63 protein-coding genes (2 of these 63 running past the window's edge) are annotated in these 57,671 nt (G+C 40.0%); 41 read left to right on the top strand and 22 right to left on the bottom strand.

Features of this window, described 5'->3' with window-relative positions:
• From rbsB to QI30_RS17650, 4 genes are all read left to right on the top strand, one after another.
• Positions 1-160, top strand: partial view of a ribose ABC transporter substrate-binding protein RbsB gene (gene rbsB, locus QI30_RS17665; RefSeq protein ID WP_370323632.1) — the 3' portion only. Its footprint begins 764 nt before the window's first position; only the last 160 of its 924 coding nucleotides appear in the window; the start codon falls outside the window, past its left edge; it ends in the stop codon at positions 158-160.
• 110 nt (positions 161-270) lie between these two features.
• Entirely contained in the window at positions 271-651 is a 381-nt protein-coding gene (pcaC, locus tag QI30_RS17660) for a 4-carboxymuconolactone decarboxylase (RefSeq protein WP_126991902.1), read from the top strand.
• 431 nt (positions 652-1,082) lie between these two features.
• Complete coding sequence (locus QI30_RS17655) at positions 1,083-1,796, top strand: hypothetical protein (RefSeq protein WP_126991901.1); 714 nt, start codon at positions 1,083-1,085, stop codon at positions 1,794-1,796.
• Positions 1,797-1,800: 4 nt separating this feature from the next.
• Complete coding sequence (locus QI30_RS17650; RefSeq protein WP_126991900.1) at positions 1,801-2,067, top strand: hypothetical protein; 267 nt, start codon at positions 1,801-1,803, stop codon at positions 2,065-2,067.
• A gap of 197 nt (positions 2,068-2,264) precedes the next feature.
• Here the strand turns inward: QI30_RS17650 and QI30_RS17645 are convergent, their stop codons facing one another.
• From QI30_RS17645 to QI30_RS17635, 3 genes are all read right to left on the bottom strand, one after another.
• Positions 2,265-2,864, bottom strand: a complete 600-nt coding sequence (locus QI30_RS17645; RefSeq protein WP_126991899.1) for a transglutaminase-like domain-containing protein — start codon at positions 2,862-2,864, stop codon at positions 2,265-2,267.
• 181 nt (positions 2,865-3,045) lie between these two features.
• Positions 3,046-3,276 carry a hypothetical protein gene (locus QI30_RS17640; protein WP_126991898.1) on the bottom strand — a complete coding sequence of 77 codons (231 nt, stop codon included), beginning with the start codon at positions 3,274-3,276 and terminating at the stop codon, positions 3,046-3,048.
• An 18-nt stretch (positions 3,277-3,294) separates the two neighbouring features.
• Complete coding sequence (locus QI30_RS17635) at positions 3,295-4,206, bottom strand: C40 family peptidase (protein WP_126991897.1); 912 nt, start codon at positions 4,204-4,206, stop codon at positions 3,295-3,297.
• A gap of 386 nt (positions 4,207-4,592) precedes the next feature.
• Between QI30_RS17635 and QI30_RS17630 the strand changes: the two genes are divergently transcribed.
• The 6 genes from QI30_RS17630 to chrA all read left to right on the top strand — a co-directional run bounded on the left by QI30_RS17630 (position 4,593) and on the right by chrA (position 11,485).
• Positions 4,593-5,450 (top strand): PhzF family phenazine biosynthesis protein, encoded by an 858-nt coding sequence (locus tag QI30_RS17630; protein WP_126991896.1) that lies wholly within the window; start codon positions 4,593-4,595, stop codon positions 5,448-5,450.
• 182 nt (positions 5,451-5,632) lie between these two features.
• On the top strand, positions 5,633-7,579 hold the full coding sequence (gene nagE / locus QI30_RS17625; RefSeq protein WP_126991895.1) for an N-acetylglucosamine-specific PTS transporter subunit IIBC: 1,947 nt from the start codon (positions 5,633-5,635) through the stop codon (positions 7,577-7,579).
• Positions 7,580-7,594: 15 nt separating this feature from the next.
• Positions 7,595-8,743 (top strand): N-acetylglucosamine-6-phosphate deacetylase, encoded by a 1,149-nt coding sequence (nagA, locus tag QI30_RS17620; protein WP_126991894.1) that lies wholly within the window; start codon positions 7,595-7,597, stop codon positions 8,741-8,743.
• Positions 8,740-9,453 carry a sugar isomerase domain-containing protein gene (locus QI30_RS17615; protein WP_126991893.1) on the top strand — a complete coding sequence of 238 codons (714 nt, stop codon included), beginning with the start codon at positions 8,740-8,742 and terminating at the stop codon, positions 9,451-9,453. The genes nagA and QI30_RS17615 overlap by 4 nt, the downstream gene beginning before the upstream one ends.
• Before the next feature lie 26 nt (positions 9,454-9,479).
• Positions 9,480-10,169, top strand: a complete 690-nt coding sequence (locus tag QI30_RS17610; RefSeq protein WP_126991944.1) for a glucosamine-6-phosphate deaminase — start codon at positions 9,480-9,482, stop codon at positions 10,167-10,169.
• A 173-nt stretch (positions 10,170-10,342) separates the two neighbouring features.
• On the top strand, positions 10,343-11,485 hold the full coding sequence (gene chrA / locus QI30_RS17605; protein WP_126991892.1) for a chromate efflux transporter: 1,143 nt from the start codon (positions 10,343-10,345) through the stop codon (positions 11,483-11,485).
• Positions 11,486-11,627: 142 nt separating this feature from the next.
• On the opposite strand, the gene QI30_RS21150 is transcribed toward chrA, so the two are convergent.
• From QI30_RS21150 to sstT, 4 genes are all read right to left on the bottom strand, one after another.
• Positions 11,628-11,756 (bottom strand): hypothetical protein, encoded by a 129-nt coding sequence (locus QI30_RS21150; RefSeq protein WP_255411586.1) that lies wholly within the window; start codon positions 11,754-11,756, stop codon positions 11,628-11,630.
• A gap of 49 nt (positions 11,757-11,805) precedes the next feature.
• On the bottom strand, positions 11,806-11,952 hold the full coding sequence (locus tag QI30_RS20500; protein WP_158621060.1) for a hypothetical protein: 147 nt from the start codon (positions 11,950-11,952) through the stop codon (positions 11,806-11,808).
• 54 nt (positions 11,953-12,006) lie between these two features.
• Positions 12,007-12,357, bottom strand: coding sequence for a YbgA family protein (locus QI30_RS17600; RefSeq protein ID WP_126991891.1), 351 nt, complete (start codon positions 12,355-12,357; stop codon positions 12,007-12,009).
• An 85-nt stretch (positions 12,358-12,442) separates the two neighbouring features.
• Positions 12,443-13,675, bottom strand: a complete 1,233-nt coding sequence (gene sstT, locus QI30_RS17595; protein ID WP_126991890.1) for a serine/threonine transporter SstT — start codon at positions 13,673-13,675, stop codon at positions 12,443-12,445.
• Positions 13,676-13,918: 243 nt separating this feature from the next.
• Between sstT and QI30_RS17590 the strand changes: the two genes are divergently transcribed.
• From QI30_RS17590 to QI30_RS17580, 3 genes are all read left to right on the top strand, one after another.
• Positions 13,919-14,359: a hypothetical protein gene (locus QI30_RS17590; protein ID WP_126991889.1), complete on the top strand. Its 441-nt coding sequence runs from the start codon at positions 13,919-13,921 to the stop codon at positions 14,357-14,359.
• 132 nt (positions 14,360-14,491) lie between these two features.
• Positions 14,492-15,976, top strand: coding sequence for a class I adenylate-forming enzyme family protein (locus tag QI30_RS17585; protein WP_126991888.1), 1,485 nt, complete (start codon positions 14,492-14,494; stop codon positions 15,974-15,976).
• A gap of 40 nt (positions 15,977-16,016) precedes the next feature.
• Positions 16,017-16,226 carry a DUF3951 domain-containing protein gene (locus QI30_RS17580; protein WP_126991887.1) on the top strand — a complete coding sequence of 70 codons (210 nt, stop codon included), beginning with the start codon at positions 16,017-16,019 and terminating at the stop codon, positions 16,224-16,226.
• Between the two features lie 44 nt (positions 16,227-16,270).
• On the opposite strand, the gene QI30_RS17575 is transcribed toward QI30_RS17580, so the two are convergent.
• Together QI30_RS17575 and QI30_RS17570 are read right to left on the bottom strand one after the other, a co-directional pair.
• The gene (locus QI30_RS17575) at positions 16,271-16,798 is read right to left on the bottom strand and encodes a hypothetical protein (protein WP_126991886.1); all 528 of its coding nucleotides are present in this window, start codon (positions 16,796-16,798) and stop codon (positions 16,271-16,273) included.
• A gap of 18 nt (positions 16,799-16,816) precedes the next feature.
• Entirely contained in the window at positions 16,817-17,407 is a 591-nt protein-coding gene (locus QI30_RS17570; protein ID WP_126991885.1) for a hypothetical protein, read from the bottom strand.
• Positions 17,408-17,706: 299 nt separating this feature from the next.
• Between QI30_RS17570 and QI30_RS17565 the strand changes: the two genes are divergently transcribed.
• The 4 genes from QI30_RS17565 to QI30_RS17550 all read left to right on the top strand — a co-directional run bounded on the left by QI30_RS17565 (position 17,707) and on the right by QI30_RS17550 (position 19,668).
• On the top strand, positions 17,707-17,997 hold the full coding sequence (locus tag QI30_RS17565; protein ID WP_126991884.1) for a rhodanese-like domain-containing protein: 291 nt from the start codon (positions 17,707-17,709) through the stop codon (positions 17,995-17,997).
• A gap of 12 nt (positions 17,998-18,009) precedes the next feature.
• The gene (locus QI30_RS17560; RefSeq protein ID WP_126991883.1) at positions 18,010-18,306 is read left to right on the top strand and encodes a rhodanese-like domain-containing protein; all 297 of its coding nucleotides are present in this window, start codon (positions 18,010-18,012) and stop codon (positions 18,304-18,306) included.
• 43 nt (positions 18,307-18,349) lie between these two features.
• Positions 18,350-18,745 (top strand): DsrE/DsrF/DrsH-like family protein, encoded by a 396-nt coding sequence (locus tag QI30_RS17555; RefSeq protein WP_126991882.1) that lies wholly within the window; start codon positions 18,350-18,352, stop codon positions 18,743-18,745.
• A 149-nt stretch (positions 18,746-18,894) separates the two neighbouring features.
• Positions 18,895-19,668 carry a sulfite exporter TauE/SafE family protein gene (locus QI30_RS17550; RefSeq protein ID WP_126991881.1) on the top strand — a complete coding sequence of 258 codons (774 nt, stop codon included), beginning with the start codon at positions 18,895-18,897 and terminating at the stop codon, positions 19,666-19,668.
• Between the two features lie 142 nt (positions 19,669-19,810).
• Here QI30_RS17550 and QI30_RS17545 read toward each other — a convergent pair whose 3' ends face one another.
• The 4 genes from QI30_RS17545 to QI30_RS17530 form a co-directional block, all read right to left on the bottom strand.
• Positions 19,811-20,212, bottom strand: coding sequence for a hypothetical protein (locus tag QI30_RS17545; RefSeq protein ID WP_126991880.1), 402 nt, complete (start codon positions 20,210-20,212; stop codon positions 19,811-19,813).
• Positions 20,213-20,250: 38 nt separating this feature from the next.
• Entirely contained in the window at positions 20,251-21,423 is a 1,173-nt protein-coding gene (locus tag QI30_RS17540) for an MDR family MFS transporter (RefSeq protein WP_126991879.1), read from the bottom strand.
• 134 nt (positions 21,424-21,557) lie between these two features.
• Entirely contained in the window at positions 21,558-21,974 is a 417-nt protein-coding gene (locus QI30_RS17535; RefSeq protein ID WP_126991878.1) for a YiaA/YiaB family inner membrane protein, read from the bottom strand.
• 112 nt (positions 21,975-22,086) lie between these two features.
• Positions 22,087-22,830, bottom strand: coding sequence for a hypothetical protein (locus QI30_RS17530; protein WP_126991877.1), 744 nt, complete (start codon positions 22,828-22,830; stop codon positions 22,087-22,089).
• Between the two features lie 138 nt (positions 22,831-22,968).
• Here QI30_RS17530 and QI30_RS17525 point away from each other — a divergent pair, with 138 nt between their 5' ends.
• From QI30_RS17525 to QI30_RS17510, 4 genes are read left to right on the top strand one after another with little or no spacing between them, the layout of a single operon-like run.
• Positions 22,969-24,087, top strand: coding sequence for a hypothetical protein (locus tag QI30_RS17525; protein WP_126991876.1), 1,119 nt, complete (start codon positions 22,969-22,971; stop codon positions 24,085-24,087).
• Entirely contained in the window at positions 24,075-25,196 is a 1,122-nt protein-coding gene (locus QI30_RS17520; RefSeq protein WP_126991875.1) for an AAA family ATPase, read from the top strand. The genes QI30_RS17525 and QI30_RS17520 overlap by 13 nt, the downstream gene beginning before the upstream one ends.
• Positions 25,196-26,578, top strand: coding sequence for a hypothetical protein (locus QI30_RS17515; protein WP_126991874.1), 1,383 nt, complete (start codon positions 25,196-25,198; stop codon positions 26,576-26,578). The genes QI30_RS17520 and QI30_RS17515 overlap by 1 nt, the downstream gene beginning before the upstream one ends.
• A gap of 12 nt (positions 26,579-26,590) precedes the next feature.
• A complete protein-coding gene (locus QI30_RS17510; protein WP_126991873.1) occupies positions 26,591-27,886 on the top strand; it encodes an arsenic transporter in 1,296 nt (431 codons plus the stop codon).
• A gap of 164 nt (positions 27,887-28,050) precedes the next feature.
• Here the strand turns inward: QI30_RS17510 and QI30_RS20495 are convergent, their stop codons facing one another.
• The gene (locus tag QI30_RS20495; RefSeq protein ID WP_158621059.1) at positions 28,051-28,215 is read right to left on the bottom strand and encodes a hypothetical protein; all 165 of its coding nucleotides are present in this window, start codon (positions 28,213-28,215) and stop codon (positions 28,051-28,053) included.
• A gap of 245 nt (positions 28,216-28,460) precedes the next feature.
• Between QI30_RS20495 and QI30_RS17505 the strand changes: the two genes are divergently transcribed.
• Together QI30_RS17505 and QI30_RS17500 are read left to right on the top strand one after the other, a co-directional pair.
• A complete protein-coding gene (locus tag QI30_RS17505) occupies positions 28,461-29,162 on the top strand; it encodes a response regulator transcription factor (protein ID WP_126991872.1) in 702 nt (233 codons plus the stop codon).
• Between the two features lie 89 nt (positions 29,163-29,251).
• The gene (locus tag QI30_RS17500) at positions 29,252-31,339 is read left to right on the top strand and encodes a histidine kinase dimerization/phospho-acceptor domain-containing protein (RefSeq protein ID WP_126991871.1); all 2,088 of its coding nucleotides are present in this window, start codon (positions 29,252-29,254) and stop codon (positions 31,337-31,339) included.
• 39 nt (positions 31,340-31,378) lie between these two features.
• On the opposite strand, the gene QI30_RS17495 is transcribed toward QI30_RS17500, so the two are convergent.
• Both QI30_RS17495 and QI30_RS17490 read right to left on the bottom strand, forming a co-directional pair.
• Positions 31,379-31,816: a universal stress protein gene (locus QI30_RS17495; protein WP_126991870.1), complete on the bottom strand. Its 438-nt coding sequence runs from the start codon at positions 31,814-31,816 to the stop codon at positions 31,379-31,381.
• A gap of 56 nt (positions 31,817-31,872) precedes the next feature.
• The gene (locus tag QI30_RS17490) at positions 31,873-32,322 is read right to left on the bottom strand and encodes a universal stress protein (RefSeq protein ID WP_126991869.1); all 450 of its coding nucleotides are present in this window, start codon (positions 32,320-32,322) and stop codon (positions 31,873-31,875) included.
• Positions 32,323-32,512: 190 nt separating this feature from the next.
• On the opposite strand from QI30_RS17490, the gene QI30_RS17485 reads away from it, so the two are divergent.
• A complete protein-coding gene (locus tag QI30_RS17485) occupies positions 32,513-34,537 on the top strand; it encodes a DEAD/DEAH box helicase (protein ID WP_126991868.1) in 2,025 nt (674 codons plus the stop codon).
• Positions 34,538-34,549: 12 nt separating this feature from the next.
• Positions 34,550-35,428, top strand: a complete 879-nt coding sequence (locus tag QI30_RS17480) for a diacylglycerol/lipid kinase family protein (protein WP_126991867.1) — start codon at positions 34,550-34,552, stop codon at positions 35,426-35,428.
• Between the two features lie 622 nt (positions 35,429-36,050).
• Here the strand turns inward: QI30_RS17480 and QI30_RS17475 are convergent.
• Complete coding sequence (locus tag QI30_RS17475) at positions 36,051-36,530, bottom strand: YbaK/EbsC family protein (protein ID WP_126991866.1); 480 nt, start codon at positions 36,528-36,530, stop codon at positions 36,051-36,053.
• A gap of 135 nt (positions 36,531-36,665) precedes the next feature.
• On the opposite strand from QI30_RS17475, the gene QI30_RS17470 reads away from it, so the two are divergent.
• The 5 genes from QI30_RS17470 (at position 36,666) to QI30_RS17450 (ending at position 41,145) form a co-directional block, all read left to right on the top strand.
• On the top strand, positions 36,666-37,163 hold the full coding sequence (locus QI30_RS17470) for a GNAT family N-acetyltransferase (RefSeq protein ID WP_126991865.1): 498 nt from the start codon (positions 36,666-36,668) through the stop codon (positions 37,161-37,163).
• A 78-nt stretch (positions 37,164-37,241) separates the two neighbouring features.
• Positions 37,242-37,919, top strand: a complete 678-nt coding sequence (locus tag QI30_RS17465) for a response regulator transcription factor (RefSeq protein ID WP_126991864.1) — start codon at positions 37,242-37,244, stop codon at positions 37,917-37,919.
• A complete protein-coding gene (locus QI30_RS17460) occupies positions 37,916-39,304 on the top strand; it encodes a sensor histidine kinase (RefSeq protein WP_126991863.1) in 1,389 nt (462 codons plus the stop codon). The genes QI30_RS17465 and QI30_RS17460 overlap by 4 nt, the downstream gene beginning before the upstream one ends.
• Before the next feature lie 207 nt (positions 39,305-39,511).
• Complete coding sequence (locus tag QI30_RS17455; RefSeq protein WP_126991862.1) at positions 39,512-39,781, top strand: hypothetical protein; 270 nt, start codon at positions 39,512-39,514, stop codon at positions 39,779-39,781.
• A 203-nt stretch (positions 39,782-39,984) separates the two neighbouring features.
• Positions 39,985-41,145: a GGDEF domain-containing protein gene (locus QI30_RS17450; RefSeq protein WP_126991861.1), complete on the top strand. Its 1,161-nt coding sequence runs from the start codon at positions 39,985-39,987 to the stop codon at positions 41,143-41,145.
• Between the two features lie 46 nt (positions 41,146-41,191).
• Here the strand turns inward: QI30_RS17450 and QI30_RS17445 are convergent, their stop codons facing one another.
• Positions 41,192-41,380 carry a hypothetical protein gene (locus QI30_RS17445; RefSeq protein WP_126991860.1) on the bottom strand — a complete coding sequence of 63 codons (189 nt, stop codon included), beginning with the start codon at positions 41,378-41,380 and terminating at the stop codon, positions 41,192-41,194.
• A gap of 387 nt (positions 41,381-41,767) precedes the next feature.
• Here QI30_RS17445 and QI30_RS17440 point away from each other — a divergent pair, with 387 nt between their 5' ends.
• Together QI30_RS17440 and putP are read left to right on the top strand one after the other, a co-directional pair.
• Positions 41,768-43,051: a sigma 54-interacting transcriptional regulator gene (locus QI30_RS17440; RefSeq protein ID WP_126991859.1), complete on the top strand. Its 1,284-nt coding sequence runs from the start codon at positions 41,768-41,770 to the stop codon at positions 43,049-43,051.
• Between the two features lie 179 nt (positions 43,052-43,230).
• On the top strand, positions 43,231-44,715 hold the full coding sequence (gene putP / locus QI30_RS17435; RefSeq protein WP_126991858.1) for a sodium/proline symporter PutP: 1,485 nt from the start codon (positions 43,231-43,233) through the stop codon (positions 44,713-44,715).
• A gap of 55 nt (positions 44,716-44,770) precedes the next feature.
• Here putP and QI30_RS17430 read toward each other — a convergent pair whose 3' ends face one another.
• Positions 44,771-45,271, bottom strand: coding sequence for a GNAT family N-acetyltransferase (locus tag QI30_RS17430; RefSeq protein WP_126991857.1), 501 nt, complete (start codon positions 45,269-45,271; stop codon positions 44,771-44,773).
• A 246-nt stretch (positions 45,272-45,517) separates the two neighbouring features.
• Here QI30_RS17430 and QI30_RS17425 point away from each other — a divergent pair, with 246 nt between their 5' ends.
• The 5 genes from QI30_RS17425 (at position 45,518) to QI30_RS17405 (ending at position 51,367) form a co-directional block, all read left to right on the top strand.
• Entirely contained in the window at positions 45,518-46,906 is a 1,389-nt protein-coding gene (locus QI30_RS17425; protein ID WP_126991856.1) for a polysaccharide pyruvyl transferase family protein, read from the top strand.
• Between the two features lie 377 nt (positions 46,907-47,283).
• On the top strand, positions 47,284-48,540 hold the full coding sequence (locus tag QI30_RS17420; RefSeq protein ID WP_126991943.1) for a dicarboxylate/amino acid:cation symporter: 1,257 nt from the start codon (positions 47,284-47,286) through the stop codon (positions 48,538-48,540).
• 143 nt (positions 48,541-48,683) lie between these two features.
• The gene (locus tag QI30_RS17415; protein ID WP_126991855.1) at positions 48,684-49,367 is read left to right on the top strand and encodes a phosphopantothenoylcysteine decarboxylase; all 684 of its coding nucleotides are present in this window, start codon (positions 48,684-48,686) and stop codon (positions 49,365-49,367) included.
• Positions 49,364-49,897 carry a DeoR/GlpR family DNA-binding transcription regulator gene (locus QI30_RS17410; protein WP_126991854.1) on the top strand — a complete coding sequence of 178 codons (534 nt, stop codon included), beginning with the start codon at positions 49,364-49,366 and terminating at the stop codon, positions 49,895-49,897. Before QI30_RS17415 ends, QI30_RS17410 begins: the two co-directional genes overlap by 4 nt.
• Before the next feature lie 75 nt (positions 49,898-49,972).
• On the top strand, positions 49,973-51,367 hold the full coding sequence (locus QI30_RS17405) for a hypothetical protein (RefSeq protein WP_126991853.1): 1,395 nt from the start codon (positions 49,973-49,975) through the stop codon (positions 51,365-51,367).
• 28 nt (positions 51,368-51,395) lie between these two features.
• Here QI30_RS17405 and QI30_RS17400 read toward each other — a convergent pair whose 3' ends face one another.
• Entirely contained in the window at positions 51,396-52,823 is a 1,428-nt protein-coding gene (locus tag QI30_RS17400) for a helix-turn-helix domain-containing protein (RefSeq protein ID WP_126991852.1), read from the bottom strand.
• Between the two features lie 134 nt (positions 52,824-52,957).
• Here QI30_RS17400 and QI30_RS17395 point away from each other — a divergent pair, with 134 nt between their 5' ends.
• A complete protein-coding gene (locus QI30_RS17395; RefSeq protein ID WP_126991851.1) occupies positions 52,958-53,413 on the top strand; it encodes a hypothetical protein in 456 nt (151 codons plus the stop codon).
• 177 nt (positions 53,414-53,590) lie between these two features.
• Entirely contained in the window at positions 53,591-54,682 is a 1,092-nt protein-coding gene (locus QI30_RS17390) for an NADH-dependent flavin oxidoreductase (RefSeq protein ID WP_126991850.1), read from the top strand.
• A gap of 136 nt (positions 54,683-54,818) precedes the next feature.
• On the opposite strand, the gene QI30_RS17385 is transcribed toward QI30_RS17390, so the two are convergent.
• Both QI30_RS17385 and QI30_RS17380 read right to left on the bottom strand, forming a co-directional pair.
• Entirely contained in the window at positions 54,819-56,279 is a 1,461-nt protein-coding gene (locus QI30_RS17385; RefSeq protein ID WP_126991849.1) for an alanine/glycine:cation symporter family protein, read from the bottom strand.
• 288 nt (positions 56,280-56,567) lie between these two features.
• Positions 56,568-56,804: a hypothetical protein gene (locus tag QI30_RS17380; RefSeq protein ID WP_126991848.1), complete on the bottom strand. Its 237-nt coding sequence runs from the start codon at positions 56,802-56,804 to the stop codon at positions 56,568-56,570.
• A gap of 143 nt (positions 56,805-56,947) precedes the next feature.
• Here QI30_RS17380 and QI30_RS17375 point away from each other — a divergent pair, with 143 nt between their 5' ends.
• Positions 56,948-57,493 carry a TetR/AcrR family transcriptional regulator gene (locus QI30_RS17375; protein ID WP_126991847.1) on the top strand — a complete coding sequence of 182 codons (546 nt, stop codon included), beginning with the start codon at positions 56,948-56,950 and terminating at the stop codon, positions 57,491-57,493.
• An 11-nt stretch (positions 57,494-57,504) separates the two neighbouring features.
• Positions 57,505-57,671, top strand: partial view of a DMT family transporter gene (locus QI30_RS17370; RefSeq protein ID WP_126991846.1) — the 5' portion only. 160 nt of this gene lie beyond the right edge of the window; only the first 167 of its 327 coding nucleotides appear in the window; the start codon lies at positions 57,505-57,507; its stop codon lies beyond the right edge, outside the window.

The raw sequence follows: 57,671 nt of genomic DNA, 5'->3' as shown, positions 1-57,671 counted from the left end.
TGATGGTGTAAAAGCTGTTGAAGATGGTAAAATGATCGCAACAATCGCTCAAAAACCAACTGAAATTGGTGAAACTGCGATTGAAACAGCTGTCAAATCATTAAATGGTGAAAAAGTAGAAAAAGATATTCCAGTTGAATTAGAATTAATCAAAAAATAAATCAACGCTTTTTATAAAGAGGTTAGGTCTTGTACCTAGCCTCTTTTTTTTGCGTATTTCTTCTGTTATAATACAATTACTGTAAAAAAATGAAAAAAGAGGTGTGTTTTATGACAGAGCAATTTGAAAAAGGCTTAGCCATTCGACGACAAGTGATGGGCGATGAATTTGTAGATCGTGCATTTGAGCAGGCGACAGAATTTACGATGGATTTACAACACTACATAACGGACGTATGCTGGGGAGGCATTTGGGGACGTGAAGGTTTAAAAAAACGTGATCGTAGCTTAATTAATTTAGCCATGCTAACGGCGCTAAATCGTTCACAGGAGCTGCGTGGGCATGTACGCGGTGCCATTAACAATGGTGTTACAGTAGAAGAAATCAAAGAAGTAATACTGCAAACAGCCGTGTACTGTGGAGCTCCTGCCGCACAGGAAGGTTTTCGTATTGCTAAAGAAGTATTAGAAGATATGAATGCGCTGAAATAGTTTTTTATACCATGAGTAAGAAGGTATAAAGTTTTTTTCACTCGAGACAAAAAGACTAATAATTTTCTGAAAAATATGATAAAATAGACATAACTTATTTTTTAGTTCTTTTTGGAAGGAGTGAGCCACTATGACCGATTTAAAAATGAACAGTATTAGTTTAATTATTGCCGTTGTTGTTTTTCATGTATTGAGCTACCTGACCCATTCTATGAATGATCATCAGCTTCTTCTATCTATTGTTATTTGGCTCAGTGTAGGATGTCTATTAATTTTAACAATGGAACTACGCGTAAAGAAGAAACGAACGAAGGAAGTCTCTTGAGGCTTCTTTTTTTGTGACGATTTAATCATTTTATATAAAAACACTCATATTTTCCTTAATTTTAGGTAATAAGTAGAGTAAGCCTTTTATCTAAGGGGGGAAGTGAATGATTTTTTTAATCGGTGTATATGGATATGTACTGTATGTGTTACTGCTCATTGGGCATCATGCTGTGAGACATCAACAGCTAACGAAACAAAGGCGTCTACTAGTTAATATCATTGCGCCCGGTATGGGCTATTACTATAACAATGAAATCAGGCGTCCAGCATTGTTTTTTTCAGTTGCTGTCATCTTAGCTGGATTTTATCTTGTTGGTATCCCTATGTGGCTCGTACCGATGAGCATGCTTTTTTTATTAGCGCTTTGTGAAGGATATGCTTGGCGTGAGCAATCACTCATGCAACAAATGAAGCGACTAGAAGCCTGTACGCATAAACGGCCGATTGTGGCACTTGATGAGCAGGCAATGAAGCATGCAGGGAAGCGTCGCCAATTGTTTAAATTGTATGAGCAATCAACCTACGAATTTGCGATTACAAAGGAAGTAGTTGCACAATTACAGCGACAACAGTTAAGACGACCGCTAGAGCTTATGTTTTATGAGGGACGATTGCGCATTGTCGATTATAATACACAGGAAATCTTGCGCCATTTTCCGCTTCAATCGAATTTTTCTGAAGAACTTGCTCATTTTATCGCGGACAGTGTAACACAAAAAGAGGTTTTTGTTATGCCGTTTAGAAGGAAATTGCCAAATTTTCCAGGAATCATTCATTTGAAACATGATGGATGCATTGCTAAGCAAATACATGATTAAGAGGGTGATGATAATTGCACAGCAAAATATCTTATTAGTATATACATTTTTAGTATTAAAAAAGTATTCAAGTGAAACAACCCCACTTAATGCAGCTCAGGTCGTTAACTATATGAGTGCAGAATTTAATGTAAGTCAAAAACTAGACCGTCGTACAATTTATTCGCATTTTATCGATTTGCAAAAACTTAGCGAATGTTACCCGGAGCATGTCAATTTTACATTTTATCGTAAGGCAAACGGTGCAGCTTATATTACAGTAGATCAATAACAGCAAAAGTCTGTATAATCGTATCCACTAGCATCATATATAAAAGAGGCTTTGACATACGTGTAAAAACAATCGCTCCTAAGAGCATAAGAAAAACCGGAATCGTGCCTCAGCGCAATTCCGGTTTTTCGTTGCGAACGCTAAAAAAGGAACATGACGTGCTTTGTCCCAATTTCTTTTCGTGTGCAAATGAAAATCTATAATGTGTCCGGTAAATCATTTGCGTACATGGCGAGTGCATCTTCGGCTTCTTTTAGAACATTCATCGTTTTAGGATTTGGTGCAATATAAATGACGTCATACGTTTTTTCACCAAGTGATTCATCGGCAGTGAAGGCGAGTGCAGGCTCCTCAAGAGATAACTCCGTTTGCACATTGCCGCGTGCGTCGGCATACACCCAGCGATTGAGCGATGTTAAATAAATCGCATTAAAGGCATGCAAGTAATAGCCCTGCTGTGGCTCATCAAATAGCATTAATCGTTGGTAACAAAAACCACTTGGAATGCCTTCATGGCGCAGTAGTGCGGCTAGTAAATTCGCCTTAGCATAGCAAATACCTGTTTGATGCTCTACAACATCGGATGCTGTACGTGTAACGGTGTGAGTTTGCTCATCCCATGAATGGGCAATCTTATCGCGTACATATTCATAAAAAGTGCGTACTTTTTCTAATTCTGGTAATTCGACCACATGTAATGCGTCGATTAACTGCTCGATACGTTCGTGATGGTAGTTGACGACATCTGTCGGTTTCAAATAGTCATCGATAAATGGGGACTCTAATTGGAATGGCATGGTCATCATCCTTTCGGAATTCGATTGGTATCTTTTTATTGTATATCAAAATGCATGATAATGTGGAATTTTTTAGTATTTATTATAAAAAATAATAATAATGTAAGAATACATATGCAATAAAAAAACATCTTCAACCTATTGAAGATGTCTTGAAAATACGATTAGTAGAATAAGGTTCTTATAGTTCAGGCACTCGGTCGATAAAGGCTTTGCCATCAATAACGCCGTGTTGATAAAGGTCTTCTGCCGTTTTAAAATATTGGGTATCACTATCGGATGAACGTGTTAATAAGAAGCTATCGTCCGCCTGCACGCGACTAATCCACCATTCGTCACCCTTATAATCAAATGACAGCTCCTGCCCCTCATCAATTGCTTCTTTCACTTGTTCCCATGTTTCAGAATCCATTTATTTTACCTGCTTTCTTTAATATGCGAGTGCAACGGTCCATTTCCAGTGGCTAAGTGGGCGTAATTTAGCACCACCAACAAGCATATCATAGGCTTTACCATCGCCCATATAAATGCCTACATGGCCCTTACCATCATATAAAATATCGCCAGGCTTCGCATTTTTCACTGTACGTGTTTTAAGAGCACGAGCAGCTTGTGATTTTGTTGTTGAACCAATATCTACGCCAAGCGCATTTAAGTAGATTTTTTGTGTATACGTTGCACAATCTAAGCCATAAAATAACGATTGGCCGTTATACACATAGCGTCCACCTGATAAACGGCGTGCTTCATGGAGTAGCTTTTCCGCTTTTGTACCGGTTGTTTTTGTTTTTGAACGGTCATACGTACGTATTTTATTTTCTTTTCGTGCTTGATCGTTATAAACAACTGAATAGCCTTTAGATTTGACTAATACCTTGTTGCCTTTCCATTTGAAAAATAAGTTATTATTCGCTGTATAGCCCGCGACAACTTTTACGCCATTTGGTGTGTAAAAGGCTTGGCTCTTTCCTTTTTGAATCTGACGATACGTTGAGTTTGAATATTTATTAAGCTGACTAACAAAACCATATGCCTGTCCATCGCTTGTTGTGCGCAGTCCTACTTCCGCTTGTCCAGAGCGGTCGCGTGTAATAATTGTTTGCTTTGTAGGGAATAGCACAAGACTTGTACTACGTAATTGTTTTGAATTTTCGACAGCTTGTATCGTAACACTTGATTTTGAGCTTATTAAACGTTCTTCATCATGTGTTGCATCTTTATATTCAAGTTTTGAAAAATAGGCTTCTGTGTAGGTAATCGCACTTGCATGTGTTCCTTGCGCAGTTAAAGCGACTGCTAGGAAGCCTGCAGCAAGCAAGGCGCTGCCAAATAATTTTTTCATGTTGATAAAATCTCCTTTTAGTGTGGTACTGGTAGTTTATAACAGAATTCTGATATTAGAAATGGTTATTGCAAAATTTCTTGTAAAATTTATTGTTTTTATTTGCTTGAACATAGCATTCATTGACCGCATCTGAAAGCCGGGTGGTATGTAGTTTATTGTTATAAAGTCATTCTAATTTATTTTTTTCGTATGCTTTCTTGTAGCTTTTTTTGCCTTTTGTGTAGAAAGTCTATACCTAGAATGGTGAGAAAAAAACATGTCAACTATCATCTAATCCATTTCTTCAGTTAATCGCCTCATAGAATGTATCGGGTAGTGTCCTGGAAAATGAATCACGACAGTAGCTAGAATGTTTCGTATAATGGAGGAAAGGAGAGGATTAGATGGTAGAAGTCATACATATTGATGCATTTAGTAATACGCCAGGAAAAGGCAATCCGGCAGGGGTTGTTTTAGAGGCTGAACGGTTAGATGAACAGATGATGCAGGACATCGCAAAACGTGTTGGTTTTAATGAGACGGCGTTTGTACTTTCGTCAGCTGTTGCAGATTTTCGTATTCGTTATTTTACACCAGGGCATGAGACGCCGCTATGTGGTCATGCGACAATGGGGAGCATCTATGCGCTATATCGCGCGAATAAACTTCCGGCGCATGATTTCACGATTGAAACAGGCGCGGGCATTTTGCCGATTCATATTGAGGAGGGTGACGAAGTCCGTATTACGATGCAGCATGCCAAACCGCAATTTGCCCCTTTTATTGGCTCAAAGATAGCGCTAGCTGAGGCACTTGGACTTTCCGAACAGGAGCTAGCATCCGATTTACCAATTGTGTATGGCAGTACAGGAGCGTGGACATTGCTAGTACCTGTAAAAAAATTAGCAAGTTTTGCGAAAATGACGCCGCAGATTGAGCGCTTCCCAGCGATTTTAACGGACCGCCCAACTTGCTCGGTACATCCATTTTGCTTAGAAACGCAATTTGACGAGGCAGCTATGCACGCTCGTCATTTCTCGTCCCCGTATTCAGGAACGACAGAAGATGTCGCAACAGGTACTGCATCAGGCGTAATGGGGGCGTATTATAAAGAATTTATCGACCATAAAAAAGTGTTACCATACACTTTAGTCGTTGAACAGGGCATGGAAATTGACAAGGATGGGCGCATTTATGTGCACGTCGACAAGACTATTTCCATTTCAGGTACAGCGGTTTTTGTAAATTCTTTTGAAGTATAAAGACGTAAATTAAAGTGTATTGTATGCAAATTTCCATTTTTAACGCATAAAACATGAAAAATCTTAAATAAGTCGTAGTTTTTTTTGAAAAAAAGGGAAAAATGGAGAAGAATACACTTGAAAGCGGTTTCGATTGCTTTTAAAATAAGTGGTATAGACCACTATATTGAGGAGGAAAAAATATGCTAGCTTTCTTACAGAAAATTGGTAAGTCATTAATGTTCCCAATTGCGACATTACCTGCTGCAGCGATTCTTGTTCGCTTAGGCGCAGGCGATATGCTAGGGCAAATTGATGTTGCTTGGATTCAAACCGTCGCCGCGATTATGGAGGCTGCCGGTAATGCAATTTTAGGTAACTTACCGCTTATTTTTGCGATTGGTATCGCAATGGGCTTAGCTGTTGACACGAGTGGTGCCGCAGCCTTAGCTGGTGCCATTGCACAATTAGTATTAGTAGCCGTTTTAGGCGCAACAAACGATAAATTAGATATGGGGGTATTTGGCGGGATTGTATCCGGCATTACAGCGGGTCTTCTGTACAATAAATTCCATAAAGTAAAATTCCCAGAATGGTTATCATTCTTCGGGGGTAGACGATTTGTACCGATCATTACGTCCATTTCAATGGCGGTAATCGCAGGTCTATTATCTGTTGTATGGGGTTATGCACAAATGGGTATCGACTGGGTTGGTAACTGGATGATTGGTGCCGGAGCACTAGGCGTAGGGATGTATGGTTTCCTTAACCGCTTATTGTTACCAGTAGGTCTACATCATATCATCAATACAATCGTATGGTTCGATTTTGGTACATTTACAAATACGGCTGGCGAAATCGTCAAAGGCGATATTCCACGCTTCCTTGCGGGCGATCCAACAGCAGGTCACTTCCAAGCTGGTTTCTTCCCAATTATGATGTTCGGTTTGCCGGCAGCATGTCTTGCGATGTATTTAACAGCGAAAAAACATAAGCGTGCCGCAGTCGGCGGGATGTTATTCTCAATCGGCTTTACCTCGTTTTTAACAGGGGTTACAGAGCCAATTGAATTTACATTTATGTTCCTATCACCTGTTTTATACGGTGTTCACGCAGTGTTAACAGGTATTTCATTAGCGGTTGCGTATATTGTAGGCTTCCGTGATGGCTTTGGCTTCTCCGCGAGCTTTATTGATTTCTTATTAAACCTAACTAAAGCGGACAATCCTTGGATGTTATTACCACTCGGTCTCGTATTCGGTGCGATTTACTTTGTCGTGTTCTACTTCTTAATTAAAAAATTAGATTTAAAAACACCGGGTCGTGAAGACGATGACGAAGATGAAGAGGGTATGGCTTCTACAGTTTCAAATGATTTAGATGTTCGTGCGTATCAAACAATTCAAGCGTTAGGTGGTCAAGACAATATCGAACAAGTGGATTACTGTACAACACGTTTACGTATGTCAGTAGTCGATGCAGATAAAGTCGATGGTGATTATTTAAAACAAACAGGTGCGCGTGGTTTAATGCGTATTAATAATAAAAATGTTCAAGTCATTATTGGTACATCCGTTGAATTTTTAGCGGAAGCAATGAAAGACCGCCTGAAAAAAGGCAACCCAGCTCCTGAAAATGCAGATATGGCACCAGTTGCTGTACCAGTAGAAGAAACACAAACAGGCAATATCACATCAGCTGATTTTGAAATGCCGATTGCAGGGGAGCTACTACCGCTATCAGAAGTACCAGACCAAGCATTCTCTACAGAAATGATGGGACCGGGCTTCGGTATTTTACCGCATAACGGTGAAATTTACGCACCATTTGATGGTCAAATCGTTATGGTATTCCCAACGAAACATGCGATTGGCTTAAAATCGGATACAGGTGTGGAAGTATTAATCCATGTTGGGTTAGATACCGTGAAATTAAATGGTGAAGGCTTCACATTACATGTAGAAGAAGGCCAATTAGTACAACGTGGTGATCATTTACTGAGCGTGGACTTAGCGGCAATTAAACCACAAGTTCCGTCTATTATTACACCAGTTGTGTTCACAAGTGCATTAGGTCAAAAAGTGACACTTGAAAAAACAGGGTTCCAGGAAGTTGGAACAGCAAATATTGTGTCATTAGACGAAGAATAAAGGAGATGACGGACTGTGTCATTATTAATTAAAGGCGTAACAGTCGTCAATGCAGCCGAACGTTTAGAAAACATCGACGTATTAATGGTTGATGGTAAAATTCAACGGATTGCAAAAGAAATTCAAGCAGATGCGACAATAATTGATGGAACAGGCAAGTATTTACTACCGGGCTTTATCGATATGCATATTCATGGCTCTGTACGCTGTGATGCAATGGATGCAAGCGATGAGGGCCTTCATACGATGGCTGCGTCACTTCTTCGCGAAGGAACAACGAGCTTTTTAGCGACAACAATGACGCAAAGCCCGGAAAACATCGAAGCAGCACTTGCTGTTTTAGGTGACTTCAAGCCTACGTTACAGGAAGCGGAAATGGTCGGCGTTCACTTAGAAGGTCCATTTGTATCGAAAAAACGTGCCGGTGCACAGCCACTAGAGCATATTACGCCACCAGATATGGCGTTATTCCGTAAGTGGCAACAGCTTAGCGGGCATCGTATTAAAGAAATTACGATCGCGCCTGAAGAGCCAGGTGGCATGGAAGCTGTTAAAGCGCTTCATGCAGACGGTGTTGTCGTATCCATTGGTCACTCAGATGCGACATTTGATGAGGTTGTGGAAGCGGTTGAATTAGGCGTTTCACAAGGGACGCATTTATACAATCAAATGCGCCCATTCCATCACCGTGAGCCGGGTGTCATTGGCGCGACGTGGCTTTTACCAGAAATCAAGGCTGAGCTTATTGCCGACTTCATTCATTCTCATCCGAAAGCGGTCCTTATGGCGTATAAAATGAAAACTGCAGCGGGCATTATTTTAATTACCGATGCGATGCGTGCAAAAGGGATGCCTTATGGTGACTATGATTTAGGTGGTCAGCTCGTGCATGTGACAGAGACAGGTGCCCATTTACCAAATGGCTCACTTGCAGGTAGTGTGCTTACGATGGATCAAGCAGTACGTAATATGCACCAAGCAACAAATTGTTCGTTAGAGGAGCTTGTGCAAATGTCGAGCTTTAATGCGGCGCAGCAACTTCAAATGACCAATAAAGGACGTCTTGTGGAACAGGCAGATGCCGATGCGGTATTGCTTGATGAACGTTTAACGTTGGTTCAAACGGTGAAAGCGGGTAATATAGTTTATGAGGTGAAATCATGAATTTATATTTTGAACAATTGCACAGCTTATTAAATGACGTAGAAGCTTCTGAGCTACCTAAAATGACAGCACTTGCTGGTAAAATCGCTGATCGATTACAGGCAGGTGGCATCATTCAGCTATTTGGCTCAGGTCATTCGACGTTATTAGCACAAGATGGCCATTTTCGAAGTGGCGGTCTCGTGCCGGTCAAAGCAATTCAAATTGAACCGCTTATGCTGCATAAAGGCGCATTATTATCGTCCGCAAATGAAAAACAAGCGGGTTTCCTAGCACAGCATCAACAAGACATTCAACTAGAAGCAGCAGATGTTTGTATTATTATTTCAACATCTGCTAAAAATCCTGCACCACTAGATATGGCGTATCTCGCAAAAGAAGCGGGAGCATTGACGATTTCACTGCAGTCACTTGCGTATACAGATATGGCATCCAATCATGTGTCAGGAAAGCGCCTAGAAGAAGTGGTGGATGTTGTGCTTGATACCCATGTGCCGGTTGGAGATGGTGTGTTGGCACTTGATGGCTTACAATATGGCCCGGTATCAACCGTACTAGGCGCTGCTATTTTAAATGCGCTCTATGGTGCAGTAATTGAAGAATTAGCAGCACGTAATATTGAACTACCGGTATTTGGAAGTAGCAATATCCAAACAACGACTACTAATGAATCATTGATTGAACACTACGGTCGACGCATTCATTTTTAATTGAAAAAGGGGATACAGTCATGGCAATACGAGTAGAGAGAATTCCATCGAAAGAAGCGCTTTATGAGCGTGCGGTGGCGATTATCGAAGAAGTGAAAGCACAAGGCGCGCACACATTTGGCCTTGCTACAGGGGGCACAATGGAGCCATTGTATGCAAAGCTATGTGACACGTCCATTGATTTCAGTGATGCAGTGAGCTTTAATTTAGATGAATATGTTGGACTTGATCCGACACATGAGCAAAGCTATAACAACTACATGCATCATCATTTATTTAATCAAAAGCCGTTTAAAGCGTCATATTTACCAAATGGTTTGGCAACGGATGCGACGAAAGAAGCGGCACGTTATGAAGCGTTATTAAATGAGCAACCACTTGATTTTCAATTGCTAGGCATCGGTGTCAATGGCCATATTGGGTTTAACGAACCAGGAACATCATTCGACTCGGTAACACATGTTGTCGATTTAACGCCTTCTACGCGTGAAGTAAATGCACGTTATTTTGATTCATTAGAGGAAGTACCGCATAAAGCATTTACGATGGGCATTCAATCGATTTTACGTGCGAACTGTATTTTACTTATTGCGATTGGTGAATCAAAGCGTACGGCACTACAGGCGTTGATTAATAATGATTATACGGAGCAAGTTCCGGCGACGGCACTGACGAAGCATCCGAATGTCATTGTTTTAACAGATTTAGTAAAATAAAAAAGAAGCAGGTCTCGGTTACGAGGCTTGCTTCTTTTTTGTGCCGAAAACTAGATAAAAAAAGGAAACACCTGCGAAGCTATTACAGCAACATTTCCATTTTGTAAAGAGTTTGTAAAACAACTTTACAGCTATATGGAACATTGATGTAATAAAGAAAAGAGGGGTGGAAAATGGGACAATTACTCATGATTTTTTGGACTGCACTGAAATTAGGGCTCGTATCCTTTGGCGGGCCGAGTGCACATTTAGCTTATTTTGAACGTGTTTATGTAAAGGAAAAGAAATGGTTAACAGCAGTAGAGTATACAGATTTAGTAAGCTTAAGTCAGTTTTTACCAGGTCCTGCATCTAGTCAGGTAGGTATGGGAATTGGATTAAAAAAAGGGGGGATTTTAGGCAGTATCGTAGCATTTTTAGGATTTACATTGCCATCGGTAGTTGTGCTAATGATTTTTGCCTACATCCATGCAAAAGGGAACTGGTCACTTGACTGGCTTCATGGTTTAAAGCTCGTGGCTGTAGCAATTGTTGCGCATGCAATTTTAGATATGTCAAAAAAAATTTGGCATTCAAAAATGGCTATCATTCTAACAGTGGTAGCAACGGCCGTTCTTTTAAGCTGGCAAACGACGTATAGTACAATCATCGTCCTACTAATTGCAGCACTTGCAGGACAACTCTTTTTACGTCAGCAGCAACCAGCGCTTCTTGTAGAGAATGTTATTTCTAAGCGAATTGCTGCGGGATTTTTAATTGCCTTTGGTGTGCTGCTCGTAGCCTTGCCGCTTATAGCGAAATTATGGCCTACGACATGGCTTGTGATGTTCGAAAAGTTTTATACGGCTGGTGCGCTTGTTTTTGGCGGAGGACATGTGGTCTTGCCACTACTTGAAGAACGCCTCGTTGAAACGGGACTGATTTCACTCAATGATTTTTTAGTAGGCTACGGAGCGGTTCAAGCCGTGCCAGGACCATTATTTACTTTTGCTAGCTATTTAGGCATGGTTATAGGCGGTATACCTATGGCGTTACTAGCAACGGTGGCGATTTTTTTACCCGCTTTTTTATTAATTATAGGGGCCTATCCTTTTTGGCAACAAATCCGCTCAAATCCAAAATGGTGCGGTGCATTTAATGGTATGAATGCGGCAGTAATAGGCGTGTTGATAGCTGCTTGGATTACACCGATTGTCACCTCGACCATTCATTCATGGCTTGATATTTTATGGGTGATTCTGTTGTTTGCTATGCTCCTGAAATGGTCGCCGTTACTAGTTGTTGTCGTTGGAATCCTTATTGGTGGTTTCTTTTAATCTAAAAAGAGGCTTTGACATACGTGTAGAAATCACCTCTCATAGGAGCATAAGAAAAACCGGAATCGAGCTGTGGCGCGGTTCCGGTCTTTCGTTGCGAACGCTAAAAAAGGAACATGACGTGTTTTGTCCTAGTCTCTTTTTAGTCGTCATCTTCATATTCCCGCTTTTTAAAGTGGGCGGGAGGTTTTGCGCGGCGAAAGGCTTCAAATAAATTGATCATTAATCCTAAAATAATGACGATGAGAATGAGAAGAATCGCAATAGACATCAAATCACCATCCTTATGTAGCAGCGGCTGGATGACCAGCCACTATGTGTCAATGTTTGAGTCGATAAAAACGTGGCATGATAACGGCTTGTTGTGAAGGGGAAGTATATGGTTCTGGCTGTCGTAAAATTTCTTTGACGTTTGAAATAAGCATCACAGCACCAAAGACTAAAAGACAAAGTGAAATGACGATCATCTTCATCACATCCCTTACAGTTGTTATCTATGATATTCCCGCTTTTTTTTGAACTCAATCCTGTTGTAAAATCGTACTTTGCTGCAAATAGACGACGTTATATTGTTGCGCAAGCGTCGCTAAGTAGGCGCGTAATGCACCCCATTGTTTTTCCTCTAACAGCTTGATGTAGCGCGCCTTTTGTTCGTCTGTCGTCTGTTTTTTAAAATAGCCCCACATATGCTGAAGGGCATTCGAGCGGCTGCCGTCTGTAGGCGTGAGTGTGAGCGCTTCATTAATCGTTTGCTGGAGTTCCTCTACAGTACAGCCATCACGCATCATATGACGAATTTGATTGTAATGTGCTTGACTATAGTACATCACACGGTATTTTTCAGTGCGCCATAGTTGTTGTTCAGCATGCATCGAATCACCTCGTCTTTAGTATAGCATGAGGGCATCGCCATAAAAAAATGAGACTCGGACAACAACTTGCCCGAGTCTCGTTTTTTTATAATGCTTTTGTTGAAATATTTCCTTCTTTACGTTCTTTTGCATATTCAGCTGTTGCTGTGAATAATACGTCTGTAGATGAATTTAATGCTGTTTCGCAAGAATCTTGTACAACGCCAATGATCATACCGACTGCAATGACTTGCATCGCCACATCTGCTGGGACACCAAACAGACTACATGCTAATGGAATTAACAATAGTGAGCCACCTGTTACACCTGAAGCGCCGGCTGCAGAGACAGCAGATAACACCATTAATAAAATAGCTGTTGGAATGTCTACTTCGATTCCAAGTGTATGAGCGGCCGCAAGTGATAATACAGAAATGGTTACGGCTGCGCCACCCATATTGATTGTTGCACCTAATGGAACGGATACTGCGTACGTATCTTTATCTAAATTTAATTTTTCACATAGCTTCATATTAACGGGAATATTCGCTGCAGAGCTACGTGTGAAGAATGCTGTAATACCACTTTCTTTTAATGTTAGAAGTGTTAATGGATATGGATTACGACGTGTATAAATAAAGACGATTAATGGGTTCACAACAAGTGCGACAAAGAGCATTGTTCCTACAAGGACGATAATTAAATGACCATAATCAAGTAATGCTGATAGGCCATTTTTTGCCACCGCATCGAATACAACACCGATGATACCGAATGGAGCTAGATTGATTACCCATTGAACGATTTTTGATACCGCATCTGATAGATTTGAAATAACGGTTTTTGTTGTGTCACTTGCCATACGTAGTGCCACACCTAATAAAATCGCCCAAGCAAGAATACCTAAGTAGTTGGCATTCATAATAGCTGTAACCGGGTTTGTTGTAATATTTAATAGAATATTTTGGAGTACTTCCCAAATATCACTTGGCGGTTTAATTTCCGTAGCGCTTTCTTTTAAGTGAAGAGTTGTTGGGAAAATTTTTGCGGCAATTACCGCGACAGCACCGGCCATAAATGTTGCAAGCGCATATAAGCCTAAAATAGATTTCATATTTGTTTGTTGGCCGTTCTTATGACCTGAGATGGCTGCGATAACGAGTACGAATACAAGGATAGGTGCTACCGCTTTTAATGCGCTAATAAATAATGTACCTAGAATAGAAATGCCAGCCAATGATTTTGGGGCAACGAGTGCAAGGATTACACCGATAACGATACCGACAATAATACGATTGACTAGGCTAATACTATTCCATTTTGCGAATAGTTTTTTCATTATGTAACCTCCGAATGTGTTCTCTAGAAAGACTGATGTTTTTGTATAGTGTACAGTTTACCACTAAATGTTCTATTAATCTGAAAAATTCAGACTTTCTTATATTTTTACGCAAAAACACGACATATTTCAACAGAAAATAGAAAAATCGATACATAGTCTATTAAAAATAGAATGATTTTGAGCAGTTTTGTGTATTGCTCAAGATTAAAGTATAATAAAATAGATATTGGAGGGATTATTATGAAAATGACAGCCTTAGATCGCTGTAATAAAGAGACAGAGGAAATTATTGCATCAGCAGATGAATCATTCCTTAAAGAACCTTTAAACTATGTGGCACAAAACCAAATTGAATATATTTACGCGGAATCAAAAGAGTTTACAGATCGTAAAATGGATGCCGTAGTAATTGAGTTTGACGATATGTTTAAAATACATACCGCATTATTTGGCCTTGCCTTACAAAAAAAATACAGCAACCCGATTAAGACATACTTACGTGCGAATTTAACACCGATGCTTGGTTCATCAAGTGCGATGTTTAATGGACAAGAGGGCATTTGGGAAATCAACATTGCCTTTGATGCAATGAAAGATTATACAGGAAATGAAACACTTGGCGAGGCATATGATAAGTTATTAAAACTTGTCGATGCAATGCTAGAAGAAATTGGCGCTTAGCGTATGAAAAGCTCACAACTGTGGGCTTTTTTTTGTAGATAAAAGGATTATAATTGGTATATTAAGGGAATGATGTATTACTTATGATTGCACTTGCCGCGGGAATGCTGACAAGAAAAGGGGAGAACATGCATGCAAAAACGTATGCCGCTCGTTTTAAAGCAACAAGCAATACAACAGCCTGAAAAAATAGCCTTTGAATTTCGGTCTCATAAAAAAACCTATGGAGACGTCTATAGACAGGCGACTGCCTTAGCAGGATACTTACAGCAATTTAATTATGATAAGGATACGATTATCGGTATTTTTATGGATAATCATGATGATTTTCCGGTCATTTACTTTGGGATTCAGCTAGCAGGGCTTATCGCTATGCCAATTAATACGAAGCTAGCACCAGCAGAAATTGCCTATATTATCGAGCATTCGGAGGTAAAGGCTATTTTTTGTGATACGGCACTTACGCCGAAGCTAGATGCAACGGGCATGCCTATTGCACAGCGCTTCACAACCGAGGATTTGCCTGAAATTTATGCACATGCGCCATTTGAGACAACGTGCGTAGAGGATGAGGATATTGCGGTGATTATGTATACGTCAGGGACGACAGGAAAGCCAAAGGGTGTCATGCTGTCGTATCGTGCGGTGTATGAGGCAACTTCGCAGTGGGTGGAGTCGGTTGGATTAACGGTACAGGACCGTATGTTTATTTGTACACCATTATTTCACTGTGCGGGCTTACATGTGTTCTTAACGCCGATTGTCATGGCAGGGGGTACGTTTATTATCGAAGAAGCCTTTTCGCCGACACAAATGCCAACCTGGCTGCGTGATACACAGGCGACAATTTTCTTTGGTGTGCCGGCGATGTATATGCTGCTATTAAATAATGAGGATTTCTCAGCGTTTGATTTATCGCATGTACGCTTATTTGCGTATGGTGCGGCACCGATGCCTTATGAATTAGTATCAAAGTTGCGTAAGTTATTTCCGCATGTGTCACTACAAAATTTTTATGGTCAAACAGAAAACGCACCGTGCTCCACAACACTTAAAGGGAATGACGTATTGGAGAAAATCGGCTCTGTCGGTAAGCCGCCAACGAAAAAAACAGCTGTTCGCATTGTTGGACCAGACGGTGAATCCGTACCAAATGGCGTCGTCGGTGAAATTATTGTCAAGGGACCGCAGACGATGACCGGCTATTTACGCAATCCACAGGAAACGGCACATGCCCTACGCGATGGCTGGTTATTTACAGGTGACTTAGGCCGTCTTGATGAAGAGGGCTTCCTATATATCGTTGATCGCCAAAAAGATATGTTGATTCGCGGCGGGGAAAACGTGTATCCGGTCGAGGTGGAAGAAGTATTATTCCAAATGCCAGCAGTGCTTGAAGCAGCTGTTGTAGGGGTACCACATCCTATTTACGGCGAAGTACCGAAGGCGTATATTTGTTTAAAAGAAGGACAGACGCTGACAGTTGAGGAGCTAACAGCGCATTGTGTAGAGCGTTTAGCAAAGTATAAAATACCGGTGGAGATGGAATTAATGGATGCCTTACCGCGTAATGCTTCTGGAAAAGTACTGAAGCATGTGTTACGAAGCAGCACATAGGGTATAGATTTGTAACGATGACGAACGGAGGCGAATAGGCATGGAATGGATTGGTCTTGTAATTGCAGTTGCGTTTTTAGTACTCATTGGTATCGCATTTTATCGTGTTGTGATTAAACGCCGCCCAGTAGAAGATATGTATACGCCATTTGATAATGCCACATCTGGAAAAGACGATGGCGTGACGCGTCATCCGATTCAAGATGATAACACCTATATTGAGCCGACAACTGAAGATACGAAAAAATAAAGAAAAAAGCAGGAATTGCGTAGGTGTTCGCAATTCCTGCTTTTTTAATGGGCATAGCCATTTTTGTAGATTGTCCCATTATACATACCATTTGCGACAATACCATCAACAAAATATTTGCCGCTGTCTTTATGAATGCCCGTTAATCGGACACCGTCTACATAACGAATGGCATCGACAACACCAGAGAAGGCGCGACCATTTTTATAAAGAATACCATCATAGGTACCACTTGCTACGATGCCTTTCACAAAATATTTGCCACTTTCGTTGTGAAAGCCTGTTAGCGGTTTACCGTCCACATAACGAATGCCATCAGGTCTTTGTACGCCGCTATAGGGCGCACCATTATGATAAAGTACACCTTTATATGAATAGCGTCCTACCTTTTCAATCGCATCATAATAGAGCGTATTTTTGTAAACAGCATAGCCTTTTACCGGCTGATTGGTTTTCTTATTGTATAACGTATAATAGACCAATTTATAGGAGGCGGCAGATGCCGGTGTTGTAGCAACGAGTAGTAATGCAGCACAGCTACAGGTAGCAACGATTTTTTTAAGTTTTTTCATAAGCGATCATCAGCTCCTTCAATAGGTGATGTTGTTGGTTTCTTCTTTTATATAAAAGAAGCCTCGTAAAATGGTTAAGCCTTTTTCATGAGGATGCGCTAGCATTTCCTGATAAAGTATTGCGATTGTATGACCGCACATTAGCCCTAGCCATAATGCTACAGAGACAGATAAAACAAAGGGCTGAATACATAGCAGCGCACAAATGAGCTGAATAACTGCAATGTCTAGCATCAGACTTCGAGTTAATGACTTTGATGAACTAGTTGCATATCTATGTGGGAATTGCAATGTCACGAGATACCCTAAAATAACAGCAAAAAATCCAAAGATAGCCATATCACTAATCAATGTAGCAAGCACGCGCCAAATAGGTATAGTAGCAACTGCGGTGACTACATACTGTGGCACAAACTGAAAATAGTACTGTGCAGCGTTCGTAAACGAAGAAGGAAAGTACAGCGAACTGTCTGTAATATGTTGTATTTTCTGTAAAAAGGGGATAAAGCAGTAGATGCCTATAAGAAATGCCACATATCCTTCTAAAATCCATGCTCGTATCTCATACATCCTTTGTAATTGTACTAATTTTATAGGATATTTTACCATAAAAACGCTCCTTAAAATGGATAACTTAACCTATTATATCATTTTATTGTAAGTGAAAATACTCATTTTTTGATTTTTAAAATACCCTATGGTGTGTAGAAATTCTATAAGAAAAAATAGGTGTAATAGATGTTGTAACATAATATGAATAAAATTAAAATTGTATAAAAAGCTGAAATAAAGGGCCTAATAAAAAAATAAATTCTTTTCTTTGACTTTATACCTCATGGGGTATATGATATTAATCGTAAAGTAATTACTGAAAAGAAAATACCATTAACCGTATAGGAGGTCGTTTTATGTTTTCATTTTTTTCAAAAATACCATCAATTTCAACAGCACAATTAAAAGATTGTCTAAATGACAAAGATAAGGTATTTATCGATGTACGTACGAAAGCGGAGTATAAATCGAACGGCTTACGTCAATTTAAAAATATGCCACTTGGTTCAGATTACAGTAAGTTACCAACAAACAAAGAAATTGTCGTGATCTGTCAAAGTGGTATGCGCTCAAAAGCAGCATGCAAACAAATGAAAAAGCTCGGCCTGAACGTGACAAATGTTCGCGGTGGTATGAGTGCTTATTAAGGAGGAACAATGATGAAGGAAATTTCAACAACAGATGTATTAGCAAAAATGAATGCAGGTGAGGCGCTACATTTAATTGATGTGCGTACACCACAAGAAGTGGCAGAAGGACATATTGAAGGGATTGATAATATTCCTTTGCACTTATTAGAGGCCAAATTACCAGATTTGAATAAGCAAACACCTTATATTTTAGTATGTCGTTCATCTGCACGCAGTGGACAAGCAACACAATTCTTAACAGATATGGGCTATGACGCGACAAATATGGTCGGTGGCATGCTTGCTTGGGAAGGTCCAGTAAAATAACACATTATATTATAATTCGTTAATTAATAGGAGGAAATTTATTATGTCAAACAAAGTAGCTATTATCGCATCAAACGGTGGTCTTTTCGACGCTTATAAAGTATTCAATATCGCAACGGCAGCAGCCGCAACTGACAAAGAGGTAGCCATCTTCTTTACATTTGAAGGGTTAAACTTAATTCACAAAGAAGCGATGCATGCACTACCACTACCAGCAGGGAAAGAAGCAATGGCAGAAGGCTTTAAACAAGCGAAAGTGCCAGCTATTCCAGAATTAGTTGAAATGGCGCAAGATTTAGGTGTAAAAATGATTGCTTGTCAAATGACAATGGATGTAATGGGTTTAACTAAAGAAGCATTTATTGATGGAATCGAAGTAGGCGGAGCTGTTACATTCTTAGAATTTGCTAAAGATGCAGCACCTTCATTATCATTCTAATGAATTGTTTTAATAAAAATCGTCCATGCTTCGTGCAAAATACATCGGTTCTTATGTTTTATATGAAGAGAGCGCTCTACCGTATAAAAGTTACGATAAAACGTGTACTATAGAATGTGGACTAAGGCACAAATGAAAGAAGGCACATTATGACCATTGGATTTATTGCAACGTTATTTGCTATCGGGATTGTGGGTTCGTTTATTTCCGGCATGCTCGGTATTGGCGGAGCTATCATCAAATTTCCGATGTTATTATATATCCCGGCGCTACTCGGTGTGGGATCATTCACATCGCATGAAGTATCAGGTATTACGGCGGTTGAAGTGCTTGTGACATCGATTTCAGGTGTACTTGCTTTTCGAAAGGGCAACTATTTAAATGCTAAACTCATTTTCATTATGGGGACTGCTGTATTAGTGGGGAGCCTCGGTGGAAGTTTTTTATCAAGCAGCTTTAGTGAGGAAGGCGTCAATATCGTATACGGTATTTTTGCGTTACTTGCTGCTGTGTTGATGTTGATACCAAGAAAACAAGTGCCAGATACAACAGAAGTAACCTTTAATAAACCACTTGCAGCAGGTCTAGCGCTATTTGTTGGGGTTGGATCTGGTATTGTAGGTGCAGGCGGGGGCTTTTTACTCGTACCAATTATGCTCGTTATTTTAAAAATTCCAACGCGCGTAACAATTGCTTCGAGTCTAGCGATTACATTTATTTCGTCAATCGGGAGTTCAATTGGCAAGATTTCAACGGGACAAGTTGAGTGGTTGCCTTTCATCATTTTAGCAGTTGCAGCAATTATTGCCGCTCCACTTGGCGCTAAGGTTGCAAAAACGATGAATACACGAGCACTTCAAATTTTCTTAGCTTTACTCATTACGCTAACAGCTGTGAAAATTTGGACGGATATTTTGTTTTAAAAAAATGAGGCTGGGACATAAGTGTAAAACAATCTCTCATATGAGCATAAGAAAAACCGGAATCGCGCTGTTGCGCGGTTCCGGTTTTTCGTTGCGAACACTAAAAAAGGAAAATAAAGTGTTTGTCCCAGCCTCATTTTTTCTATTTAATGGTTAATACATCACGTTTTAGCACATGATGCTGTTTATAACGGATGATGAGGGTATACGTTTCTCCCTTTTCTACGATATTGGTGGCGCTTTGTAAATAGAAAGGATGCAATAACATGTTGAAATCCTCAATGGTTGTTCCTTCTTCAAATTGTTCGATATGAATGAGTTCTTCGTCATGATGCAGTAGTTGAATGGACTGCATATCGAGGGGCTCTTTTGTTAACTGCTCGATGTCATAGGTCCAAGTAGTATCATCAAATGGTCGTTCAAACGAAACCTTCCACATGTCGGTTAACGTATTGTTCGACATGCGGTGCATCGCAAATAATACCGTATACAAAATAATGAAAAATAGCGCGGCAAATAGCAACCACGGGATGGCTTTTTTCATGGATATTCCTTCTTTCCCTTTCAGATTCCGCTAATAGTTTAGTTTGAAAAACGTGTTGTATGACGCAGTGCCCTTAAATAACACACGAGCGATAATAAACTAACACACGCCATCACAAAATATAGCGCGGATGCGGCATGTGTTAACAGTAACCCGCCAAGCATCGGTCCAAGAAAGCCACCGAAGCTTTGGAACTGCATGACCCCCAAATAGGTCGCCTTTTGATGAGCAGGTGCAATCATTTCAATGACCGCACTCATCATTGGGAAAACAAAAATTTCGCCTACTGAAAAAATAATCATCGCCACAATATAAAATGACCAGCTATCGGCTAATTGAAAACAAATCATCCCGCCCGAAAATAGTAAGACACCGGTAATTAAGCTCGTTTTAATCGACACGCGCTCGCTTAAAATGCCGAGTGGTAGCTGAAGAATTAATACCGTCGCAGAGTTTATAGCAATCAGGACAGAGTAAAGTGCGACGCCATCTGCCATTGTCAGATTAAGTAACTGCGGCATAGTGGATGATGTTTGTGAATAAACAAAGGTCCCAAGAACGCTTGCTACGACAAGTAATACGAGCGTATGGTCGTGAACAATGGCCTGAACAATATTGCCGACACGTTGTTTTTGATGCAGAGTGGTTGGTGCGTTGGCATGGCGTAAAATCCATAGTAGCATGATAGCATAGATTGCATACATCGATGCCGTAATTAAAAATGGGGTGCGCATAGAGCCGGCTTGAGCGATTAAGACACCGACTAACGGTCCAACAACGGCAGATAAATTAATCGCTGTGTAGCGAATCGAAAATAAGCGGCGGCGTTTTCGTTCATCTGTATAATCAATCATTAATGCTTGTGAAGCGGGCTCGAAAAAAGAGCGACATAAGCCATTTAATGCATTGCAGATGACGAGTGTCCAAATATTAGGCGCAAAGGCGAAGCCAAAAAAGACGAGACTCCAGGCAATCATTGAGACAATAATGACGGGCTTTCGACCAATACGGTCCGTTAAAAAGCCACCGAAGAAGCCGCCAAATGTTGCGGTGAGCTGTGGAATACCGACAGCTAAGCCAATCATGAGCGCAGAGGCATGAAAATCCTGTTGTAAATAAATAGCCAAAAACGGCATAGTCATAAAACTTGCCGTACGCGCAAAAACCGTGCCGGCTAATAACTGCCAGACAATCGGGTGGAAGTAGCGCATCAGAAGACTCCCTTCGAATGAAATATGCTCCTAATCATAGCACAGTTTTCACAAAAAAAGTCGCTTCCAATAAAGTGCATAAAAAAAGCAGAAATTGCATCATTTTGCAATTTCCACTTAGAAAATATTTTTTATTAATCTTCCTCATATGTTGGACGTTTTGCCGCATTTTCTCTTGCAACAATTTCAAGTGAAATCCACGTTAAGGCAGCAGTAATCGTAATGAAGGCTGTTGCGCCCCAGTAATACCCCTTTTCTAAATACACCCAATCGGTATTGTAAATACTGACACAGCAATAAATGATGGATACGACGGCGATGACCGAGGCAATGCCTGCGTAAATACGGTCAAGCTTCGTACCACCTTTTTCAACAACGGTTGTAATGGATTTTGCTGCAGAAATAACGGAAAAGACAATGATGCCAGACATCGCAGTATAGTAACCACGCTCAAGCAGGAGCCAGTCAATATTATTCCAAACACTAATATTAAAGTAGGCGAATGAAAAAATAAGACCGACTGCACTAATAATTAAAATAAATTTATTCATGCCAAAAACCTCCTTTTACCGTTTCATACCCACTAATGAGAAAAATGAAGATTAACAGTGAAACAAAAGGAGGATGGCACTAAGCACAAAGAGAACTTATATACCTTTCGTGCTAAAATTTTACTTCGGTAGTAAAGCAAGATGCAAGGCTTGTTTGGCGTCCGTTCGTATGCCATTCCTTGTAGATACGGAACACCTCTGCTATATCTCCCTTGTAGCGCACGTCGACAAGCTGCTGTACCGTAATGAAGCTACGGCAATATTCATAAAAGATTTCCGTTAAATTTTGACGGGCATAGGTCGCCTGTCCAAAATTATCAATAGGTTGTGTGCCGAACTGTGGGGTATAGTGCTCTACAATTGCCTGATCCATCGCGAGGCGCTCATTAAATTGCGCGCGTCCAAGCAAATGCTTGCGAGCAATATAGTCGCACATCCCCTCCTCGAACCAAATAGAGTGCTCGTAATCACCGCTAAAGTCGTCAACGAAAAAATCTGAGTGATGCACAAGTTCATGCCCGGCAATTGTTAAAATTTCATTCAGTGTAATGGTATTAAAATATGTACGAATAGGCTCAGGGCTATCTGCAAAAGCCTTAGCATAAAAGCCTTTCCACTCATCAAGTTCAGGTGAGAGATAAATAAAATCCTCACTCGTATAAGCAGCAAGTGGTTTTTCATCTCTAAAAAAATTTGTCGCAAGCTCCCACGTCGTCCAAATAAAACCCTTTGGCATATCCCGAACGGCGAAATCACTGCGTAGCCATTGTTGAAAGGGCTCAAGTTGTTGTTTTAGCCACTCAATATCATGAAGGGGTGCTTCTAATGGCTTTTCAAACGCATAAACATGGCGCATCGTTATTCCTCCTTTTTAATTAGTATACAATATTTTTCCAATTATTAGGGATTTATCTGCTGACATGACAAAAAGGTCCACAAAGCGTAGATTTTGCGTTAAAGTAAAAGAAGAGATTTTACGGAAAGGGTTTTGACGATGAAGTATATTTACCGAACAGAGGCACTGACAAAAGCGCCGCTACGCCAGTTAGCGCTAATTGAAAGTGATGTGCCGCTATGTTATGTATCACTTAAATTAAGTGTTGTTGATGCGCTTATTGCACAGTGTGATGCGTTACTAGCGCGCTATCAAAAACAACTTGAAAAGAATGCGAGCCGCTTTCAATCGATGAGTGCGGTGCGTAAGCAATATAGTGACCAGGAGAAAGCGCTGAAGTCGCTTCAAAGCGTTTATGATGCATATCGTGCGCAGGAAACACCTGATACTGCGATGGCGCTATATGAACATGTCATTCGCCATATTGAATTTGCCGCAAAACATATACCGTTTATTTACGATGCCAATGCCTGGCTTCTCGCAAAACATCATGTAAGTTGTGCGAGTATCCGTGCATTTTTTGATGATTTATACGATGTGTCAGTAGACGTCTATGCTGCTAATATAACGTCAGATGAGCTCGGGATTCGCGATGGCTATATGACATTTTATATGATGGATACCGATGTGTTATACGATTTTCCAACTATGCTACGCACCGAGGATTTGCCGAATTTTGTGCTGAATATAACGACGTATTTTAAAAAGGATACAATGCATGGCAAAACGAAAAGTGCGGTCATCGATCATGCGTTTTCACGTATTGTACAAGGCTTAGCACTTGCCCCACTTTCGAGCGAGGTGTTTTTATTCCGTCCAAACCCTGCATTTCGTGTCCAGCTAAGCACTGAAAAGCTCCAGTTGATTACCGAACGAAAGCGTTATACGATCCAGCGCCTGCAGTCTTTTGAAACGATTGTACATACGGCGACGCATTATGAGAATGGCCGCTACACCCGCTCGATGGAAGCGGTCGAAAGCGAAGCGACACCGCTTATTGAAGCGTTTGAGCAGCAACCTTATCTCGCATGCGTCTACAATGACGTCGCAAGCGGCTTGCAAGACGGGGCCCATTTACCGACAACAATCGAAGTTATTGAGGACCTTCACGCATTTATTGAAGAAAAAACTACTACATTACCACCACAGCAGCGTGCCTTTAACGCGCTACTATTACGCCATTTTGAAAAAGAGGGATCTACGTCATGCAACAATTAGTGAAACAGCTTTTAGCAACAGAACAAGCAATGAATGCCAATTTCATTGAACGCCAAGCAGAAATCCGCGCGATTATGCTCGCATTAATTGCGAAGAAAAATATTTTATTAATCGGCCCACCAGGGGTTGCCAAATCGAGTGTCATTCAGCAATTCATCGATGCCTTTTCAGACGTCAATACGTTCACACGTCTAATTTCACCAACGACGCAGCCAGATGAATTATTTGGTTCCGCAAAATTTGATCGTTTAAAAGAAGGCGTAATCGAGCGTAATATTGACGGTCAATTACCAACGGCACATTTCGCCTTTTTAGATGAAATTTTTAAATCGACGTCTGATTTATTGAACGGCCTATTAAAAATTATGAACGAGCATCAGTTTGAAAACGGGACGGCTGTACTGAAAACACCGCTATTTACGCTAATTGGCGCAAGTAATGAATTTCCCGAGGAGGATGACCTAGCCGCTTTATATGACCGCTTCCTCATTCGACGCGAGGTAGCGAGCTTAAAAACACCGGACGCATTGTTATCAATGCTTAGTTCATCTACCACTGCAGTCGATGTTCCACCGATTTCACTCGCCCAGCTACGTTCATTACAGCAGCTTGTGACCACTGTCACAATACCTGCAGCGATTTTAGAGCAACTTGTGGCCATTCATTTCCGCTTAAAAGAGCAGGGGATTCCGGTGTCAGACCGCCGTACAAAGCAATGTCTTGTACTACTACAAGCACAGGCGCTATTAAGTGGGCGTATGCAGGTCGTGACGAATGATTTACTCGTACTTGAGGATGCGCTCTGGATTGAAGCGGATGACCGCGTGATAGTAAATGAGATTATCCATGAATACGTGCTGACGCCACTTGACCATGCCTTTGAAAAAGCAGAGGCATTTTACGGTAATGTCATGGAGTCTGTCAAACGTTTTAAAACGGCACCGGATTTCGCCTATAAAGCGTATACAGAATATGCATCTGAGGCATATAATGACTGGCAAGCTGTGAAAGTAGAAATCGAAGAATTACTCGATACGACTGAACAGCGACAACGCTTTGAGGCACTTGAAGAAGAAGTGGAGCAGGCGCTAACGAAGGTGTTGCTATAATGCCACTACAACAGGAGCACGCACAAATTGCGGCGCAGTATACACGCATTCGTCAGCAATTCCCAAAGTTCGATGAATTGATTGCTACGTATGATTATCCGCATTTTGATACGCTAATCAGCGACCTATGGCAGGCGCTGTATAGCGGTGAAACGACATTAATAGAAGAAGATTCGGTTAATTATGTGCTGTTACAGCAATTATTTCACAGTGAGGCCTTTCTAAAGCTCCACGGCAATGCAAAGGGCAATTTACTACTGGCGACACTCACGACGTGGCGCTTTAGTTATGTGACGGGCGAATGGCTCAAAAAAATGACGGATGAACAGACGCCGGCTGATGTAGACGAACAACCTGCTGCCTCAGAGGAGGAACTTGACTACGAGGCATCGTCTAATTCAAGTGGTGCCGGGAGCGATACACTGTCTCCCGCAGAACTTGCTACGCTTTTTGGGGATGCAGAAGCACTTGCAGCATGGCAGGATATGCTAGATGAAGAGCTACAGGAGGTCGAGGAAGTATCGTCGAATGTCGATGAATTACTACGTGGTCTTGCGCCGAGTGTTGGTGCCGGTGATGCAGGAAAAGTCCCTATACAGGAGCAGCTTGCACTGGCCGCGGAGCTAGCAAAAAATCCAGAGCTTCAAAAAATTGCCGAGTGGGCAGGGCGCTTTAAGCTAAAGGCGCGCAATGTACGAAAGACAAAGCAGGTCCGCACAATTTTAAAACAGGGCATGACGACGGGAAACGCGGCGGAGCGTCTACTGCCGATTGAATATTTAAAGTCTGAGGCAGCGGAATCGAAACTTGATTTTATGCATCGTTTCGCTGAAGGACGCACGCTCATGTATGATTATAAAAAGCGCACAAAAAAGGGAAAGGGCGCCTTTGTTGTGTGCTATGACGAGAGTGGCAGTATGCAGGAACTTGATGTCGAAGGAAAGGGCTTTGTGCTCGCGCTGTTGGCGATTGCCAAAAAGGAAAAGCGCGATTTTGTGTTTATTCCATTTAGCGGCGATGTAGGCTACAGTGACGTCAAGGTGTTTAAAAAAGGGCGCTATAGCGTGCGTGATATGCTCGATGTCGCAGCATCATATATCGGTGGCGGCACAAATTTTGAAGCACCGCTACGCGAGGCCATGCAGCATTTAGAAAAATCCGCAAAAGATGGCGATATTGTCTTTATTACGGACGGCATGTGCCATATTTCGGATGACTTTATTGCGGAATTTAACGCCTTAAAAGATAAAAAACAATTTGAGATGCTGAGCTTACTTGTCGGCTACAATAAACATGAGGGGCTACTGCCAGCAGTATCAGAGTTGGTCCTGAAAATTCATGATTTTGAAGATGAGCAAGGGGCCGTGGCATTTACGTTATAGGAGATTAACATTGTGGGAACATTTTTACTCGCTTTCGGAATTTTTGCTGTGACGATTTTTTTCGTCATTTGGCAACCGAAAGGCTTTAATATCGGGTGGACAGCGTGTATTGGTGCCGCTGTTGCTCTACTTGCAGGTGTCGTTGATTTTGGTGATGTAAAAGAAGTAATCGGCATTACGTGGAATGCGACGCTTGCATTTATTGGTATTATTTTAGTGTCACTTATTTTAGATGAGATCGGCTTATTTGAGTGGGCCGCGCTTCATATGGCGCGCCTCGCAAAAGGAAGCGGCATTCGCTTATTTATTTACGTTAGCGTACTCGGTGCGGTTGTGGCTGCATTATTCGCCAATGACGGGGCCGCGCTTATTTTAACGCCAATCGTCCTCGCGATGGTGCGAAATCTGCACTTTAAAGAGGCGATGCTCCTGCCGTTTATTATGGCAAGTGGCTTTATCGCGGATACGACATCGCTACCGTTTACGATTAGTAATTTAACGAATATCGTCTCGGCGGACTTTTTTTCAATTGGCTTTATGGAATATGCATCGCGTATGTTCGTGCCGAATTTATTTTCACTCGTAGCAACGATTACGGTATTGTCCATTTATTTCCGTAAACATATTCCAAAGCACTATGATGTCGCGTCGATAAAGGCACCAAAGACGGCCATTCGTAATCAGACGCTCTTTCACTGGTCATGGGTCGTCCTCGCCATTTTACTTGTTGGTTATGTTCTTAGTGAGCCACTTCATATTCCGGTATCGTTTATCGTCCTTGGAACAGGCTTACTGTTTTTAGTGGCGACCAGTCGTTCAGATACGGTAAAAACGAAAGCTGTACTCAAAGGTGCCCCGTGGAATATTGTGTTATTTTCCATTGGAATGTATGTTGTCGTTTATGGTATGGGCAATGCAGGCTTTACAACGGTGCTTGCGGAGGTCATTGAGTGGTGCGCATCGCATGGTTTATTTGCAGCAACCATCTCAATGGGCTTTATTGCGGCGGTATTATCCTCTGTGATGAATAATCTACCGACCGTCATGATTGATGCGCTCGCAATTGCCGAGACATCGACAAGTGGTATCATACGTGAGGCACTTATTTATGCCAATATTATTGGTACAGACTTAGGACCTAAAATCACGCCGATTGGCTCGCTCGCGACCCTTGTGTGGCTGCATGTACTGCGTCAGCAAGGAATTCGCATTTCTTGGGGCCAGTATTTCAAGCTAGGCATACGTTTAACGCCACCTATTTTGCTAATTACGCTTTTAGGGCTTTACATTCGCCTGATACTTCTGTAGGATAACAAATAGGGATTGTGGAATGGAAATTGTGTGTGTGATGAATTACGTTAGACATACATAGAAAAAGCAGAAATCGTCAGTAGGCGATTTCTGCTTTTTTTGTTGTACGAAGGTAAAGAAAAGAGACTTAGACAACAGTCAAAGTCTCTTACAAGTCAAAACTAATGAGCAACTTTTGTTCCGTTACGTTTTGCTTGGCGGTGTTTTTCAATTTCTTCAGGTGGTAGTGATAAATAGTTGATATCGTATGCGTTGATTACGAAAAGCGCAAGCACTGAACCGATACCAATTACCATGAAGATGATAGTAGTGATAATAGCCATCATAGGTATATAACCTCCAATCCGTTTACGCTTATTATAGGTGATTTTTTCGCTTATGACTACAGCAAAAAGAAAGCCGTTACAAAAAGTTCATGAATGGCCGCTAAAAATAGGGATATTATCGTGAAATTGTAATCATTTCGTCATTTTTAAAGAGGGGCAGACAAAACTTAAGAATTTCTTCATAATTATTATAAGCAAATGTTAAGAAATTATTTATACGATAGAGGTACTTCGAGAGGGAGGCAATGGACATGTATACGATTTTAGTAGTCGACGATGATGCGGATATTCGCAGCGGAATTGAAATTTATTTGAGAAATGAGGGGTATGCGGTCGTACAGGCAGAGAACGGAGAAGAGGCGCTTGCATTACTCGCGACAACAGAGGTTCATTTAATTATTTTAGATGTCATGATGCCAAAATTAGATGGGATTCAGGCGACATTTAAAATTCGAGCAGAGCGTAATATTCCGATTATTATGCTGAGCGCAAAAGTAGAGGAAGCGGATCAAATCCTAGGGCTATCTGTCGGTGCGGACGATTATATGACGAAGCCCTTCCGTCCGCTTGAGCTACTGGCACGCGTGAAGTCTCAACTGCGCCGCTATATGACGCTTGGTACATATGCTGTAGAAAATAATGCGGCGACGATAGACGTCGGTGATTTGAGCATCAATGTGGAAACAAAGCAATGCTTTGTCAGCGGCAATGAAGTGAAATTAACACCGCTTGAATTTCAAATTTTGACGTTGCTCATGCAGCATCCTGGTCGTGTCTATCCAATAGATGCGATTTACGAAGCGGTCTGGCAGGAACCTGCTTATAATGCGGCGAACATCGTCGCTGTTCATATCCGTAAAATCCGCGAAAAAGTAGAAGCTAATCCAAAAAATCCGCAATATGTGAAAGTAGTATGGGGTGTCGGCTATAAAATTGAGCAGCCGTAGTTGGTCGATTATTGCAACGATATTAGGCTTATCGACAATTATTGTATGTGCTGTTCACTTTCTCTTATTAAAATGATGAGGTGATAAAGGTGAGAAGAGGATTTATTAGTATGTTGCTGGCGCTGAGCTGTGTCGCACTTGTGGCATATGTTATGTTTGGCTTTAATAATCCGGCGAAGGATGCTGAAAATGTTCAAAATATAGCTGGAAATAATATGACACTAATAGAGAAGGAGATTATTTTACAGCATAAATTAAAGGATTTACTGAAAAACACGACCGTAACCGATGCAGATTTACAGATGTACCGTGCAAGCTTAGCAAGCTCAGAAAATGAACGGACAGAAAATCTTCGCGGTGCGTATAAAAACGTTATGAGCTATAAAACATCAGCTAAGCAAAAAAAGGCGCTGGAGCGGGAGCTAGAAGCAGCACTTCGCTACAATCAAAAAATTTATAATGACGATGCGTTTACAACGAAAATTGTGTTGCCTATAAAAAAACAGCATATTAAAAAATATTATGAGAGTTTAAAAAATGATGATGCACAGTTAGATGGTATTGTCTATAAAGCAACGAATACAAAAACGGGACAAGTATTCTCAAATGAAGATACAACGGAAAAAGCTATATTCTCTGAAAAACAATCAAATGTTAATCTTAATCCCTATGACTATTATTATGAATGGTACGATGCTCCTGAAGATGTCTTAGAATTTGAGCTTATCCCAGCGGAGGATGCAACATACGATATTCAGTGGTATTTACCAGCATCAGCAAAAGCTACGACCGAGCTTGGAAAGGCTATAACGCAAGCTGAGCAGTCGAAGCTTGTATTACAAATCATTCAAATTGCAGGTATCATTGCATGTGTTGTCGCGCTAATTTTATGGTGGCCAATACGCAAAAAATATCCGAAGCTATCTTGGCCGATTGAAGTGTTAGCTGTGCTATCGCTTGTGATTGGCGTGATTGGCTTATTAATTGGCGGAAATGTGACATCAATCTTCACACAGAGTTACTATGGTTCTACTATCGATTATTTTGCCCTTATTAGTATGTGGGCCATTTCCGCTTTCTTAATTTATTGGCTACTGCAATTTATGCATAATATTGTTTATGCATTCCGCGAGGGAAATGTACGTGAGCGCTTGTTTTCAGTGAAGTTTGGTCAAATGCTTGCACAGGCACTTCAACTGCCACAATATACTTTCTTTACGCTATTTTCTTGGTTTGCCTTTTTCCTAGCAGGGATTGGATTCCTCATTGTTATGCAGTATAATTTCAACAGTAGTATACTAATTATTTACATCTTCTTATGGCTCGTTGTGATGCTACCCATTATGTACAAGGGACTGAAGCATTTAGCGGCGATGAAACAAGTGATGGATCAAACGAATGAAGCCTTACTTGGTCACAAGAATACAGCGCTAACAGGCTCGTCACCGCTTGCGAAGCATTCACAGCGCATTCAGCAATTAAAAATGGGTGTCGATGAATCAATGGCTGAAAAGCAAAATAGTGAGCGTATGAAGACCGAACTGATTACGAATGTGAGCCATGATTTACGAACGCCACTGACGGCAATGATGACGTATACAGACTTACTAAAAAATCCGGCATTAACGGCTGAGGAGCATGCGAAGTATATTGAGGTGCTCGATGCGAAAACGCAAAAATTAAAAGTCTTGATTGATGATTTATTTGATGTCACAAAAATGGCATCTGGTCAGGTTGAGTTGCATAAGCAGACGATTGATTATGTCCAGTTACTCCAGCAGCTTGTTGGGGAGCATGAAGAGCTTGCGACCGCGCATCAATTAACGATTCGCACACAGTTTGATACAGAAAGCTATTCACTGACGGTGGACGCGGCGAAATGGGCACGTATGATTGATAATTTAATCGGTAATGCCATTAAATATAGCGCGCCTAACACACGTGTGCATGTGCAATTAAAAGCAGGTACACTGACTATTAAAAATGTCTCTGCCTATGAATTAACGGAAAATGTCGATGAGCTTGTGGACCGCTTTAAACGCGGCGATGCATCACGCCACACTGAAGGCTCTGGCCTTGGTCTTGCGATTGCGCAGTCCATTGCCAACTTACATGGCACACATTTAGTAATTCAAGTGGATGGCGATTTATTTAAAGTGACCGTGAAACTGCCGTAGTAATATAAAAAACCCAGCCGATTTGGCTGGGTTTTTTTCTTACGGGCGACGTACAACAAGTACATCACAAGTCGCGGTGCGTAAAACAGCACTTGCGACACTACCGACAACAAGATGGTCTAAGCCACGGACACTTGATGCACCAATGATGATAAGATCGGCACCAACATCTTTGGCGATTTTTTTTGTGATGATCGAGCGCGGAGAACCGGCTTCGACAATGACATCAAATTGTGTTTCTGGTAAACCACTTTTTTCAATGAATTGTTTCACCGCTTCTTCGGCCTTTGCATGTGCTGCTTGTTTTAACTGTTCTTCTGTCTGTGTTAAATTTTCAAAGCTAGGCCAGTTGCGTGTATCCACGACATTCGCCACATGAATTTTTGCGGTATGGCGCCCCGCCACGTCAATTGCGTGTTCTAAAACGAGTGGTGATACTTCAGAGCCATCAATACAAACTAAAATATGTTGATACATAAAAATCCCTCCCTACACCTAGTATACATGGTGCGGGGAGGGGAATCGACAACTTTTTACAAATCTGGATGAACGACAAGCACATCGCATTTTGCCGTATTTAAAATATGCATCGTTACATTACCAACAAAGCGTTCTGCGCCTTTTTTCGGACTACGTGCCCCACAAATAATAAGACCAGGATTTATTTCCTTCGCAATTTTCGGTGTGATTAACTTTCGAGGAGATCCTGCTTCGACAATAATATTGACGCGGTCATAGCGTTCAGGCGTATCGGATTTTGCTTTGTAGGAGGCGACAACTTCCTGACATTTTTTATACGCATCCTCAGTCATTTGATCAAAGGTCATTGCTGCATAACTTTTCATATAGGGGATAGCACGCATATCGATAATTCGTACTAAATAGACATCCGAATCATAACGTCCGGCGACAACAATTGCTTGTTCAAACAATTTATACGACATTTCCGTTCCATCTACACAAACCATGATTTTCTCATACATGTGAAACCCTCCCTAGTAGTTTTATTGGTTATATAGCACTTTTGTAAGCGCTTTAAACATTGACTGGCACTTGTGGCACAAAAATGAATAAGGTGAATATTGTCAATTCCTCCTTACCTTGTCTATACCCGTATTTGTTCGAAGAAATGTGGGTATAGGGTAATTAATATCGAGAATGGGAGTGATCTACGTGAAGAATAGTGACAACATGATGGAACGCTTTATTGAGATGGAACGTCTTGAACGTTCAAAGGATTCACATGACTGGCTCCTTTGGCAAACGATAAAAGAAATTTTTGCAAAGCGCGATAGCAAAAGTTATTGGCGCTTTCCTTTATATACAAAAATAGAAGATACATTCGAACAACCGGATATTTTAATTATTGACCGAGAGGAAGGCATTTTGATGCTGCATGTGCATACAGGTGAAGTAGATGCGGCAACATTACGGCAAGAAAAAAAGCGTGCTCAAATACAGCTAGAAAGTTTAATGGAAGTCTTTAATCGAGGAGATCCACGTACAGAAAATAAAATACACGGTAAGTCCTTTGTAGTCGTCCCGCATATTGCACAACATGACATGGACGATGCGCATTTTATATTCGGCAATAAGCTGACACCTAACCGCCTATGGCAAACGATGAAAGATGCTGAATATCAAATAAAAGGTGCTCGATTTAATGACGAGCGCTTTTTATTAGTACAGTCGTTATTACATGGTATTCGCCTACGTGAGCGCGAACAGCGACCAACGAAGACCGGCACACGCTATGAAGTGGTTTATGAGTTATCAAAGCAAGCGAAGGAAGTAGATTTAAAGCAAAATGAATTGGGTAAAATTATTCCACCAGGACAGCAGCGTATTCGCGGCATTGCAGGAACAGGGAAAACCGTTGTACAGTGTCAAAAAGCAGCGCATATGCATTTGAAATATCCAGATTGGCAAATTGGCTTTGTATATTTTTCACCGCATTTGCAAGAAACGATTATCGACCAAATCGACCATTGGCTACGTTATTTTAGTAATGATGCGGTAAGTTATGAGACAGCAAAATCACATATTCAGGTAAAATCATTTTTCGGTGATGATGGCTTTTTTGCGACAATTTGTGAAGCGCATAGCTATGAGCCACCAACACACCAATTACTGAAAAAGCAGCAGCATATTAGATCGGATAGTGATTTAGTTGGCGCATTATGCACAGACTTTTTAAGCAATGTGTATATTTTTACACAACTATATGATGCATTATTAATCGATGAAGGCGAATGCTTTGTATCAGACGAGCAGTATCGTTATAAGGATAAACAAGCGTTTTACTGGCTTGCTTATCAGCTCGTACAGCCAATTGAAAATGAGAAGGTAAATCGCCGTTTAATTTGGGCGTACGATGAGAGTACGGATTTAACCAAAATGTTGACACCGACCGCACGCGATTTATTTGGCGAGGAGCCGTCATTTCGTCATTTTGTGACAGGAATGCATAAGGGTGGCTTGTTAAAAAGTGATATTATGCATCGCTGCTATCGTACACCTGGACCGATTATCGTTGCGGCACACACAATCGGTATGGGACTACTGCGAAAAGAGGGAATGTTGGCTGGCATTACGACGAAGGATGCATGGCAACATTTGGGTTACGAAGTGCGGATGGGCGTGTTCCAAGAAGGGGAGCAAATTGTGTTATATCGCCCACCAGAGCATTCACCAAATAGTGTGCCCAAGCTATGGAATGGCGATTTAGTAACGCTTGAAACGTATGCCTCACGTACACAGGAGCTTGACGATTTAGCGAAGCGTCTACAGCAAAATATACATGAAGATGAGCTCGATTGTACGCGGCATATCGCAGTGCTCGTCTTTGGCGAAGATGAGAAATTGTTAGAAGAAGTAGCAACGGGGCTAGCAGAACGTGGCGTGCCGACACATATTCCAGATGATAGGACGTTTTCAGTGCCTGGGGCTGTGACGGTATCAACTGTAGAGCGAGCGCGTGGGCATGAGGCATATATGCTGTATGTTGTTGGTATTGATAAACTTGCAATGGATGAACGGAATCAATTATTACGCAATGAATTATTTATAGCGTTGTTACGCACGAAAGCTTGGTGTCATTTATCTGGAATTGAGGGAGGTAGCTTTTATGATGAGTTACATGACGTAATGAAATGCGGTAATACAGTAACGTTCATTTTTAAAAAAAGTAGTGAGTAGGAGCGAAAAGCGATGGAAAAAGCGATGATTATTATAAATCCAACATCAGGCAAAGAGCAAGGCACATCTTGTATTGAACAATTAAAAAAACAATTAGCACATTATGAGGTGACGGTTTGTGAAACACAAAAGGAAGGCGATGCAACGGACTTTGCCAAAGAAGCTTGCAAGCAGCAACTAGATTTAGTGGTGCTTGTTGGAGGTGATGGAACGGTGCATGAGGGTATTAATGGCTTAGCCGAACAAACATATCGTCCAAAGGTTGGTGTCGTACCTCTTGGGACAGTAAATGATTTTGCACGTGCATTGTCCATTCCACTTGATGTGGAAGGAGCAATTGCCTGCATTGGTGGTCCATCCGTAGAGGTGGATATTGGTAAGCTCAATGGTCGGTACTTTACAAATGTTGTAGCAATCGGTTCATTGCCAGACTCGGTGGGCAATGTATCGAGTGAGCAAAAATCAATGCTTGGCTCGCTTGCGTATGCATGGGAAGGTACAAAGGCAGCATTTCAACACGAAACCTATTCTTTTGATATTGACGCAGACGGTCAACAATTTTCAGAGGAGTCTTTACTCGTATTAGTGGCGCTAACAAATTCTGTAGGAGGTATGTCTACAATTGCGGATCAGGCCGCTGTAGATGATGGCTATTTACATGGGTTTGTTGTGAAATCTGGCTCTGTTTTAACAATCGCGAAATTGATGACGAAAATTGCTGCTGGAACATTCCGAGATGATAAAGATGTGCATGCATTTCGAGCGCATCAAATGACGATTAATGGACCATCCGACATTCAACTTAATGTTGATGGAGATATGATGGAGCATTTGCCTGCACATTTCTCTATCTTGCCAAAACATATTACGGTATATGGCAAACGTCAATAGAAAATGTCGCATGTCATGATAATCGATTATCTTTTCTATTTTTTAAGAAAAATAGTGGATAACTTCAGAAAGCGTCTTTTAGATACGACATATTTATGAGTAAGCGACAGCCTTAGGGGATAAGACACAACACTTTAGTGGAAATTTGCCTAGTCGTCGATAAATAACAAAAAAGTAGCGTATTTTATACAAATAATTTGCGCGTTGACAACGCTTTTTTTATTAAAAGCTCATGAAAAAGCAGCAAAAAACACCCCTTTTTCGTCTGGAAAAGGGGTGTTTTCGGGCCGGAATAGGTCGATGCAACATGTATAGAAGCATTTTGAATAAATGACAATGCATTTTTGGACGTGCGTGAAAATTTACGCTTCAAGTGTGCGAAAAATGCCCCTCAGAGCTCGATTTTGCGCCTGTTTTTCGTCATTTTGGGTTTTTATCGGCTTTTTTCGCGCCCGTAAAATTGCGATAAATGACAGCTTTTCATAAAGATTTGTTATTTTCTATGTAAAAGCGTAATTATTTTTGGCGTTGTCACATATTTTCAGTTATGTCGTAGCCAAAACACGCTTCTTGAGCCTCTGATCCATTTCTGAAAAATGAAATCGTTCTACGCGCTAAAAAATTATACCTCCAATTGCCAGCCCTTACCGATGTCAATCCATTGTCGGTAATTGCTAAATGTTTCGAGCTCAGCAATGGTTAGCTCGATAGCACTGTTCGCTGTACCGCATGCAGGAAAGACCGTTGTAAATCGTTTCAGTGAAGCATCTAAAAAAATCGGTACGGTTTGTGGTACACCAAAGGGACAAACACCACCGACTGCATGACCGACAAGCTGTTCTACATGTTCTGGGGCGAGCATTTTCGCTTTGACACCAAATTGTTCTTTAAATTTTTTATTGTCGATTTTGGCATCCCCAGCTGCAACAATCATAATTGCATCATCGCCAACACCGAATGTTAAAGATTTCGCAATTCTTGCAGGCTCACAGTTTAATGCATTGGCCGCTTCTTCTACTGTTGCGGATGATTCATTTAATAATTGAATACGCTCATTTACGTGAAACTGAGCTAAATGTTTTTCTGCTAATGCTAAACTCATACTATCTCCTCCTACTTTCAATTATACAGAACATTCTGTTATCCTTGAAGTAGTAAAAATTAACATAGGATTGTCATGTTAATCTTATGAAAAGAGGGTAATAAACAGATAAAGAGTAAAAGGGGTGGTGTTTGGATGGATATTCGTATTGCGACAGCAGACGATGCGGCACAATTAGTAGAAGTAATTAAAAATGCCGATGCATATGATTCAGTTGTGTTCCAGCTAGGAGAAATCGATTTAAATGAAGCGCGGATTGCGAAGTGGATAACGGACAATAAAGATTCGATGACGATCTTTGTAGCGGAGGAAGCGGGCGATATTATTGGTTATCTGCAAGTGAAGCGTGGTGTCATACATAGCACGAAGCACTGCGGAACAATCGCTGTTGGCGTGCATAGTAAGGCACGAAGTTCAGGTGTCGGCACGAAGTTATTCGAACATATGCATGCTTGGTCGCGTGATAATGGCTTACACCGTCTAGAGTTAATGGTGTTAACGAATAATGTAAAGGCCATCTTCCTCTTCCGTAAAATGGGCTATACGATTGAAGGAACAAAGCAAGATGCCATGTTAATTGATGGACGATATATTGATGAATATTATATGACACGTTTTATTGATGAACAATAATCGTGAGTTGAGGGCAAAGCATTTCGCTTTGCCTTTTTTTATGCATTTTGTATGATGAAGGATAGAGGAGTGAATACGATGGTAACAATTTTAGTAGCTGACGACGATGTACATATTTTAGAACTTGTATCGTTGACATTACGAGATGCTGGATATGACGTTCTAACAGCGAAGGATGGTATGGAGGCACTGAGCATTGCAAAAAAACAAGTAATTGATGCGGCAGTGCTTGATGTAATGATGCCATTTATGGACGGTTTTGAATTAACAAAAGAGCTGCGTAAAAATATTGATCTACCTATTATTTTACTGACAGCAAAAAATCAAATTAATGACAAAGCGAAAGGCTATGAATCGGGTACAGATGATTATTTAGTGAAACCTTTTGATGTACAAGAACTATTATTTCGCTTAAAAGCGCTACTGCGACGCTATCATGTACAGGAAGACAGTGACGTGCTAAAGGCAGGCAATTTAATGATTTATACAGCGAGTTTTAAAGTCGTCGTAGGCAATGAAACCTTTTTCTTGCCACCGAAGGAATTTGAACTTCTCCGTTTTTTAGTTGCGAATAAACGACAAGCTTTTACGCGTGAACAGCTGATTGAGCATGTATGGGGACTTGATTTTGTAGGTGATACGCGTACAGTCGATGTGCACGTCAAACGTCTACGAGAGCATTTCCGTGATTTAGTCGAAGACATTGAAATTAAGACAGTACGCGGTGTTGGGTATATGCTAGAGGTTTATGCATGAAGACGCTGTATACAAAATTTGTCGCTTTAACGGCTTGTATTATGGTTGTGAGCTCGCTTATCGCTTTTGTATTGGCAAATGGCTATTACCAGCAAAAGTTAAAGCCTGAAAATGATGAGAAAAATATGCGTATTGCACAAAGTATTGCAGAATTTACGTCCTTGCATCCAGATATATCACTAGATGAATATTTAGAGAATTTATCTGAAATTGGCTATCAATTTTATATTGTCGAGGATAATGGCAATGAACGTTTTTTCGGTTCGGCGTTTCGCGATACAACAATATCAAAGCAAGCCATTGACGACGTTTTAGCGGGCAAACCCTATCATGGCATACGTGATTTTCCACAACAAACATTTGTGACAGGCTTTTTTGCCAATGAATTGTCTAATACGGTGGGTGTGAAGCTTTCACATGATCAGCATCAATATGCATTATTTTTACGACCAGATATTAAATTATTATTTAATGAAATGCATGGGCTATTTGGTGTTATGTTTGCAGCAGCTATTTTATTAAGTATTTTATTTGTTTTTATTAGTACGTATTATTTGGTCAAGCCTATTCGTAAATTGACACGTGCAACGCATGTCATTGCAGAAGGGAAATTTGATGTGCCACTTGATGTGACGACGAAAGATGAGATCGGGCAACTGGCAACGAGCTTTTCATATATGACGGCACAGCTTGCGAAAATGGAAGATGTACGCCGCGAATTTATTTCAAATGTGTCGCATGATATTCAGTCGCCACTTTCTAGTATTAAAGGCTATACGAATTTATTGGCAAAAGATACACTAACGAATGAGGATAAGAAAGTGTATATTGACGTTATTAATAGTGAGATTCAGCGGTTATCCAATTTAACACAGCAATTGCTACAACTAACATCCATTGACCAAATGCAGCATTTAGTGAAATTTGAAAAAGTGGATTTCACAGCCTTATTACATGAAATGCTTCATCAGCATCGCTGGAAGATTGGGCAAGCAGGCATTATGTTGCGCTCTCAAATTGAGGATATTGAACTTGAAGCAGATGCAGTCATGTTAGGAACGATTGTCGATAATTTATTGACGAATGCAACTAAATACAATCGTGATGGTGGCAGTATTGAAGTGATTGCTACAAATGATGGAGATAAAGTACGCCTAGAAGTAAAAGATAGTGGCATTGGCATGACAGACGAACAACGCCAGCAAATTTTTAAGCGTTTTTATCGTGCGGATGATGCTCGTACGCAAACCATCTCAGGCTCAGGATTAGGTCTATCAATTGTTGAATCAATGGTACAGCTACACAATGGTATAATTACGGTCGATAGCACGTTGCATAGGGGCACGATGTTTACGGTGTTATTACCAAAAAAACAAGCTAAATAAAAAAAATAGAGAAAATGTAGGGAGTGTCTGCTGAGATGCTATTTCATTTTCTCTATTATTTTGTCTGAAAATTAGTTTTTAAATGATTAATATTTAGTATAATATAACTATTTTTCAATTAAAATGTTTAAAATTTTAATAAATATGGTATTTTAGGTTTATTAGAGAAATAAAAAAGAAAAATAAAACCGAGGAGTACAAAAGAATATGAGAAAAAACCTAAAAATGATTATGTTGACAATGATGGGTACAGTGATGTTAGTAGGGCCAGCACAAGCGTTTGCGGCAGATGAAGAAATAATTGAGTATGAGACAAAAACCGAAACGTATACAATGCCGACGATGAGCGACAATAATCCGGCATATGTCGATACATTAATTGTTCCTGATAAACCAAAAAAAGCGGTTAAAAAGCAAACAAAAAAAACAAGCAAAAAAAAGCAAGTTGCTAAGAAAAAGAAAAAAGTAAGAAACTAATTATAGTCCTCGGTTTTGGGTCGTCCATTTAGGACGGCCTTTTTGAATAATGAACTAAAAGTAACCCTTGTGATTACAAAAAAGAACGTATAGACCTATTAAATGAGTAGAACTATTCTAGATACATAAACAAAATTTGTACTATACTAGATGATAAGGGGTTTACTATCTATAGATACTAGCGAATAGAGTAGAAGAATCAAATGCAATCATTGTTATTTTTACAAACGAAACCAGGCTGTTCATTTTTTAGTCAATTAACGATTGATAATGTTAACCGTGCTAAAATTTCGTTAATTATTGTCATCATTTTTGAAGTTGCCTTATTAATACGTAATATTTTTGAACATGGATTGTCCTTACATTACTATGTTATTTTTTATATTGTTTTATTAACGGTATCAGTTGTATCGTTAACACTGCTATGGTGGATGCCTAATAAAGAACAGCATATTCGTTTTTTAGATCGTTTTATTTTTAGTTATTATGTATTTTTTATTTTTTGGGGTGGTGCTTTAACAGTACTAGACCAACTCTCGTATGGACAGGTGACCGCTTATTTATCGAATGTATTAGTCGGTGTGTTAATGTATCATTGTTCGATGCGTAAATTTATGGTCATGCAGTTTATTCCATTAGTGATTATTTCATTTGCGATGTATGAAGCACAAGCAAATGAAGATATTTTTCTAGGGCATATGATTAACATTACGGTGTTTATGGTGTTTGCGACAATTGGCTCGCGTTTTTTATACAATGTTGCCGCCCAAAATCATATGCAACGTGAGTTATTAAGTGAAACGAATGAAGAGTTAGAGGCACTGAATACAGAATTAGCGTATTTATCGATGCGTGATGAATTGACGACACTTGCAAATCGTCGAGGGTTGTATCATTATATGGACCAACATTTGCAAGTTGAAAATCAACAAGTGAGTGCAGTGATTTTAGATATTGATGCCTTTAAGCATTACAATGATTTTTATGGTCATTTAGAAGGTGATCATGCTTTACGAATGGTTGCAAAAATTTTGCAACAGCAGGCAGGAGCAGAGAAGACCTTTGTTGCGCGCTATAGTGGCGAAGAATTTATGTTCGTTCGCTTCCATCACGACGATGATAATACAACGATAAAAGCATTTGCTGAACAGGTGAGGCAGGCTGTATTTGAAGCGCAAATTCCACATGCAGCATCCCCTTTTGAAGCAGTATTATCTGTTAGTTTAGGCGTGTCTCATTCGCATATTGCTACAGAAGTAAATATGACACAACTGTTTAAAGAAGCAGATGAGGCATTGTATGAGGCAAAACGTAGTGGTCGAAATTGCGTCCGCTACTACGAAGAAGTGACAATTGAGATATAAATAGAAAAAAGGAGGTCGCATTGCTGCGTCCTCCTTTTTATATACATTAAGCGACTGGATCAAGTAAAATCGCTAATTCATCAATATCATTAATATGGTAAGTCGATAGACGGTTATCGGCTGTATGAATTGATAATTGGTGCTCACCAATTGTCATTACAGTGCCGATTGTTGTGCGGTTGTCGTTTTCGACGATTACTTTGTCATTAATTTTTACATTTTGGAATTTTGTCATGTAAAAAGCCTCCTAGTTAGTAGTTGGCTGACTTACAGCGACATAATCTCGGTTTTCGTATTTTTCCAACGTTTCTTCGATGTTGCTGTCTGTGTCAGCTGTCAGAAAAGAACATCAGTTGTGAGATGGCTGACCTTTTATTCTGTTCATATGAATACTATACAGCCATTACGACAGAGCGTCAAAGTTTATGCTTCGTCTAAATGACTTTTCAGGTATTTCAATATTTTAAAAAAATAAAGAGGCCATCAAAATAATGTAGGGTATAATAAAATAAAGAACAAAAACATCGGGTGCATAATTTTTTTGCATTATAATTAAATGTTTAAGTAAAGTGTAGACAATTTATTTTGCTTTTAATGACATTAAGCGAGAGGAAGGCATGCCATGAAAAGAATGGAATTAACGGAGATGTACCGCTATATTACGAACCATATCGAAGTGGGGGTTCATGCGGTTGATACACAGGGGAAAACGCTTATTTTTAACGAAAAAATGCGTGAGCTAAAAGGTATTTCAAGTGACGAGCGCATGGAACAGGCACTGGATGCACGCGGTCAGGATAGTTTGATTTATCATGTACTCAAAACGGAGCAGGCGATTAAAAATCATCGTCAAAACTACTGGCTGAAGTCAGGCGAAGAGTTTGTGACATTATCGGATTTAACCCCGGTGTATCAAGACGAGGCATTAATCGGTGCTGTTGAAATCATGCGCGATATTACGGAGCGGGAACTACTCGCCTATCAGCCGCTTCGTCGTTACGGCAAACCTTTATTGTTTGAGACGATTACGGCCGTATCTAAAAAAATGGCGCGTGTCATTGAAAAGGCGCGCATGGCTGCTGAAAATCAAATGCCGGTACTATTATACGGAGAATCAGGTGCCGGAAAAGATATGATTGCAGAAGGTATTCATCATGCATCACCGGTGCATAAGGAGCAGTTTGTGACATTGATTTGTCGACATGATGAAGCCGCGTTGTTATCGCAAATTGAGGCACTTTTTGAAGAGGACCGCCACGTCACTATTTTCTGTGAGCGTTTAGAATATTTAAGCCTAGAGGGGCAAGAGCGCTTGCTGGAATTATTTGAAGATCATCAAGAAAACAATCAATTCATTGCATCTGTTGGCGATGATCCGATTGATTTAATTAGCGAGCAAAAGCTATCTAAAGCGCTATATTACTTCTTTGCGTCTGTATGCGTCCGTGTCCCATCATTACGTGAGCGCAAGGAGGATATTCAGCCGTTTATTGATGATTATTTTAAGCGTTATCGTGAAACAACGGGTAGTCAATTAGATGGCCTATCAGCGCGTGTAGAGAAAATTTTTATGGGCTATGATTGGCCAGGAAATTTAAAAGAGCTTGAAGTATTATTAGATGAAACGATGAGTACGATTACGACCGAGCGCCAAATCGACTTTGACCAGTTACCGATGTCGTTCCGCTGGAAAGTACAAAATGACGAAGAGGTAAAACCGGTGCAATCGATTGTAGTAACATCGAAGCAAGATATTCGTCCACTGACGATTTTTATGCAGGAGATGGAAGAGTATTATATTAAAAATGCGCTAGAGCTGTTTGATGGCAATGTATCACAAGCAGCAAAAGCACTTGATATCCGCCGTCAGAGTTTGCAATACCGATTGAAAAAATTTGAAGGTTAAGCAAAAGGATTTTGCATTTGCAAAATCCTTTTTTCGTGCCATAATTTATTTAATGATTCGTGAATAGTTTTTTCTCTAAATGGGTAAAAGTACAATGAAAGCGTTTTTATTATCGTTTCAAAATTTAGACTTTTCCGATTATTAACGCGGTTAAGTCAGGAAAACAAGGAGGAGTTAGGATGTCAGATAACAGTTTTCAGCTAGTGGCCATCGTACTTTATATGCTTGCGATGCTGGCAATTGGGTGGTATTCGTTTCGTCGCACGTCGAATTTGACGGATTATATGTTAGGCGGGCGTTCACTTGGCCCTGCTGTCACGGCATTAAGCGCTGGCGCAGCCGATATGTCAGGGTGGCTATTAATGGGCTTACCAGGAGCGATTTATTTATCAGGTTTAGTAGAGGGATGGATTGCAATTGGTTTAACAATTGGTGCTTATACGAACTGGCGCATCGTTGCACCGCGTCTACGTGTCTACACACAAGTATCAGAAAATGCCATTACGATTCCGAGCTTTTTAGATAGTCGCTTAAAAGATAGCACAGGTTTCGTTCGTATGGTGACAGGTCTTATTATTTTAGTATTCTTCACATTTTACATATCATCTGGGATGGTATCGGGCGGCGTATTTTTTGAAAGCTCATTCGGTTATTCGTACCATACAGGGCTATTCATTGTAGCAGGCGTTGTTGTAGCCTATACATTATTCGGTGGGTTTTTAGCCGTAAGTTATACGGATTTCATTCAAGGTCTAACGATGTTTGTCGCACTGATTGCAGTGCCGGCAGTTGGTCTTTACTATACAGGCGGCTTTTCGGAAACCGTTGCAACAATTAAAGAAGTCAATCCATCGCTGCTGAGCTTTGTTGCTACGGCAACAGCAACCGGTGTTATTTCAAGTTTAGCATGGGGACTCGGCTATTTTGGTCAGCCGCATATTATCGTTCGTTTTATGGCGATTTCAAGCGTTAAAGAAACTAAGCAGGCACGTCGTATCGGCATTGGCTGGATGTTTTTAAGTTTATTCGGTGCCTTAGCGACGGCATTAGTCGGTGTAGCATACTTTAAACAAAATAATTTAACATTAGATGACCCTGAGACAGTATTTATCGCACTTGGACAAGTTTTCTTCCATCCATTTATCGCAGGTGTTATGCTAGCGGCGATTTTAGCCGCGATTATGAGTACGATTTCTTCTCAATTAATCGTGACATCATCTGCGCTAGTAGAGGATATTTACAAAAAGTTATTTAATAAAACAGCTTCTGATAAGCATTATGTCTTTATGGGCCGTATGGCTGTATTAATTGTCTCAATCGTAGCGTTCTACTTATCATGGGAAAAAAATGCGACGATTTTAAAATTAGTATCATTTGCATGGGCAGGCTTTGGTGCCGCATTTGGGCCAACGATTTTACTTGCACTTTACTGGCGTAAGCTGACAAGCTGGGGCGCGCTATCAGGCATGGTAGTCGGTGCAGTAGTCGTATTTATTTGGGGGTCGAATGAAGTCTTAAGTGCTATGCTTTATGAAATCGTACCAGGCTTTGTATTAGCATTTATCGTTACGATAGTTGTCAGTCTTCTAACGTATAAGAAAAATAATGCGATTGACGAAGAATTTGATGAAACGGTTCGTATTTTAAAAGAAGAAAGTCGTTAAAGAAAAGCCGGCATTACCGTAATAGGTGATGCCGGCTTTTTTATATGTATGGCAATTAATTGATTTTCTTTCCGAGAATGATTAAATCGCATTTGACGCCATCTAGCTCAGCAATCTCTGGATAAAAGCCCCACTGGCTAAAACCAAAATGTTTGAATAGCGCGAGACTTGGAGCGTTGTGCCCGAAAATGAAGCCTAGTAATGTCTCGACACCTAGGTCTGGACAAGCGTTTAATGCAAATTGAATCGCCTGTTTGCCTAAACCATGTCCGCGGAAGCGCTCATCTATGTAGATGCTGACTTCGACTGTCCCATTATACGCTGGACGTCCATAAAAATCTTGAAAACTAATCCAACCGCAAATTTCGTCATTCATTTCCATTACCCAAAGTGGGCGACGAGTAGGTGTATGCTCGTGAAACCAAGGCGTACGATCTTCAATAGAAACTTCCTCAGTATCTGCTGTCACCATGCGGCTTGCAATAGTTGAATTATAAATAGCTACGATACGTGGTAAATCTTCTAGCTGTGCAATGCGGTAAGTAGCGCCGTTCATTAAAATCACTCCTAAATAATTAATATATTCAGAATATCATAATACGCAAAAAAATCGCATATAATATTATGTATTACAAAAATGTTTCTGTTGTACCATTGCGATGCAAGTATGTTACTATGTTAACTGTGAAACAATGACATTTGACATGAATGTCATTGAGTTTTAATACAACTGAGCGAGGGTATATTAATATAATAGAAGTAAGAGAACACTTGTATAGATTTTAGGAGGAAGTTACATATTATGAAGAACTATTTAATTCGTGCTGGCGTCTCGCCGCTAGACAATTTTGATGCTGCATATATGGCTGCAAACAATTCAATCGGGAGTAATGTGGGGAATTTAGTTTATGCGTATAGCATTTTCCGTACGTTAATGAAAGAAGACGTAAAAATCACACCTGATTACTACAAAATTAATCCAAATCAAGCGGATTATATTAATAAGCATTATGATGGCTATATTATTCCATTAGCAGATGCATTCCGTGAAAAATTCGCACCAAAATTACGTGCGTATACGGATTTAATTAATCGCTTAACAATTCCTGTCTATGTTGTGGGTGTTGGTTTAAGCACTGATTTCGATCCAAAATCAGGTCAAACGTATCCATTCGATGATGATGTGCGTAATTTTGTAAAAGCGGTGTTAAATAAATCATCTATCGTTGGTGTACGTGGCCAAATTACAGCGGATTACTTAACAGGTTTAGGCTTTAAAGAAGATACAGACCATATGGTGATTGGCTGTCCTTCAATGTATATGAATGGTCGTGAATTAATCGTTCGTGATACAAACATTACAAAAGATTCAATCATCTCTGTAAATAACTCACCAAAATCACCAGATAATGTGCTTGATTTCATCGAGCGTAGTATGCGTGAATTTGACAACCATTACTTCATTCCACAATGGTTACGTGAATTGCGTATGTCTTATTTGGGCGGACCTGACTTACCAAACTCAGATAAAAACTACCCATATTCTGTTGAGCATTCTGTTTATCAAGAAGACCGCGTACGTTACTTCTTAGATGTTCCAAGCTGGCATGCCTTTTTAGAAACAACGGATTTAAGCTTTGGTGCACGTCTTCACGGGAACGTAGCTGCTATTTTAGCAGGTACACCAAGTATTATCATTCCAAAAGATGGTCGTATGCGTGAACTTGCTGAATATCATGATATGAACTTCATCTATGGACCAGACATTACGGACGATACATCCATCTGGGATGTTATCGAGAAGAGTGATTTCCAATCGGTTTCTCGCCAAGCGCCGAAAAACTTTGATCGCTACATTCACTTCTTAAACTTAAATAAAATTCCACATATTTATGAGGAAACAAATAATCCAACACATGTCTACTTTGATGAATTAGTAGCGGCTATGCCAAAACGTGAAGCGATTCCGTCATTCTTCACATTATCACAAAATGATAAGAGTAAACGTTGGATGAAATATGTAGAAGAAGAGAAAAAAATGCAAGAACGTAAATTCAACATTCAAAAAAATCGTCTTGATAAAAAAGTGAAAACACTTCAAAAGAAAGTCGATTTCCAAAAACGTACATTAGACCGTAAAGCAGTTAGAACAGCATTAAAAGCGGCTGATTTATTTAGTAAGAAAAAATAAGCATCTTCTAAAACTGAAACACTAGTAAAAAAACACTTTCAAAAAAATTGAAGGTGTTTTTTTATGTGAAAAAACGTATTATTTGTCATGTGAAACGCACTCAATATGGCAAGTAGCGTTTAAAATGAATAGAATATAACGCATTTAGCGAGTAGATTTTCACGATACTTTATAGAAAATAGATGTTAATTTCAGCTAATAAAGTCGCTTATTTGTTGTCTCATCGATGTGAAATAGCTTCAATTCACATACCTTTTCATTTTAATTATAGAAAAAATGAATGATATCTATTCGAAAAGAACATATCATTTTACTTTTTTATAATTTTCAGAATAAAATAAAAGAGAAAGGGGAAATGTGGAATGAAAAATAAAAAAATGAATTTAGCGGTCCAGATTTTGATTGCTTTAGTGCTTGGTGCCATTGTCGGTATTATTTTAAACATTACATCACCCGCACTATTTGAAAAATTAGACAGCTTCCTGTTCTCACCACTTGGTACGATTTTCTTAAACTTAATTAAAATGCTGATTGTACCACTTGTATTTTTCTCAATTTCGGTAGGGGTAGCGAATATTGGGGATCCCAAAAAGCTTGGTCGTATTGGCGCCAAGACGATGATTTTTTTCCTGATAACGACAGCGATTGCGATTATTATCGGGATTACACTAGCGCTTATCTTTAAACCAGGTGAAGCTGGTACATTTAAAACAGATGGCTTATCTTATGAGGCAACAAAAGCGCCACCTGCATCAGAAACATTGCTTGGTATTATTCCGGCAAACCCAATCGAAGCGATGGCATCAGGCGCGATGTTGCAAATTATTTTCTTCGCATTGTTTATTGGGTTAGGACTTAGCTTTTTGGGCGAGAAAACAGCCTCTGTACAGCGCTTCTTTGAGCAAGCGAATGAACTTATGATGTTTTTAGTTACGCTTGTGATGAAAGTAGCGCCATTTGGTACATTTGGTTTAATTGCCTCAGCAGTTGGTTCACAGGGCTGGAGTGCATTAAAGGCTATGCTTCTTTATATGGTAGTGGTTTTGGCTGCACTTGCGGTTCACTTCTTTGTAATTTACGGAGGCGCAATCAAACTTTTGGCAAAGCGCAATCCGCTACAAGTATGGAAAGCATATATTCCAGCATTAACAGTGGCCTTTAGTACATCAAGTAGTAGTGCGACATTACCTGTAGGAATGGAAATTGCACAAAAGAAACTTGGTGTACCAAAGTCGATCAGTAGCTTTGTACAGCCACTTGGCGCAACGATTAACATGGATGGTACCGCGATTATGCAAGGGGTTGCGACCATTTTTATTGCCCAAGTATTTGGTGTTGAATTAACATTACCTCAAATGGCGATGGTCGTACTAACAGCGGTGCTAGCTTCAATTGGTACGGCGGCTGTGCCGGGCGCTGGTTTAATTATGCTCGCAATGGTATTAGAGTCAGTTGGCCTTCCAGTTGAAGGGATTGCACTTATTATTGGGGTTGACCGTCTGCTTGATATGACCCGTACGATGGCAAACTCAACAGGTGATTTAACATGTGCATTGTATGTAACAGAGAGTGAAAAAAACAAAGGTGTGACATTTAACGACAAGGATGTAGCAGATTCATCGTCACAAGTATAATACACAGCACTTTCAAAGCAGTTGTCTTTGGAAGTGCTTTTTTTAGTTAATGAACACTTACGATAGCTTAACGAAAATGAAAGCATGTCACAGCTAATTTTCGGGTATACTTAAAGGGAATATAGAAACGATGAGGTGGCATGATGGCAGTGGATTTAACGGGGAAAACGATTTTAATAACAAGTGGTGGTACACTTGAAAAGTGGGATAAAGTACGCGGTCATACAAATATGGCCACAGGAACGATGGGTACATATTTAGCAGAAGAAGCACAGAAACTTGGTGCGACAATTATTTATTTAAATGGCTATTTTGCGAAGAAGCCAACGAATGATGACAATTTATTGCTCATTACTTTTGAGGGCATCGAAGACTTAGGCGAAAAAATCAAGCATTTCGTAACGACACAATCAATTGATGCCGTCATTATGGCCGCAGCGGGCAGTGACTGGCTTGTAGATGAAATTTTAGACCAACAAGGGCAGCCGGTTTTAGAAGCAGGAAAATTATCGAGTGATGAACCACCAATCATTAAATTTAAAAAAGCACCTAAAATTTTACCGCAAATTAAAACGTGGAATGCAGATGTCACGCTTGTCGGCTTTAAACTAGAGGATGCGACAAATGAGGAGCTTGTAGCACGTGCAAAAAAACGCATGGACACATCGAAAGCCTCGTTTATGGTCGCTAATCAGTCCGGCTCATTATATACGACCGATGTCGATCATTATATTATTAATGAACAAGGTGACTATGAAATCTTTGCCGGCAAACGAGCTGCTGCGAAAGGGCTTATGGCGACGCTTGCAACGCATTTGAATCATTGAGGCTGGGAGATAGTGGAACAAAACCGTTCCTAGGAGTAATAGAAGACGGTGACACAATCTTTTTAGATAGTGGCTCAACGACGCATCCTTTAGCAAAATACATAAAGATGCGTCAACAGATCACTGTTGTAACGAACTCTTTACTCGTCGTCAATGAATTAGTTGATAGTGAAGTAGATGTTTTATTAATAGGCGGCAAATTGCGTCATTCAGAAAAGTCCATCACGGCGTATGACATGCTTTTTCAATTTGATGCTTTAAATATTCAAAAAGCCTTTATTTGCACCAGTGGGATTTCACTTGAAAATGGGCTGTCTGATTATGATATCGATGAAATTCGAACGAGACGTCAAATTATGAAAAACAGTAAACAAACGTATGTATTATGTGACCATTCGAAGTTTGAGCAAGATGTCACAATAAAAACATGTGATCTTCAAGAGCTTGAAGCGATTATTACAGATGCAGGTGTTGATGAAGAGGTAAGGAAACGCTTTAGTGAAGCGGGACATCGGATAATAATTGCCTAGTAGAAAACCATCGTTTTAGCGAGCGATGGTTTTTTCATCCCCAAATTCGCTATACTACTCAAGGAGGTGAAAAATATGAAAAAATTTGCATGGCTTATGATACCAGCGCTTTTATTAGGAGCATGTCAGCAGGAAGAGCCGCAAAAAGCAGCTACACCGACGACAAAGACACAAAAAGAAGAACCGCAGCTTCATTTGTCAAATAAGGAAAAGCAACTACTCGCTACCAAAGTAACGGAGCGAATGGGTGGACGTCCACTTGTGCGTGATAGTGAAGAGCAGTCGGGGGTGATGTATGCAGATTTACTTAATTTAAATGATTCAAAGCAAGAAGAACTTTATTTTTTGACGAAAACACCAACAGGCTATTTTGAGGAAATATGGGGACTTGTAGATGGGCAAGTTACACAGCTTTATAGTCAGATGATTCGTGTGACAAAAACGACACAGCGCTCGCTTGTGACGCATAATGAGCATGTTTTTTTAGGAGCAACAATTGCTTATGAAAAAGATGGCTTAAAGCAGTTAAAAAGCACGTATCAGCATGTAGGTGACCAAAAATTAATACTAGATGAAGGTATACATATTGAATTACCACTTGGCTCAAATGAACCAACGGCGGCGAGTAAAAATTTAGTAACAGATGAGCCGGCAACGCTTGCAGAGTATGAAGCGCTCGTAAAATCTTATAAGGTGACACAAACTTTATTAAAAAATGAACAAGGTGTTGTATCAATGGCCGTGCCGTTTAACGCAGCGAACGCTAAACTAGATACTATTTATAAGCAGTTGACAGGAAAAACATATCAGGTGAAGTCGAATGTGGCAACGATTTCGACCGAAGAGCAGCAAGAGCTGATGTCGAAGTTAGCCGCATTATCATTGTTCCATGAAAATCGGACATTGGCTAATATGACAGATAAAGAACTATCACAGTATGCGGCGCGTGATATTGTCAATGGCGCTTTGCGTTTTTTTGACGTTCATTTTACAGAGATAGCAGAGTCGGTGAAAACGATTGAGGGCTTTGTCTATATTGGCTATAACCGCAATGAACTAGACCCTTTAATGGAGGAAATCTTTGGTCGTAGTGTAACGTGGCAAAATGTGTCGTTGAAAAATTCTAAATTACCGCATGATTTAATTGTATCTAAACAGTATATTTATTTACCGAAGCTAAAAAACGTACCGAAGGCGACATTGCCGGTTATTCAACATTTAGTGCCGATTTCAGCGAATGAATTTTATGTAGAATTGGCTTTTTATAAACTAGGAAACAATCCATTAGGATATACGGAAGATACTTTTCTAGTGCCTGAACGGATGTGGTCTGAGGATATGCGTCGAGCCGTTCAACGAAGCAAACCGAAAAAGGGCTATGCGCTCGTGAAAAAAGACAATACCTTGCAAATTGAAAAAATTATTTTTGATGAAACACTATCATATAATGAATTAATCAATACTCGCTAGTCTATATATAATAAAAAAACAGCGCCATTTAGCGTTGTTTTTTATTTATGCTTTCTTCAAACAATTTTTCGATTTGCAGTAAATCATTTGCAGGTAATTGAGACCGAATAAAAACGGTTGGTTTTGCACTGTTTAATTGTATTCGTGAACAAATGATATTAACATCTGCTTCTTCCACAGTATCAACAAACGCTAATAAAAATCGACCTTTAAAATGCGTTTGTAAAAATTGTTTTGCATATTGTTGGTAAAGTAATGAGAAGTCACAGAAAAAATAAATTCGGATTGTTGGAATAAAGCTATCTATTGGGATTAAAACGTTACACAATGTTAAGTGTACTGCACGGAAATGGTCAGATTCACGCATTTCCATAGCGGTAGAATAACTTTCCCATAGTGTATTAAAACGTTCCATATATAATGGAAAAATCGTTTCTAACCGTTCAAAGTCGATTGAATTAAATGTCGCAACAAGCCAGTAATCAATATGGAATAGCTGACTTGCAATATAGTTTTTATAAAGTGTAGCGCTGACAAACTGTTGCTCGTGAGTAGTTAACGGGCGAAATTGTGCTTCAAATTGTTCAATCCACAGTTGCAAAGAGACCGTCTCTTTTGAAAATTGATGGTAAAGCGGGGCATAGTCAATGACAGATTCTAAATTAATAATATCAAACGTATCATAGACCAATAATAAAATGCGCCAATCATCATCTGTCCAATTTTCTAAAAAAGGAGGACGAGCAGGAATAGAAGCCGCATAAAATAGTTGCTGCTCCTGTTCGGTCAAGTCAACATGATTGAACAAGCGTCTTTCTGTTAGAAGTATAGATAAGGAAAGGGTTTGAAGGCTTTCTTGTATATAAGGAATTTGTAAATAATCAAAAATCTTTGAGGTACGTTCTATATAAAAAGAAACATTTTCTAAATTTGGTATAAGTGGTAATGTTCGATGAGAAGAGAAGAGAAAAATTGTACCGAGTATACGAATTTTATGTTCAGGTCCTTCAACTGATAAGGTAGAACCACATGAAAAATGGAGTCCGTAAACAGTCATATAACCATTGATTTCTTTTATCTTTCGACGCAACTTCGACTCGCTAATATGGACAGCTTCACAAAAATCATATGTATCAATGGATTTATGTAAAAAGGTCTGCATAAAAACTTCATATGCTAATTCTCTAGAGTAAATATAATCAACATAATTTTGTGTATGAATCGTATGACGAATAAAACGTATGCCATGATGCTTATGAATAATAAATTCTGCTTCATCAGGCTGATAAATTTCTTCAACTTCAGCTTTAAGTTCACGGCACATTTTTTTAATTGTTTCTACACTAGCATAGGTAAGTTTACTCGCTAAAAATTGGCTAGATACAAAGTCATCTTGCTTATCAAGTAGTTCAATAAGATCTTTTTTTAACCATGTTGCCTTCGAAATGCCAAACATTTGGGCTACCTCCTTCAACTTTTTATTTACTGAGGAACAAAAGCTGACTTAGTAAAGTACTCTTATTTTACTATAAAATAGAATGTAATAGGATATAGAATTTAGAGAATTCTTAACAAATAGGAGGGGACAATGTGATTGCAATCGTGCAACCAATTTATGTCGCAAAGATAAAGAGAGCCAATGAGCCCATTTGGAAAGATCTTATTTGTCAAAACAGTTACCAATCAGAGGATTATATGGGAGAGTGTTTTTACGTATATGAAGAACGAGTACATCAGGGAAATCGTTTTTTTTCGTTGCAGCGCACGATGATTAGTGAACCAATTGGTTGGATGAATGAGAAAAGTTTGATGCTTTCAGCGTATGTCGAATTACCAAACTCTGAACATATTTATCATTTTTCAGGAACGGGTATGTGTTATACACATCCCAATGGTGGCCGCATGGATCAATTGTATCCAGCACTTCATATTTTTGAAGGGCAAGCTTTTTTACCACTTGAAACCGTAAAAGTAGGAAATAATATTTGGCATCGAGGCAAAATAGGTGATACAAGTGCATGGGTCCAATCATCTCATTTAATCTAATTTTTAGTACTTGCTAGTCTATATAAAATAAAATATGTTTGTAAATAATCATTTATAGCGAAAAGAGAGGGTTCACTCCGCCGGTGGACGTTCTCTTTTCGCTATATTTTTATGAGGCACAATCTTTGACTTTGAAAACCGATAAGTTTACTTTTATATGGAAGGAGTGATGAATTAATGACTTATTTAACACCATTTACATTCAATAACGGCGTGACATTACGTAATCGCTATGTGATGGCACCGATGACAACCTATTCTGCAAATGCAGATGATACGGTTTCAGATGAAGAAATTGCGTATTACAAGGAGCGCTCATATGGCGTTGGGGCAGTCGTGACAGCTTGTACATATGTCATTGCAAATGGGAAAGGCTTCCCAGGACAAATTGCGGCTCATACGGATGCTTATATTCCCAGCCTTTCAAAAATAGCTTCAGCGATTCACGAAGGTGGTTCAAAAGCGATTTTACAAATTTACCATGGTGGACGCCAAGCAGTACGTGAATTAGTACCAAATGGTGATGTCGTTAGCGCGAGTGATACAGTAGCGGCAGATGGTGGCAGTGCGCGTGCATTAACAATTGATGAGATTCACGACATCATTCAAGCATTTGGTGAAACGACACGCCGCGCGATTGAAGCAGGCTTTGACGGCGTTGAGATTCATGGTGCGAATACGTATTTATTACAGCAATTTTTCTCAGGCTTTACGAATCAGCGCAACGATGTGTATGGTGGTTCTGTTGAAAAACGTATGCGCTTCCCATTAGAGGTTGTAGCAGAAGTGAATCGCGTAAAGGCTCGCTATGCAGATAAACAATTTATCGTAGGATATCGTTTTAGTCCAGAAGAGCCTGAAGAGCAGGGGATTACAATGGATGAGACGATTCAATTAGTAGATCGCTTAGCAGATGCGGGATTAGATTATTTGCATATTTCACTAGGTGATTTCCGTGCGAACGCGCGTCGTTATAGCGGTGAAAAAGAAAATCGTATTCAAATCCTGCATCGTGTCATTCGTGGTCGCGTACCGTTTATCGGTGTAGGCTCTATTTATTCAAAACAAGATGCACAACAAGCAATTGAGACTGGCGCAGAGCTACTAGCGCTTGGACGTGAGCTGTTAATTGAGCCACATTGGGTTGAAAAAATTGCAGCAGGAGAAGAGGTTATTACGGAAATGGATATGACGCGTGATAATGTCATTCCTGGACCGTTAATGGATATGATGAAATTACGTCAAGGCTGGGTTCCGGGCGTCAAATAAATATAAAAAGAAACTTTGACATACTTTCATATAAGCATAAGAAAAACCGGAATTGCGCGGTGGCGCGGTTCCGGTTTTTCGTTGCGAACGTTAAAAAAGGAGAATGACGTGTTTTGGCCGAGTCTCTTTTTTTATATTATTTCTTTTCTTCGTTTTTCTTTACCCAATAATCAGCGTTTTTGATACCAAGTTTGATTGGATCAAATGTAGGATCTTTACCTTCTTTTTTCTGTTGTTCATAGTCTTTTAAAGCAATTAATGTTGGCTTCACTAAGAATAGTAAGGCGATAACGTTTACCCAAACCATTAGGCCAAGACCGATATCCCCGAGCGTCCAAGCAGCCGTTGATGTTTTTACAGAACCATAGTATAGCCCGATTAAGAAAATTAATTGCATAAAGATAATCGCAATTTTTAATTTTTTACCTTCTAGGAAGTACGCTAAGTTTGTTTCGGCAATATAGTAGTATGCCATGATTGTTGTGAAGGCAAAGAAGAATAATGCAATCGCAACGAAACCAGCACCAAATCCTGCAAGAGGGAATGCGTGCTCAAGTGCTGCCTGTGTATAGGCCGTACCCGCTTCGATTCCAGGAACATGTTCAACGATAAATTCGCCTGCTTTTGGACCTGATTCATAGGCTACATTGTATTGACCTGTGAATAGAATAATGAAAGCTGTTGCGGTACATACTAAGAATGTATCAAAGTAGATTGAGAATGCTTGTACAAGACCTTGTTTAACAGGGTGAGATACCTCTGCAGCAGCGGCGTGGTGAGGGCCAGTACCTTGACCAGCCTCATTAGCATAAATACCACGTTTTACACCCCATGCGATGGCAGCACCAAGAATCCCGCCAAACATTTCATTGGCACCAAATGCACTTGAGAAAATTAAACCAAATACAGTTGGAATTTGATCAACATTTAAAATGATAATAATAAGTGCGATTAAAATATAGGCACCTGCCATAAATGGTACGATAATTGAAGCAACTGTTGCGATACGTTTTACGCCACCAACAATAATGATACCAATAAAGACAACCAAGAACACACCTGACACCCAGGCAGGAATATTAAACGCATTATTCATTGCGTCTGCAATTGAATTTGATTGTACAGTAGGCATTAAAATCGCCATTGCTAGTACACCAACAACTGCAAAAACCATCCCTAACCACTTCTTGCCTGAAAATTTATGAATGTAGTAGGCAGGACCACCACGATAAATACCGTTTTTCTCCTCTTTATAAATCTGTGCAAGCGTCGACTCTACATATGCTGTTGCAGCACCGATAAAGCCAAGTACCCACATCCAGAAGATTGCCCCAGGGCCACCGAACGCGATTGCTGTTGCGGTACCCGCGATATTACCTACACCAATACGGCCAGATAATGCCATTGCCATCGCTTCAAATGATGAAACACCAGCTGATGATTTTTCTCCTTTAGCCAATTGCACGAACATGTCTTTGAAGAAGCGAACCTGCATAAATCGTGTCATAAACGTAAAAATTAAACCAACAATTAAAATACCGTAAATCATGACAGGGCTCCAAAGCCAGTTATTGACTGTCGTTAACATTTCCTCCATAACATCACCTCTTTTATAAAATTATTCTTTCTGCATATTATTATATTCTGACAATTCATAACATTCAATACAATTTTAGCATGAAAATAATAACCAGGTAAAAGTATCCAATATATTAGGTGCTCTAAAGCATTGATATTAAAGAGAAAACGAAGTATTTTAGACCACCTGTTTCAAATAAATATTTTTTTTGCAAAATAAATTGTTATTTGAAAAAGAATATTGTAGAAAAATGACTAATTGGATGAAATCAAAAAAAGAGCTACTTTTTCGTAGCTCCTGTCAGACTTATGCATAATTTTCTAAAAATGCATGGCCCGCTTCTGTAACCGTTACATCACCGACACCAAATGTAACCTCACAATTTCCATCCGTCAACATGCTTGAAATACCAATTACATAATGATGTTGCTTTGCTTGTTGAATGGCCTCATGCATTTGGGCGTCATTTAATGTATTTTCCCATTTTGTATAATCCCGATTAAAGCGTGCTAGATCTTGAAGTAGTGCATAAAGATGGTCCATTAGAAACCCTCCTTCCGTTATCGTCTTTATCATACGCTAGTGAGCAATGAAATTAAAAAAATAAGCCCCTTTCTTTACAAAAATAATCGAAGGTGCTATGATAAATCTATAAACTGACGAACGTTCGTAAGGGAGATGATGAAATGACACAGCAAGATATTATGAATGCAGGATTACGTAATTTTGCAGAGCATGGCTATGAAGGGGCTTCAATGGCGATGATTGCGGAGACAGTAGGCATTAAAAAACAATCGATTTATACGCATTTTAAAAATAAGGATGCGTTGTTTTTAGCTGTATGTGAGGAGTGCATTACACAGGAAATGAATTTTATCCAATCTGTCATTGAAACACAAACAGATTATAAGCAATTGTTTGAGCGTTATATTATACGTTATCAGGAAAATGATGCGACGAAGTTTTGGCTGCGTATGATGTTCTTTCCACCACAGCATTTGTACACAGAAGTGATGGATGGGGTATACCGCTATTTAGATGCTATAGAGGAACTTGTAACGGAAATGTTTAGGGTGTCGGAGGTAGTGACAAACGAAGTAGCGCCAGCGGTTATGGCGCAAGCTTACTTGGCAATCTTAGATAGTATGTTTGTTGAATTATTATATGGTGATGCCAGTCGTGCAACGCGTCGTCTAGAAGCCGCGTATACGATTTTTGAACGTGGCATTTAGGAGGAGAAAAAATGAAAAACTGGATGTATGTACTTGCAGCAGGTCTTGTAGAGATTTTATGGGTATTTGGCTTAAAGGCATCAGAGTCTGTCTTAGAATGGGCGGGAACTATCGGCTTAATCGTCATTTCCTTCTATTTAATTATGAAGGCAACTTCGCATTTACCGGTCGCGACTGT

It is taken from the genome of Candidatus Kurthia intestinigallinarum (genome assembly GCF_003991225.1).
Lineage (GTDB): Bacteria > Bacillota > Bacilli > Bacillales_A > Planococcaceae > Kurthia > Kurthia populi.
Note: the sequence above shows the minus strand (reverse complement) of the source record. Positions and strands in the feature narration are given on the sequence as shown.

Coding starts and splice junctions, on each gene's coding strand:
- QI30_RS21150 (WP_255411586.1), bottom strand. CDS start 11,756: ATGTCTATTGCGATTCTTCTCATTCTCATCGTCATTATTTTAGGATTA.
- QI30_RS17555 (WP_126991882.1), top strand. CDS start 18,350: ATGTCAAACAAAGTAGCTATTATCGCATCAAACGGTGGTCTTTTCGAC.
- QI30_RS17570 (WP_126991885.1), bottom strand. CDS start 17,407: ATGGTAAAATATCCTATAAAATTAGTACAATTACAAAGGATGTATGAG.
- nagE (WP_126991895.1), top strand. CDS start 5,633: ATGCTAGCTTTCTTACAGAAAATTGGTAAGTCATTAATGTTCCCAATT.
- QI30_RS17375 (WP_126991847.1), top strand. CDS start 56,948: ATGACACAGCAAGATATTATGAATGCAGGATTACGTAATTTTGCAGAG.
- QI30_RS17460 (WP_126991863.1), top strand. CDS start 37,916: ATGAAGACGCTGTATACAAAATTTGTCGCTTTAACGGCTTGTATTATG.
- QI30_RS17495 (WP_126991870.1), bottom strand. CDS start 31,816: ATGTATCAACATATTTTAGTTTGTATTGATGGCTCTGAAGTATCACCA.
- sstT (WP_126991890.1), bottom strand. CDS start 13,675: ATGAAAAAACTATTCGCAAAATGGAATAGTATTAGCCTAGTCAATCGT.
- QI30_RS17425 (WP_126991856.1), top strand. CDS start 45,518: ATGAAGAACTATTTAATTCGTGCTGGCGTCTCGCCGCTAGACAATTTT.
- pcaC (WP_126991902.1), top strand. CDS start 271: ATGACAGAGCAATTTGAAAAAGGCTTAGCCATTCGACGACAAGTGATG.
- QI30_RS17530 (WP_126991877.1), bottom strand. CDS start 22,830: ATGCGCCATGTTTATGCGTTTGAAAAGCCATTAGAAGCACCCCTTCAT.
- QI30_RS17535 (WP_126991878.1), bottom strand. CDS start 21,974: ATGAATAAATTTATTTTAATTATTAGTGCAGTCGGTCTTATTTTTTCA.
- QI30_RS17415 (WP_126991855.1), top strand. CDS start 48,684: ATGGCAGTGGATTTAACGGGGAAAACGATTTTAATAACAAGTGGTGGT.
- QI30_RS20500 (WP_158621060.1), bottom strand. CDS start 11,952: ATGATCGTCATTTCACTTTGTCTTTTAGTCTTTGGTGCTGTGATGCTT.
- QI30_RS17430 (WP_126991857.1), bottom strand. CDS start 45,271: ATGAACGGCGCTACTTACCGCATTGCACAGCTAGAAGATTTACCACGT.
- QI30_RS17445 (WP_126991860.1), bottom strand. CDS start 41,380: ATGACAAAATTCCAAAATGTAAAAATTAATGACAAAGTAATCGTCGAA.
- QI30_RS17580 (WP_126991887.1), top strand. CDS start 16,017: ATGGAATGGATTGGTCTTGTAATTGCAGTTGCGTTTTTAGTACTCATT.
- QI30_RS17450 (WP_126991861.1), top strand. CDS start 39,985: ATGCAATCATTGTTATTTTTACAAACGAAACCAGGCTGTTCATTTTTT.
- chrA (WP_126991892.1), top strand. CDS start 10,343: ATGGGACAATTACTCATGATTTTTTGGACTGCACTGAAATTAGGGCTC.
- QI30_RS17540 (WP_126991879.1), bottom strand. CDS start 21,423: ATGCGCTACTTCCACCCGATTGTCTGGCAGTTATTAGCCGGCACGGTT.
- QI30_RS17515 (WP_126991874.1), top strand. CDS start 25,196: ATGCCACTACAACAGGAGCACGCACAAATTGCGGCGCAGTATACACGC.
- QI30_RS17405 (WP_126991853.1), top strand. CDS start 49,973: ATGAAAAAATTTGCATGGCTTATGATACCAGCGCTTTTATTAGGAGCA.
- QI30_RS17440 (WP_126991859.1), top strand. CDS start 41,768: ATGAAAAGAATGGAATTAACGGAGATGTACCGCTATATTACGAACCAT.
- QI30_RS17645 (WP_126991899.1), bottom strand. CDS start 2,864: ATGCCATTCCAATTAGAGTCCCCATTTATCGATGACTATTTGAAACCG.
- QI30_RS17480 (WP_126991867.1), top strand. CDS start 34,550: ATGGAAAAAGCGATGATTATTATAAATCCAACATCAGGCAAAGAGCAA.
- QI30_RS17390 (WP_126991850.1), top strand. CDS start 53,591: ATGACTTATTTAACACCATTTACATTCAATAACGGCGTGACATTACGT.
- QI30_RS17635 (WP_126991897.1), bottom strand. CDS start 4,206: ATGAAAAAATTATTTGGCAGCGCCTTGCTTGCTGCAGGCTTCCTAGCA.
- QI30_RS17490 (WP_126991869.1), bottom strand. CDS start 32,322: ATGTATGAGAAAATCATGGTTTGTGTAGATGGAACGGAAATGTCGTAT.
- QI30_RS17550 (WP_126991881.1), top strand. CDS start 18,895: ATGACCATTGGATTTATTGCAACGTTATTTGCTATCGGGATTGTGGGT.
- QI30_RS17475 (WP_126991866.1), bottom strand. CDS start 36,530: ATGAGTTTAGCATTAGCAGAAAAACATTTAGCTCAGTTTCACGTAAAT.
- QI30_RS17600 (WP_126991891.1), bottom strand. CDS start 12,357: ATGCATGCTGAACAACAACTATGGCGCACTGAAAAATACCGTGTGATG.
- putP (WP_126991858.1), top strand. CDS start 43,231: ATGTCAGATAACAGTTTTCAGCTAGTGGCCATCGTACTTTATATGCTT.
- QI30_RS17655 (WP_126991901.1), top strand. CDS start 1,083: ATGATTTTTTTAATCGGTGTATATGGATATGTACTGTATGTGTTACTG.
- QI30_RS17615 (WP_126991893.1), top strand. CDS start 8,740: ATGAATTTATATTTTGAACAATTGCACAGCTTATTAAATGACGTAGAA.
- QI30_RS17525 (WP_126991876.1), top strand. CDS start 22,969: ATGAAGTATATTTACCGAACAGAGGCACTGACAAAAGCGCCGCTACGC.
- QI30_RS17575 (WP_126991886.1), bottom strand. CDS start 16,798: ATGAAAAAACTTAAAAAAATCGTTGCTACCTGTAGCTGTGCTGCATTA.
- QI30_RS17400 (WP_126991852.1), bottom strand. CDS start 52,823: ATGTTTGGCATTTCGAAGGCAACATGGTTAAAAAAAGATCTTATTGAA.
- QI30_RS17640 (WP_126991898.1), bottom strand. CDS start 3,276: ATGGATTCTGAAACATGGGAACAAGTGAAAGAAGCAATTGATGAGGGG.
- QI30_RS17455 (WP_126991862.1), top strand. CDS start 39,512: ATGAGAAAAAACCTAAAAATGATTATGTTGACAATGATGGGTACAGTG.
- QI30_RS17420 (WP_126991943.1), top strand. CDS start 47,284: ATGAATTTAGCGGTCCAGATTTTGATTGCTTTAGTGCTTGGTGCCATT.
- QI30_RS17520 (WP_126991875.1), top strand. CDS start 24,075: ATGCAACAATTAGTGAAACAGCTTTTAGCAACAGAACAAGCAATGAAT.
- QI30_RS17545 (WP_126991880.1), bottom strand. CDS start 20,212: ATGAAAAAAGCCATCCCGTGGTTGCTATTTGCCGCGCTATTTTTCATT.
- QI30_RS17470 (WP_126991865.1), top strand. CDS start 36,666: ATGGATATTCGTATTGCGACAGCAGACGATGCGGCACAATTAGTAGAA.
- QI30_RS17630 (WP_126991896.1), top strand. CDS start 4,593: ATGGTAGAAGTCATACATATTGATGCATTTAGTAATACGCCAGGAAAA.
- QI30_RS17505 (WP_126991872.1), top strand. CDS start 28,461: ATGGACATGTATACGATTTTAGTAGTCGACGATGATGCGGATATTCGC.
- QI30_RS20495 (WP_158621059.1), bottom strand. CDS start 28,215: ATGATGGCTATTATCACTACTATCATCTTCATGGTAATTGGTATCGGT.
- QI30_RS17380 (WP_126991848.1), bottom strand. CDS start 56,804: ATGGACCATCTTTATGCACTACTTCAAGATCTAGCACGCTTTAATCGG.
- QI30_RS17465 (WP_126991864.1), top strand. CDS start 37,242: ATGGTAACAATTTTAGTAGCTGACGACGATGTACATATTTTAGAACTT.
- QI30_RS17565 (WP_126991884.1), top strand. CDS start 17,707: ATGTTTTCATTTTTTTCAAAAATACCATCAATTTCAACAGCACAATTA.
- QI30_RS17590 (WP_126991889.1), top strand. CDS start 13,919: ATGAAAATGACAGCCTTAGATCGCTGTAATAAAGAGACAGAGGAAATT.
- QI30_RS17385 (WP_126991849.1), bottom strand. CDS start 56,279: ATGGAGGAAATGTTAACGACAGTCAATAACTGGCTTTGGAGCCCTGTC.
- QI30_RS17585 (WP_126991888.1), top strand. CDS start 14,492: ATGCAAAAACGTATGCCGCTCGTTTTAAAGCAACAAGCAATACAACAG.
- QI30_RS17560 (WP_126991883.1), top strand. CDS start 18,010: ATGAAGGAAATTTCAACAACAGATGTATTAGCAAAAATGAATGCAGGT.